This is a genomic window from Sulfurimonas sp. C5 (genome assembly GCF_029872055.1).
GTDB lineage: Bacteria > Campylobacterota > Campylobacteria > Campylobacterales > Sulfurimonadaceae > Sulfurimonas.
The window spans coordinates 57,672-115,342 of sequence record NZ_JARXNQ010000004.1 but is presented as its reverse complement, the minus strand read 5'-3'; the positions used below and the strand labels follow the sequence as shown (position 1 = coordinate 115,342).

Annotated in this window: 54 protein-coding genes, 3 tRNA genes and 1 other RNA gene (2 of these 58 cut by a window edge); 35 read left to right on the top strand and 23 right to left on the bottom strand. The window is 36.0% G+C overall.

Annotated features, from left to right (window positions below; all coding sequences use genetic code 11):
- The 3 genes from P6N22_RS08195 to P6N22_RS08185 all read left to right on the top strand — a co-directional run.
- Positions 1-317, top strand: the 3' portion of a protein-coding gene (locus P6N22_RS08195) for a porin family protein (protein ID WP_280331924.1). 232 nt of this gene lie to the left of the window's left edge; only the last 317 of its 549 coding nucleotides appear in the window; its start codon lies beyond the left edge, outside the window; the stop codon is at positions 315-317.
- A 117-nt stretch (positions 318-434) separates the two neighbouring features.
- A complete protein-coding gene (locus P6N22_RS08190; protein ID WP_280331923.1) occupies positions 435-1,523 on the top strand; it encodes a GGDEF domain-containing protein in 1,089 nt (362 codons plus the stop codon).
- A 105-nt stretch (positions 1,524-1,628) separates the two neighbouring features.
- On the top strand, positions 1,629-2,843 hold the full coding sequence (locus P6N22_RS08185) for an HD domain-containing phosphohydrolase (RefSeq protein WP_280331921.1): 1,215 nt from the start codon (positions 1,629-1,631) through the stop codon (positions 2,841-2,843).
- A gap of 15 nt (positions 2,844-2,858) precedes the next feature.
- Here the strand turns inward: P6N22_RS08185 and P6N22_RS08180 are convergent, their stop codons facing one another.
- Both P6N22_RS08180 and P6N22_RS08175 read right to left on the bottom strand, forming a co-directional pair.
- Positions 2,859-5,120 carry an EAL domain-containing protein gene (locus tag P6N22_RS08180; protein WP_280331919.1) on the bottom strand — a complete coding sequence of 754 codons (2,262 nt, stop codon included), beginning with the start codon at positions 5,118-5,120 and terminating at the stop codon, positions 2,859-2,861.
- Positions 5,121-5,135: 15 nt separating this feature from the next.
- On the bottom strand, positions 5,136-7,292 hold the full coding sequence (locus tag P6N22_RS08175) for a DctP family TRAP transporter solute-binding subunit (RefSeq protein ID WP_280331917.1): 2,157 nt from the start codon (positions 7,290-7,292) through the stop codon (positions 5,136-5,138).
- Between the two features lie 112 nt (positions 7,293-7,404).
- Here P6N22_RS08175 and uvrB point away from each other — a divergent pair, with 112 nt between their 5' ends.
- A complete protein-coding gene (uvrB, locus tag P6N22_RS08170; RefSeq protein WP_280331915.1) occupies positions 7,405-9,387 on the top strand; it encodes an excinuclease ABC subunit UvrB in 1,983 nt (660 codons plus the stop codon).
- A 15-nt stretch (positions 9,388-9,402) separates the two neighbouring features.
- Entirely contained in the window at positions 9,403-9,960 is a 558-nt protein-coding gene (locus P6N22_RS08165) for a DedA family protein (RefSeq protein ID WP_280331913.1), read from the top strand.
- A 17-nt stretch (positions 9,961-9,977) separates the two neighbouring features.
- Here P6N22_RS08165 and pckA read toward each other — a convergent pair whose 3' ends face one another.
- Positions 9,978-11,558 carry a phosphoenolpyruvate carboxykinase (ATP) gene (gene pckA / locus P6N22_RS08160; RefSeq protein WP_280331911.1) on the bottom strand — a complete coding sequence of 527 codons (1,581 nt, stop codon included), beginning with the start codon at positions 11,556-11,558 and terminating at the stop codon, positions 9,978-9,980.
- A gap of 210 nt (positions 11,559-11,768) precedes the next feature.
- On the opposite strand from pckA, the gene P6N22_RS08155 reads away from it, so the two are divergent.
- The 4 genes from P6N22_RS08155 to P6N22_RS08140 all read left to right on the top strand — a co-directional run bounded on the left by P6N22_RS08155 (position 11,769) and on the right by P6N22_RS08140 (position 14,121).
- Positions 11,769-11,843, top strand: a tRNA-Val gene (locus P6N22_RS08155).
- 101 nt (positions 11,844-11,944) lie between these two features.
- Complete coding sequence (locus P6N22_RS08150) at positions 11,945-12,097, top strand: diguanylate cyclase (protein ID WP_280332039.1); 153 nt, start codon at positions 11,945-11,947, stop codon at positions 12,095-12,097.
- A gap of 227 nt (positions 12,098-12,324) precedes the next feature.
- A complete protein-coding gene (locus tag P6N22_RS08145) occupies positions 12,325-13,185 on the top strand; it encodes a hypothetical protein (protein ID WP_280331909.1) in 861 nt (286 codons plus the stop codon).
- A gap of 15 nt (positions 13,186-13,200) precedes the next feature.
- Positions 13,201-14,121: an A/G-specific adenine glycosylase gene (locus P6N22_RS08140; protein ID WP_280331907.1), complete on the top strand. Its 921-nt coding sequence runs from the start codon at positions 13,201-13,203 to the stop codon at positions 14,119-14,121.
- A gap of 8 nt (positions 14,122-14,129) precedes the next feature.
- Here P6N22_RS08140 and P6N22_RS08135 read toward each other — a convergent pair whose 3' ends face one another.
- The 5 genes from P6N22_RS08135 to P6N22_RS08115 form a co-directional block, all read right to left on the bottom strand.
- On the bottom strand, positions 14,130-15,224 hold the full coding sequence (locus P6N22_RS08135) for an ABC transporter permease (RefSeq protein WP_280331905.1): 1,095 nt from the start codon (positions 15,222-15,224) through the stop codon (positions 14,130-14,132).
- Complete coding sequence (locus tag P6N22_RS08130) at positions 15,221-16,312, bottom strand: ABC transporter permease (RefSeq protein WP_280331903.1); 1,092 nt, start codon at positions 16,310-16,312, stop codon at positions 15,221-15,223. Before P6N22_RS08130 ends, P6N22_RS08135 begins: the two co-directional genes overlap by 4 nt.
- Positions 16,309-17,982, bottom strand: coding sequence for an ATP-binding cassette domain-containing protein (locus P6N22_RS08125; RefSeq protein ID WP_280331902.1), 1,674 nt, complete (start codon positions 17,980-17,982; stop codon positions 16,309-16,311). The genes P6N22_RS08130 and P6N22_RS08125 overlap by 4 nt, the downstream gene beginning before the upstream one ends.
- Before the next feature lie 9 nt (positions 17,983-17,991).
- Entirely contained in the window at positions 17,992-18,960 is a 969-nt protein-coding gene (locus P6N22_RS08120) for an HlyD family efflux transporter periplasmic adaptor subunit (RefSeq protein WP_280331900.1), read from the bottom strand.
- Positions 18,961-19,023: 63 nt separating this feature from the next.
- The gene (locus tag P6N22_RS08115; RefSeq protein WP_280331898.1) at positions 19,024-19,320 is read right to left on the bottom strand and encodes a type II toxin-antitoxin system HicB family antitoxin; all 297 of its coding nucleotides are present in this window, start codon (positions 19,318-19,320) and stop codon (positions 19,024-19,026) included.
- A gap of 111 nt (positions 19,321-19,431) precedes the next feature.
- Here P6N22_RS08115 and P6N22_RS08110 point away from each other — a divergent pair, with 111 nt between their 5' ends.
- Positions 19,432-19,782 (top strand): DUF3147 family protein, encoded by a 351-nt coding sequence (locus tag P6N22_RS08110; RefSeq protein ID WP_280331896.1) that lies wholly within the window; start codon positions 19,432-19,434, stop codon positions 19,780-19,782.
- An 83-nt stretch (positions 19,783-19,865) separates the two neighbouring features.
- Positions 19,866-22,589 carry an EAL domain-containing protein gene (locus P6N22_RS08105; RefSeq protein WP_348542138.1) on the top strand — a complete coding sequence of 908 codons (2,724 nt, stop codon included), beginning with the start codon at positions 19,866-19,868 and terminating at the stop codon, positions 22,587-22,589.
- Positions 22,590-22,608: 19 nt separating this feature from the next.
- Here the strand turns inward: P6N22_RS08105 and ssrA are convergent.
- Positions 22,609-22,979: a transfer-messenger RNA gene (ssrA, locus tag P6N22_RS08100) on the bottom strand.
- Positions 22,980-23,150: 171 nt separating this feature from the next.
- Between ssrA and P6N22_RS08095 the strand changes: the two genes are divergently transcribed.
- The gene (locus P6N22_RS08095) at positions 23,151-23,615 is read left to right on the top strand and encodes a cupin domain-containing protein (RefSeq protein WP_280331894.1); all 465 of its coding nucleotides are present in this window, start codon (positions 23,151-23,153) and stop codon (positions 23,613-23,615) included.
- Between the two features lie 36 nt (positions 23,616-23,651).
- On the opposite strand, the gene P6N22_RS08090 is transcribed toward P6N22_RS08095, so the two are convergent.
- The 5 genes from P6N22_RS08090 to mraY all read right to left on the bottom strand — a co-directional run bounded on the left by P6N22_RS08090 (position 23,652) and on the right by mraY (position 26,074).
- Positions 23,652-23,727 (bottom strand) — tRNA-Phe (locus tag P6N22_RS08090).
- A 10-nt stretch (positions 23,728-23,737) separates the two neighbouring features.
- A tRNA-Phe gene (locus P6N22_RS08085) sits at positions 23,738-23,813 on the bottom strand.
- Positions 23,814-23,865: 52 nt separating this feature from the next.
- Positions 23,866-24,465 (bottom strand): trimeric intracellular cation channel family protein, encoded by a 600-nt coding sequence (locus P6N22_RS08080; protein WP_280331892.1) that lies wholly within the window; start codon positions 24,463-24,465, stop codon positions 23,866-23,868.
- On the bottom strand, positions 24,453-25,016 hold the full coding sequence (locus P6N22_RS08075) for a phosphoribosylglycinamide formyltransferase (protein ID WP_280331890.1): 564 nt from the start codon (positions 25,014-25,016) through the stop codon (positions 24,453-24,455). The genes P6N22_RS08080 and P6N22_RS08075 overlap by 13 nt, the downstream gene beginning before the upstream one ends.
- On the bottom strand, positions 25,013-26,074 hold the full coding sequence (gene mraY / locus P6N22_RS08070) for a phospho-N-acetylmuramoyl-pentapeptide-transferase (RefSeq protein WP_280331889.1): 1,062 nt from the start codon (positions 26,072-26,074) through the stop codon (positions 25,013-25,015). Before mraY ends, P6N22_RS08075 begins: the two co-directional genes overlap by 4 nt.
- A gap of 85 nt (positions 26,075-26,159) precedes the next feature.
- Between mraY and gpmI the strand changes: the two genes are divergently transcribed.
- From gpmI to accA, 5 genes are all read left to right on the top strand, one after another.
- Positions 26,160-27,635 carry a 2,3-bisphosphoglycerate-independent phosphoglycerate mutase gene (gene gpmI, locus P6N22_RS08065; protein ID WP_280331887.1) on the top strand — a complete coding sequence of 492 codons (1,476 nt, stop codon included), beginning with the start codon at positions 26,160-26,162 and terminating at the stop codon, positions 27,633-27,635.
- A gap of 22 nt (positions 27,636-27,657) precedes the next feature.
- On the top strand, positions 27,658-28,404 hold the full coding sequence (fabG, locus tag P6N22_RS08060; protein WP_280331884.1) for a 3-oxoacyl-ACP reductase FabG: 747 nt from the start codon (positions 27,658-27,660) through the stop codon (positions 28,402-28,404).
- Positions 28,405-28,467: 63 nt separating this feature from the next.
- Complete coding sequence (gene acpP / locus P6N22_RS08055; protein ID WP_193113119.1) at positions 28,468-28,698, top strand: acyl carrier protein; 231 nt, start codon at positions 28,468-28,470, stop codon at positions 28,696-28,698.
- A gap of 123 nt (positions 28,699-28,821) precedes the next feature.
- Positions 28,822-30,039: a beta-ketoacyl-ACP synthase II gene (locus tag P6N22_RS08050; protein ID WP_280331881.1), complete on the top strand. Its 1,218-nt coding sequence runs from the start codon at positions 28,822-28,824 to the stop codon at positions 30,037-30,039.
- A gap of 19 nt (positions 30,040-30,058) precedes the next feature.
- Positions 30,059-30,994, top strand: a complete 936-nt coding sequence (accA, locus tag P6N22_RS08045; protein ID WP_280331879.1) for an acetyl-CoA carboxylase carboxyl transferase subunit alpha — start codon at positions 30,059-30,061, stop codon at positions 30,992-30,994.
- A gap of 4 nt (positions 30,995-30,998) precedes the next feature.
- Here the strand turns inward: accA and P6N22_RS08040 are convergent, their stop codons facing one another.
- From P6N22_RS08040 to P6N22_RS08020, 5 genes are read right to left on the bottom strand one after another with little or no spacing between them, the layout of a single operon-like run.
- Positions 30,999-31,799: a 3'-5' exonuclease gene (locus tag P6N22_RS08040; RefSeq protein ID WP_280331878.1), complete on the bottom strand. Its 801-nt coding sequence runs from the start codon at positions 31,797-31,799 to the stop codon at positions 30,999-31,001.
- Complete coding sequence (locus P6N22_RS08035; RefSeq protein ID WP_280331876.1) at positions 31,786-32,379, bottom strand: phosphoribosylanthranilate isomerase; 594 nt, start codon at positions 32,377-32,379, stop codon at positions 31,786-31,788. Before P6N22_RS08035 ends, P6N22_RS08040 begins: the two co-directional genes overlap by 14 nt.
- A gap of 3 nt (positions 32,380-32,382) precedes the next feature.
- Positions 32,383-33,024 carry a ribulose-phosphate 3-epimerase gene (rpe, locus tag P6N22_RS08030; protein WP_280332035.1) on the bottom strand — a complete coding sequence of 214 codons (642 nt, stop codon included), beginning with the start codon at positions 33,022-33,024 and terminating at the stop codon, positions 32,383-32,385.
- Positions 33,025-33,078: 54 nt separating this feature from the next.
- Entirely contained in the window at positions 33,079-34,473 is a 1,395-nt protein-coding gene (locus P6N22_RS08025; protein ID WP_280331874.1) for a chemotaxis protein CheX, read from the bottom strand.
- Positions 34,470-35,270, bottom strand: coding sequence for an HDOD domain-containing protein (locus P6N22_RS08020; RefSeq protein ID WP_280331872.1), 801 nt, complete (start codon positions 35,268-35,270; stop codon positions 34,470-34,472). The genes P6N22_RS08025 and P6N22_RS08020 overlap by 4 nt, the downstream gene beginning before the upstream one ends.
- A gap of 172 nt (positions 35,271-35,442) precedes the next feature.
- Here P6N22_RS08020 and rpmB point away from each other — a divergent pair, with 172 nt between their 5' ends.
- From rpmB to argJ, 3 genes are read left to right on the top strand one after another with little or no spacing between them, the layout of a single operon-like run.
- Positions 35,443-35,631, top strand: coding sequence for a 50S ribosomal protein L28 (gene rpmB, locus P6N22_RS08015; protein ID WP_021287002.1), 189 nt, complete (start codon positions 35,443-35,445; stop codon positions 35,629-35,631).
- 15 nt (positions 35,632-35,646) lie between these two features.
- Positions 35,647-36,777: an NAD-binding protein gene (locus P6N22_RS08010; RefSeq protein WP_280331868.1), complete on the top strand. Its 1,131-nt coding sequence runs from the start codon at positions 35,647-35,649 to the stop codon at positions 36,775-36,777.
- Positions 36,770-37,948 carry a bifunctional glutamate N-acetyltransferase/amino-acid acetyltransferase ArgJ gene (argJ, locus tag P6N22_RS08005; RefSeq protein ID WP_280331866.1) on the top strand — a complete coding sequence of 393 codons (1,179 nt, stop codon included), beginning with the start codon at positions 36,770-36,772 and terminating at the stop codon, positions 37,946-37,948. Before P6N22_RS08010 ends, argJ begins: the two co-directional genes overlap by 8 nt.
- Before the next feature lie 59 nt (positions 37,949-38,007).
- Here argJ and P6N22_RS08000 read toward each other — a convergent pair whose 3' ends face one another.
- From P6N22_RS08000 to P6N22_RS07985, 4 genes are all read right to left on the bottom strand, one after another.
- Positions 38,008-38,151: a hypothetical protein gene (locus P6N22_RS08000; RefSeq protein WP_280331863.1), complete on the bottom strand. Its 144-nt coding sequence runs from the start codon at positions 38,149-38,151 to the stop codon at positions 38,008-38,010.
- 73 nt (positions 38,152-38,224) lie between these two features.
- The gene (locus P6N22_RS07995; protein WP_280331861.1) at positions 38,225-38,758 is read right to left on the bottom strand and encodes a gamma carbonic anhydrase family protein; all 534 of its coding nucleotides are present in this window, start codon (positions 38,756-38,758) and stop codon (positions 38,225-38,227) included.
- A gap of 1 nt (position 38,759) precedes the next feature.
- Positions 38,760-40,853: an RNA degradosome polyphosphate kinase gene (locus P6N22_RS07990; protein ID WP_280331860.1), complete on the bottom strand. Its 2,094-nt coding sequence runs from the start codon at positions 40,851-40,853 to the stop codon at positions 38,760-38,762.
- A 54-nt stretch (positions 40,854-40,907) separates the two neighbouring features.
- The gene (locus tag P6N22_RS07985) at positions 40,908-42,122 is read right to left on the bottom strand and encodes an apolipoprotein N-acyltransferase (RefSeq protein WP_280331858.1); all 1,215 of its coding nucleotides are present in this window, start codon (positions 42,120-42,122) and stop codon (positions 40,908-40,910) included.
- A gap of 86 nt (positions 42,123-42,208) precedes the next feature.
- On the opposite strand from P6N22_RS07985, the gene yajC reads away from it, so the two are divergent.
- The 15 genes from yajC to P6N22_RS07910 form a co-directional block, all read left to right on the top strand.
- Complete coding sequence (gene yajC / locus P6N22_RS07980; protein WP_280331856.1) at positions 42,209-42,475, top strand: preprotein translocase subunit YajC; 267 nt, start codon at positions 42,209-42,211, stop codon at positions 42,473-42,475.
- The gene (gene secD, locus P6N22_RS07975) at positions 42,465-44,030 is read left to right on the top strand and encodes a protein translocase subunit SecD (RefSeq protein ID WP_280331855.1); all 1,566 of its coding nucleotides are present in this window, start codon (positions 42,465-42,467) and stop codon (positions 44,028-44,030) included. The genes yajC and secD overlap by 11 nt, the downstream gene beginning before the upstream one ends.
- A 2-nt stretch (positions 44,031-44,032) precedes the next feature.
- Complete coding sequence (gene secF, locus P6N22_RS07970) at positions 44,033-45,004, top strand: protein translocase subunit SecF (protein ID WP_280331853.1); 972 nt, start codon at positions 44,033-44,035, stop codon at positions 45,002-45,004.
- Between the two features lie 16 nt (positions 45,005-45,020).
- Entirely contained in the window at positions 45,021-45,359 is a 339-nt protein-coding gene (locus P6N22_RS07965; protein WP_280331851.1) for a DUF6394 family protein, read from the top strand.
- Positions 45,360-45,370: 11 nt separating this feature from the next.
- Complete coding sequence (gene leuS / locus P6N22_RS07960; protein ID WP_280331849.1) at positions 45,371-47,824, top strand: leucine--tRNA ligase; 2,454 nt, start codon at positions 45,371-45,373, stop codon at positions 47,822-47,824.
- Between the two features lie 3 nt (positions 47,825-47,827).
- Positions 47,828-48,343 (top strand): LPS assembly lipoprotein LptE, encoded by a 516-nt coding sequence (gene lptE / locus P6N22_RS07955; RefSeq protein ID WP_280331848.1) that lies wholly within the window; start codon positions 47,828-47,830, stop codon positions 48,341-48,343.
- Positions 48,344-48,352: 9 nt separating this feature from the next.
- Entirely contained in the window at positions 48,353-49,894 is a 1,542-nt protein-coding gene (locus P6N22_RS07950; RefSeq protein WP_280331846.1) for a diguanylate cyclase, read from the top strand.
- A gap of 2 nt (positions 49,895-49,896) precedes the next feature.
- Entirely contained in the window at positions 49,897-51,042 is a 1,146-nt protein-coding gene (locus tag P6N22_RS07945; RefSeq protein ID WP_280331844.1) for a bifunctional folylpolyglutamate synthase/dihydrofolate synthase, read from the top strand.
- Complete coding sequence (locus tag P6N22_RS07940; protein ID WP_280331842.1) at positions 51,035-51,976, top strand: M23 family metallopeptidase; 942 nt, start codon at positions 51,035-51,037, stop codon at positions 51,974-51,976. The genes P6N22_RS07945 and P6N22_RS07940 overlap by 8 nt, the downstream gene beginning before the upstream one ends.
- Complete coding sequence (locus P6N22_RS07935; protein ID WP_280331841.1) at positions 51,892-52,263, top strand: polymer-forming cytoskeletal protein; 372 nt, start codon at positions 51,892-51,894, stop codon at positions 52,261-52,263. Before P6N22_RS07940 ends, P6N22_RS07935 begins: the two co-directional genes overlap by 85 nt.
- A complete protein-coding gene (locus tag P6N22_RS07930) occupies positions 52,247-55,228 on the top strand; it encodes a DEAD/DEAH box helicase (RefSeq protein WP_280331838.1) in 2,982 nt (993 codons plus the stop codon). Before P6N22_RS07935 ends, P6N22_RS07930 begins: the two co-directional genes overlap by 17 nt.
- Positions 55,229-55,231: 3 nt before the next feature.
- Entirely contained in the window at positions 55,232-56,041 is an 810-nt protein-coding gene (locus tag P6N22_RS07925) for a TIGR00282 family metallophosphoesterase (protein WP_280331836.1), read from the top strand.
- Positions 56,042-56,050: 9 nt separating this feature from the next.
- Positions 56,051-56,725: a response regulator transcription factor gene (locus P6N22_RS07920; protein ID WP_280331834.1), complete on the top strand. Its 675-nt coding sequence runs from the start codon at positions 56,051-56,053 to the stop codon at positions 56,723-56,725.
- Positions 56,719-57,066 (top strand): hypothetical protein, encoded by a 348-nt coding sequence (locus tag P6N22_RS07915; RefSeq protein WP_280331832.1) that lies wholly within the window; start codon positions 56,719-56,721, stop codon positions 57,064-57,066. Before P6N22_RS07920 ends, P6N22_RS07915 begins: the two co-directional genes overlap by 7 nt.
- A 63-nt stretch (positions 57,067-57,129) precedes the next feature.
- A protein-coding gene (locus P6N22_RS07910) for a phosphatidylglycerol lysyltransferase domain-containing protein (protein ID WP_280332033.1) crosses the window boundary here: on the top strand, positions 57,130-57,671 show its 5' portion. It continues 439 nt past the right edge of the window; only the first 542 of its 981 coding nucleotides appear in the window; the start codon lies at positions 57,130-57,132; its stop codon lies off the right edge, out of view.

The following is a 57,671-nucleotide window of genomic DNA, read 5'->3' as shown; positions in this document are numbered from 1 at the left end:
CATACAGTAAAAATGATATAACTGAGTACAGTGATGGCGAAGTTAGAGCATTAACTGCAAAATATTGGACATATGCAGTAGATGTAACATACACATTACCTGTAACACACTCTTTAGCCCTTATGGGGAAAGCAGGTTATGAGTTTGAACACGAAAAACTGGATGGAAGAACAAAGAAAGATAACGGTATGGTGTATGGTGCAGGTGTTGAGTACCATATCAATGAACATTATGAGGGTATAGTAGAGTATGAAGACAGTACAATTGATTCTGCCCGTGGATCAAGTGTATATGCTGGGATAAAATATATTTTTTAATTTTTATTAAACGATCTTATCTGGATTTTACAAATCTAGATAAGAAAAATTAACTTTAAATAACTTTGTGCTTCTAAAATAGCTATAGTTGAGTATTTAACAAGATATAATACTTTGATGAAAGAAGTAAAAAAGTTATTCCTCGGATATAAAGAAAAAGAACTTAATTATAAGTTTAGTGTTTGGCAATATGCACATTTGTTAAATCAGATAAAATATGTCTTGGCAATTACAGGTTTAATTTATGTAATGATGGGAAGTATAAACTTCTTTATTTTTACTTCTGATATACATAACTTTCTCATTATTATTCAACTTATTGTTGTACCTAGTTATGCATTTATGCTTTCATATTTAGCATACAAAAAAGTAGATCAGAAAATTTTAGAAACTTTATTGTTTTTAGCACCTGTTCTTACATCTTCCATTCATGCTTATATTTTTTCACATATGGAATCTTACAGCAGCTATCAAACAGAGTTATATCTGATGATTTTTTGGAATCTAACGATTTCAGGATTACGTTTAAATCAAGCAATCGTAGCTTCGCTTTTCGTTTTTGCTGTAGGGGAAATATATCCTTTAATAGCTTTTGAAGATCAAAACACAGGTTTTCTGCTTAACACTATGTGGATGTTGGCAAGCTTACTACTTGGAATAGTGGGAGGAATCCTACTACATCTTTCTAAAAAGAATAGCTTTGAAAAAGAGTTAGAACTCCACCAGCTAGCTACAATGGATAAATTAACAGGTGTACACAACCGTGTAGAGCTGGATTCAATTTTAGTACAGGAATTAAGGAGAGCAGAAAGATATAAGTCAAATATCGGTGTACTGCTTTTAGATATCGACCACTTTAAAAATGTTAATGATACATACGGACATTTGGTTGGTGATGAGATACTGATAGGGGTATCTAAAATATTAAGTGAAAATATCAGAGCAAGTGATTATATTTTTAGATTCGGTGGTGAAGAATTTTTAATAATCTGTTTGGAAGCTGATGAAGCAGAGATTTTTGAACTCGCTGAAAAAATACGCTTGAGAATATCACAATACGAATTCCCAATTGTGGGATATAAAACACTTAGTATAGGCGCTACAATAAATCATCGTAATGATACGGTCGGTTCTATTATTAGAAGAGCAGATGAAGCTTTATATGAAGCAAAACAAACGGGTCGTAACAGAGTTCGTTACAAATAAAAACACATCACAAATATATCTCAAAATAAAGCAATAAACTTCTCTCACAAAAATGTAATTTTTCATCTAGTAGATTCTTAAGACTTTGTATGATATATTATTTAGATGAAAAATTTTAATTTAAATACATTTTTAATCAGCATAAGTTTTGCTTTGGACCTTGTTGAAAAAGAGTTATTGGGTGTCCATAACTTTCATTCTAAACGAGTTGCATATATATCGCTGCGTTTGGCAAGGTTATTAGGTTTGGATTCAAAAGAATCTTTTGACTTGGTTTCGTTGGCTGTAATGCATGATAACGGGTTAACAGAAGCAGCACTGAAGACAAACCTTGTTGAAGAAGAGTTTTATAAATTAGAACAACTCAAAGAGCATTGTGTGATCGGTGAAAAGAATGTTCGTGATTTTCCTTTTTTAACAAATCCAAAAAATATAATTTTATATCATCACGAACATTATGACGGTAGTGGTTTTTTTGGCAAAAAAGGTGATGAAATTCCTTTAATGTCACAAATAATTGCGTTTGCAGATCTTTTAGATTCGGCATACACATTAACAGACAGTAGTTTAAAAAATAAACATGACATATACAAATATGTTGAAGAAAATAAAGGGATACTTTTTGATCCTATAATAGCAGAAGCCTTTTTTCAGCTTGCCAGAACAACAGCTTTTTGGCTTGATGTAACGGATTTTATGATAGTAGAAGCTATATGTAATTATGTAGAAGAGTTTACTGTAGATATAGGCTGGAATGGTATCTTTCAAGTTTCTAAAGTCTTTTCAAAAATCATTGATACAAAATCAAAGTTTACAGCCAGACATACGGCAGGTTTAATTGAAAAAATAGAAACAATGGCTATATATTATAAGTTTGACCAAGAAAAAGTTACTAAGCTGAAAATTGCTGCATCATTACATGATCTTGGAAAGCTTGCAGTTTCAAATAAAATACTTGAAAAAGAAACTTTTTTAGATCCGGAAGAGATAAATACTATACAATCACACACTTATTTTACCCATAGAATTCTACATAAGTTGGATGCTTTTGAAGAGATAGAAGAGTGGGCATATCAACATCATGAAAAACTTGATGGGAGTGGATATCCCTATGGTCTCAGTGCTGATGAACTCTGTTTTGAATCACGATTGATGGGATGTTTAGATATCTATCAAGCTTTAACAGAGCATAGACCATATAGAGAAAGTGTTTCTCATACGACAACGATGAAGATTATGACAGAGATGGTGGCAAATAATAAGATAGACAAAATTATTACAAAAGATATAGATAAGGTTTTTGGTATCTATATAGCGTAAGAGTGTAATGACTTTTTAGTGTTGAGACTTTAATATCTCTGTTAAAGTCTCACTGTTTATAGGTTTGTAGTAAAAATAACCTTGTGCTTCAGTACATCCGTTACTAACTAAAAACTCTGCAATTTGTTGGGTCTCAACCCCCTCTGCAATAACTTCAAGATTTAAGTTTTTACCAATTGAAATAATTGCTTTTGTAAGCTCTTGATCATCTTTATCGACTAAAGCATCCATAATAAAAGACTGATCAATTTTGAGCTTATCTATAGGGAGCCTCTTGATATATGCAAGAGATGAGTGTCCAGTCCCAAAATCATCAATTGCAAGTCTAATGCCAAGATCCTTTAGTTTCTGTAACATAATAATTGCATGTTCAGGATTTTTCATGACCTGTGTCTCTGTTACTTCAAACATAAGATTGTCAGTAGATATTTTCGAAACGTTAATAGCTTTTTTTACAAACTCTATAAAATCTTCCTGATTCAATTGAACAATAGAGAGATTAATTGAGAGAGTACCTACATCAAAACAGTCATTAATCCATTGCTGAAACTGCTTCATGGAGTCTAACATCACTTGTCTGTCTATTTCTACAATTAGTCCTGTATCTTCAGCCAGCGGTATGAATTTAAACGGAGGAACCAGTCCCATCTTTGGATGATTCCATCTAACAAGTGCTTCCATACCGATAATTTTACTGCTAGGGATATCTACCTGTGGCTGGTAGTACACTTCAAACTCTTGATTTACCAGGGCTTGTCTAAGTTGTGTCTCCAGTGTAATACGTTCAAAAGCCTTTTCAGTCATATCATTTGTATAAAACTGATAAGTATTTCTCCCTTTTTCTTTAGCTTTATACATAGCTGCATCGGAGTTTTTCAGTAGTTCTTCTGATGTTTTTCCGTGAAGAGGAAAAAGTGTAATACCGATACTACATGTTATATAGAATTGATGGTGGGAAATAATAAAAGGCTCTTTGAATATATTCATTATTTTTTGTAGTATACTGAGAATATCATGCTGGTTATCTAAGTTACTTAATAAAATAGTAAATTCATCCCCTCCCATACGGGCAACAGAATCGCTTACTCTTACAGCACGTTGAAGATACTCCCCTACGATCATTAAAAGTTTGTCTCCAAAGTGGTGCCCGAAAGAGTCATTTATCTCTTTAAAGTGATCCAAATCTATAAATAAAACTGCGAATTTTTCTTTAGTTCTTACAGAGTTTTTAATACTTTGTTCAAGTCTGTCAAGAAACAAAAGTCTGTTTGGTAAGTCGGTTAAAGAATCATATTGAGCTTGGTGTTGCAGTAAGAGTGAACGTTCGTCAAAAGCTTTTGCAAGTTCTTCAAGTTCATCGTTTGTTCCAAGAGGGCTACAGAAAACTTCACTTTTATTTTCAACATTTTTAACTCTGTTTACAAGTGTAAGTATTGGTTGTGTAATAGTGTCTGCCAAGAGATTGGATAAGATGATACCTACAACCGTAAACACCAAACCGACTAATATGAGTTTTAATAATATCTCTTTAAGCGGAGCCAAATAAATATTTGTAGGTACCCCGATTTGTAAAACGACTCCAAGTTGTTTTAATAGTGAGTCTTGATGGGTATCCTGTACAGAGGAGTGATATGTTATATCTTCATCAAAATTGCGTGAAAAGATATTTTGCTCATTATGGAAGAGTTTGATATATATGTCTGTATTGTTTGTCAAAACCCGGTTAGCTATCTCATCTATTTTAAAAACGACAATAGCTGCACCTTGAGTAGTATTGTAGTATTCAATAGGTGCTATAATGACTAGTTTATCGTCGTTATCTTCAATAAAGTACGATACTTTTCCAAGAGCAAGTGCAGCTCTGAGTCTGGAAGATTCATTATAGAGAGGGATGTTCTCTTGTGTTTGGAAAATAGCTCTGCCGTCAAAGTCAACAATATTTAAATATAGAACATCTTTTCCTTTCATAAAATTTTCTACCAAAGGAGGCAGGTAAGTTTTTCTACCGTTTTTGTCTATAAGGGAGTTTATAATTAACTCATTTTTAGTTAAAAGAACAGAGTTGTCTATTAGATAACCGATCCTTTGATCAATTTTTTCATAAATAGAGTGTGCTCTTGTTTTTAAAAGAGTATCCATCTGGTTACTCATGTTGTTATTTACAATAAATAAAACAATAAGTGTAATGAGAAAAATAGCAAGAGCAATCAGAGTAGAGATTAAGATGATGACTCTTTCCCGGATACTTTTAAAAGCTAATTTTTGCAAAAATCCCATATTAATAAACTCTTTTTACTTGTTTTTTACCGGTACTAAAATACCATTTGAATTGTATTTTGCCATGTAATAATCCCTACCGTCTAAAGCATCATGATTTGCTTCGGTAAAGGCAGGTGCATATGTTTTCACTGCACCTTCATATTTTGGTAAGTTTTCAAGTGCTTGTTTCACCTTTGTTTTGTCTGTAGTACCTGCTTTTTCGATTGCTAATTTTAATAAATATACTATGTCATAAGCTTGAGCAATGCCGACAGATGCCTGAACGGGAGATTTTTTACTCAGCAGATATTTGTTTTTGTAGCTATCAAGAAGATGTTTGGCTTTTGTGTTTAACTGGTTATTGAAAGAGAATGTTTGAAAAACATTTAAGTTTAACCCTTTTAAAAGATTTTCATTCTCTTTGAAAAAGTTTCCGCTTGTAATACCCCAATGGGAAATAACAGGCAAACTTTTTTTACGCGCTTTTAGTTCTTGAAGAATTTTTGAGGCTTCAAAAGGATTCGCTACCATTATTAAAGCGTCGGCTTGTGAATCTAGGATCTGAGAGATCTCTTTTTTAAAGTTATTTTGTCCGCGGTTAAATACAATTTCTGTAATATTTTTGATATTGTGCTCTTGACAATATTGTGTCATAAGTTTTAAATTATTTCTACCCCAGACAGAGTTTTCAACAATTATTGCAGGTTTTTTATATTTTTTTAGAGTATAACCGGCAATAAAATTTGCAGCTATATTATCATTTGCAGATACACGAAAAATATAGTTATCTTTATAGCCGTTGTTTACAAGTCCAGCTGTTGCAGCCCAAGGAATGAAAAAAGGTATTTTGAGTTGCTCAATTGTGTCAAGCTCTGCTGAGATAACAGCACCGTGCACACCACCGATAATCGCTACAAGATGTTTATTGTGTGAAAACTCTTCAATATTTTGAATCCCTTTGCTTGCAAGAGCTCTGTGATCTTTTACAATGATTTCCAAAGGTTTTCCAAGAACACCGCCTTTGGCATTTATCTCAGAAACCGCAATCTCTGCACCTCTTTTTATAGCTAAGCCGGCAACTTTTGTGTCGGAAGAGATGTCTGTATCTATACCGATTAAAATATGATCGTCATTTTTAAAGTTTGCACCATATTTGTTATAGAGGAGTTCCTTGGTTTTTGAAATAATATTAGAACCGATTACCGCTTCATATTTTTGAGGAATATAGGCAGTTCTTTTTGCAAATTCTTGACGATCTTTTTCACTGATAGTATGTATTTGCACACCGGAATGTTTAATCGTTTCCAAGAGTTTTTCTTCACGTTTATGTGTCTCGTCTCTTTCCCAAGGAGTGATCTCTTTAGCTGTTTCTATAAGGGTCATTTGTATGTTCTGGGGTAACTTAGAAAATGTTTTTTCACTAAAAGATAATACATATCCCAAGTAAGCATGCTCACTTAGAGTAAGATCAGATTGTTCTTTATAAAAGCCCATACTTACAATGGCAACTAAAGGGTTCTCCTGACCATCTACAACCTTGTCGTGAAGCGCTTGTTTTGTAGAATAAAAATCGATCGCAACAGGTTCTGCTCCGAATGCTCTGAACTGTTCCATAATTATACGGCTTTTCATAACGCGGAATTTTTTGTCTTGAAAATCTTTTGGAGAGAGCAAAGGCTCATTTGCAGTGAAATGTTTAAACCCATTTTCCCAAAATGTCACACCGATAAGACCGATCGATTTAAGGTTATGAAGAATCATCTCTCCAGGTTCACCGTCAAGCATTGCATAAACATCTTCACGTGAAGGGAAATAAAACGGGAGATCGGCATATTGGACAGATGGTACTGCTACACTCATTTTTGCAGTTGGTGTTAGAATGATGTCAATATCACCGTTTCTTGCCATCTCAACCATTTGATGGTCATTACCCAGTTGTTGTGCAGGAAAAATATCGATGATTACTTCACCTTTTGTTTTTCTCTTAACTTCATTTGCAAATTTTACTGAAGCTTCATGCAAAGCACTGTCCACAGGGGTATTATGCCCAAGTTTTAAATGTATAGTATTATCTGTAAGGGTTTCTTGTACGGTGGGAAGAAGCGTTTCTTCATTGTTAAAAATAGATGAACTCAATATTATAAACAAAGCAGTTAGAAGTATTACAATAATGGTAGCAATAGCTTTCATGTAAATTCACCTACAAAATTATATGATGTCTATTATATATAAATACTCTTAAAATATCTATTTTTCTATGAATGAACAAGTTCATTATCCCCATTTAGTTATAATTTCACCTATGAAAAAAGAAGCAGAATTTAAAGTAGCATCAGAGTATCAGCCCGCAGGTGATCAGCCGCAGGCGATCGAAAAATTATCAGATTCCATTATAAAAGGGAATCGCTATCAGACACTAGAAGGTGTAACGGGAAGCGGAAAAACACATACGATGGCCCGCATCATCGAAAAAGTAAAAATGCCTACTATTATTATGACCCATAATAAAACGCTTGCTGCACAGTTATATTCTGAATTTCGTCAATTTTTTCCAAATAACCATGTGGAATATTTTGTTTCTTATTACGATTACTATCAACCTGAAGCCTACATTCCTCGTCAGGACCTTTTTATTGAAAAAGATAGTGCGATCAATGATGAGCTGGAGCGTCTGCGTTTAAGCTCTACGGCAAATCTTCTCTCTTATGACGATGTAATAGTCATTGCCTCTGTTTCGGCAAACTACGGTTTGGGAGACCCGGAAGAATATATGACTATGGTTCAGGCTATTGAAGTGGGGGATGAGATCAATCAAAAACAACTACTGCTTCGTTTAGTTGAAATGGGATATACGAGAAATGATTCCTATTTTGACAGCGGACATATTCGTGTAAACGGTGAATCAATTGATGTATATCCGCCGTATTTTGAACAAGAAGCGATCCGCATAGAGTTTTTTGGAGACGAAATAGAAGCTATCTATATAATAGACGTAATTGACAATAAAAAACTTGAAGAGCATAAAAGTTTTACTATCTATGCAACGAGTCAGTTCAGCGTTTCCCAAGATAAGATGGCAGTAGCGATCAAGAGAATTGAAGAGGAGCTGGATGAAAGGTTAGATTACTTTCAAAAAGAGAATAAGCTGGTTGAGTATCAACGTTTAAAACAAAGAGTTGAGTTTGATTTAGAGATGCTTGAAACTACGGGGATGTGTAAAGGAATTGAGAACTATTCAAGACTGCTTACAAATAAAAAGCCGGGCGAAGCACCGTTTACACTGCTTGATTATTTTGAAGCTAATCATAAAGAATATCTTGTAATCGTGGATGAATCCCATGTCTCTCTACCACAGTACAGAGGGATGTATGCAGGGGATCGTGCTAGAAAAGAAGTTTTAGTTGAATATGGTTTTCGTCTTCCTTCAGCACTTGATAACCGTCCTTTAAAACTGGATGAATATATAAATAAAGCACCTCATTACCTTTTTGTTTCTGCAACACCGAATGAGTATGAGTTAGAACTTTCTGCTGTTAAAGCTGAGCAAATTATCCGTCCGACGGGACTTTTAGATCCTATCGTTGAGGTAAAACCATCTGACAATCAGGTTGAAGATATTCACGATGAGATCAAAAAAATAATCGCAAAAGATGAGCGTGTACTTATTACCGTTCTTACTAAAAAAATGGCAGAGGCTCTTACAAAATATCTTGCGGACTTAGGGATTAAAGTGCAGTATATGCACTCTGATATCGATACTATTGAGAGAAATCAGATTATCCGTTCCTTACGTCTAGGAGAGTTTGATGTCCTTATCGGGATCAACCTGCTTCGTGAGGGGCTGGATCTTCCTGAAGTAAGTCTGGTCGCTATTTTAGACGCAGATAAAGAAGGTTTTTTAAGAAGCGAAACGGCACTTATTCAAACTATTGGTCGTGCGGCAAGAAATGAAAACGGAAGAGTTATTCTTTATGCAAACAAAATTACCGGTTCGATGCAAAGAGCTATGGATACGACTACGTACAGACGCGAACTGCAAGAGAAGTTCAATAAAGAACACGGAATCACTCCAAAAACGACAAAAAGAGCTTTAGATGAGAATCTCAAACTAGAAGATGCAGGGGGCTTATACCAAAAACATAAAAAGCTCGATAAAATGCCGGCAAGCGAGAAAAAAGCTCTTATTAAAGAGTTGTCGCTTAAGATGAAGCAGGCGGCAAAAGAACTCAACTTCGAAGAAGCAGCTCGCTTACGTGATGAGATCGCAAAAATAAAACAACTATAAAAGGAAAAAATTTTAATGGAAGAAACATTCAGTTCTTTAGCTACATACGGATACATAGCACTTTTCTTATACTCTTTGGGTGGTGGTTTTGTCGGAATTATTGCTGCAGGGGTTCTTAGTTACATGGGAAAAATGGATCTTGCAACATCAATGGCAGTAGCTTTTATGGGAAATATGCTTGGTGACGTACTCCTTTTTTGGTTGACAAGAAATCAAAAACATATGATGATGGAGAGTTTGAGAAAACACAGACGTAAACTGGCACTCTCTCACATGATGATGAAAAAACACGGTGACTGGGTTATCTTTATTCAAAAATATATTTACGGGCTTAAAACTATTATCCCGATCGCAATCGCATTGACAAAGTATGATTTCAAAAAGTTTGCAGTTCTGAATTTTTTTGCAGCAGCTATGTGGGCACTTGTATTTGGTCTTGCTAGTTACTTTTTCGGAGCACCGCTAAAAGCTTTTGCTCTTTACATCTCTGATAATAAATGGCTTGCACCTGTAATTGTTTTTACGATTGGGGGATTGATTTGGTTGTATTTGACAAAGGCTACTAAAAAGTAACCTTTGTTAGAAGATTATTATATTTTCGGACCAGCTGTAGAGTAGTCAAACTCACTGTCAGCAGTTTGGTATTTTTGGAAGTTATTTACGAACATATTTGCAAGTTCGTTTCTTGTTTTTTCAAACTCTTCTTTATCTTTCCAAGCATTTTTAGGATTAAGTACATTAGGATTGATTTCACCTAAAGTTTTTGGAATGTTTAATCTAAAGATGTCAGTAGTTTCAAATTCACAGTTATTGATAGAACCGTCTAAAATTGAGTTGATACATTCACGAGTATCTTTGATGCTCATTCTTTTACCTGTACCGTATTTTCCACCAGTCCATCCAGTGTTCACAAGGTAAACATTTACACCGTGCTTGTCAATTTTTTCACCTAGAAGTTTTGCATATACTGTTGGATGAAGTGGTAAGAAAGCTTCTCCAAAACATGCTGAGAAAGTTGCGACAGGTTCTGTGATACCGCGCTCAGTTCCTGCTACTTTTGCAGTATAACCACTTAGGAAGTAGTACATTGCTTGCTCACGGCTTAGCTTAGATACTGGAGGAAGTACACCGAATGCATCTGCTGTTAAGAAGATGATGTTTTTCGGGTGACCTGCCATAAGATCAGCTTTGTGATTTGCAATGTGTTCAATAGGATAAGAAACACGAGTGTTCTCAGTTTTTGAACCATCGTCGTAGTCTACTTCACCGTCGTCATCTGTAACAACGTTTTCTAAAAGAGCATCTTGTTTAATTGCTCCGTAGATTTCAGGTTCACTTTTTGGATCAAGGTTGATAACCTTTGCATAACATCCACCTTCAAAGTTAAATACCCCGTGATCATCCCAACCATGCTCATCATCACCGATTAAAGCGCGGTTTGGATCTGTTGAAAGTGTAGTTTTTCCTGTCCCTGAAAGACCAAAGAATAGTGCAGTATCACCATCTTTGCCTACGTTTGCAGAACAGTGCATAGAAAGTTTACCTTCAAGTGGTAACCAGTAGTTCATCATAGAGAAGATACCTTTTTTCATCTCTCCACCGTAGTATGTTCCACCAATAATAGCTATGTTTCTTTCAACATCGAACATTACGAAAACTTCAGAGTTTAGACCATGTTCTTTCCATTTGTCGTTGATTGTTTTACAAGCATTAAGTACAGTAAAGTCTGATTTAAATACTTCTAGTTCAGAAGAAGTAGGGCGGATAAACATATTTTTTACAAAGTGAGATTGCCAAGCTATTTCAGATACAAAGCGAACAGAACGCTTAGAAGCTGGAGATGAACCACAAAAAACGTCTGTGATATATAAGTCTTTGTTTGAAAGTTGTTCACAGGCAACTTCAAAAAGTTCGTCAAAAATTTCAGCAGATACGGGTTTATTCACATCGCCCCATGCGATATATTTATTTGAGGGATCACGCTCAACAAAGTATTTGTCTAGTGGACTACGACCTGTAAAAATTCCAGTATCTACCGTAGTGGCACCTTGCGTGGTCTTAATTACTTCACCATTGGCCAGTTCGTGCTTATGAAGCTCATCGTAGCTCAAATTGTGAAAGACTTGACCAATATTCTTTAGTCCTAAATCTTCTAGTTCGTTAATAGTCATTTCTTACCTTCGGGGTATTTTTCAAAAATTGATACCTGTATCTCAGTATCATCTAAAGAGTGAAATTATACTATGTGAATACCTAAATTAAAAGTAAAATGTGAAGAATATTCCAATATTTTAAAAAATTTTTGCTGGCTTAAAATTTTTTTTAAAAATCCAAATTAGTTTAAGCATTTTTGGATAAAATTCTGATCCCTTATTATAAATGGTCGCGTAACTCAGTGGTAGAGTGCTTCCTTGACATGGAAGTGGTCGTTGGTTCAAGTCCAATCGTGACCACCACTTACTTTATATTTTCCTAAATATTTTACAATGTTTTTGTTTTCTCTTGTAATGTTTATAGTATTTATACTCTTAATAAATAACTATTCCACTTACTAAACCTGCAATATAATCTTGAACACTATATAACAATCTCAATTGGGATCAGTCAATTAGAGAAAAATGACACCTTTAAAGAATTTTTTAAACGAGCAGATCAAGCACTTTACTATGCAAAAGAGAATGGTAGAAATCAAGTTTCAGTGATTTACTAAACTATAATAGGTTGTGTAAATTGCAGAAATACTCCCATCTGGCATATTTAGACTTTTGAATGAACTATCATGTAAGTCTAATTGTTTATATATAGCTTTTTAAAATAATAACATTTGTTAATCTAAGAAGTCTTAAAAACAGATCGTAACTATTTTAACCCTTTTTAACTTAATCCTATGAGTGTAATAATGATAAATAGAACTCTGATAATTATGAGGAGGTTTTCATGAAACGTATAGTAAATATCTATAATGAACATAAAAACAGTGTTCAGTTTTATATGCGCGGAATCATTCAAAACTTTGAACCTCGTTCTACAAATGTACAAGAACTTCGTAATTTTTTTGAAGCGGAAAAAGCTGTTGAGATTATTTACTTTGTAGATGAAAATTTCATCCAGTTAACTCCTAGTATAGCTAGAAAAGAGCTTATAGAAGAAAGGGAAGGGACAGATAAATCGTTTTATTTTAAATGGGTGAGTTTCAAAGATGAAAGTATACATATCAGTAACCCTTATTTACATTATATAACAGGACAACCCACACTTACAGCCGTAAAACAGATTAACGGCGGATACTTAGTTATAGATTTTGATATCTTAAAACTGTTGGGAGAGTTACGCCTTATAGAACATAACAGTGGATTTGAAAAAGTCAATACGGTTATTATGGCTGGGGGAGGGATCCTTTTAGGTGTAGTTTCCGTCTTTTTAATTTTATACGGTGCGTATATATTTATAGCTATGTTATTTGGCAGCCTGGTAGGCGAAAATATAATGCATGATATTTTTACTTCTATTATCTCAATTACAATCGGACTTGCAATGTACGATCTGGCTAAAACGATAATAGAAAATGATGTACTCTTTAAGACATTTAACTATGGGACAGAACTACAAAATAAAACACTTACTAAATTCTTGACTTCTATTATCATCGCACTCTCAATTGAATCGTTAATGGCAGTCTTTAAAATTGTGTTAGATGACTATAGTAAACTTATCAATGCATTTTATTTGGTAGTTGGAGTTACCCTTTTAATTATAGGAACAGCTATTTTCAATAAACTTTCATATCGTAAAAGCTAAAAAGGATTATCAAGCTTGCAAAAAAAGTTATTAGAGTGGTATGAAGAGTACGGCAGACATTCTCTGCCGTGGCGTAATACATCCGATATTTATCATATCTATCTGAGTGAGATTATGCTGCAACAAACTCAGGTAAATCGTGTTCAAGAGGAGTATTATCCACAATTTTTAGCAAAATTTCCAACTCTGAAAAGTTTGGCTGAAGCACCTTTAGATGAGGTGTTGGCAAGTTGGAGCGGGCTTGGATATTATTCTCGTGCACGTAATCTTCATGCTACTGCCAAACTGGTCTCTGAACAATTGCCGAGTGAACTAAAAGAGTTGGTAAAATTACCGGGCATAGGTCGTTATACTGCAAGTGCAATTTGCAGTTTCGGTCATAAACAAAATGTTCCTGTAGTAGATACCAACATCGCCAGAGTGATCAAGAGAGTATTTGCACTACTAGAGCCACAAGAAAAACAGATCTGGGAAAAAGCAGAAATACTTTTAAATGAACAAGCTCCAAGAGAACACAATTTGGCATTGATGGATCTCGGTTCTATGATTTGTGTGCCGAAAAATCCAAATTGTAATGAGTGTCCTTTGTCATTCATATGTGCAGGGAAAAATGAACCTGAACTTTACACTCAAGTAAAGAAGAAAGAGTATGAAGCAATGGATTTGTTCTACGGTTTACTTGTCAAAGAGAATCAAATCGCACTCAAGATGTCAGATGGTCCTATGTATAAAAACATGTTAGAACTTCCAAGCGTAGAGCCAATAGAAGAAAATCTAATGGGTGTTTTCAAACATTCATATACAAAATACCGTCTATCTGTACATTTGTATGAACTTCAGGAATTTTCCGATAATGTAGAGTGGTATGAACTGGATAAGATCGAAAATGCTCCGATCTCTTCACTTACGAAAAAAGCGTTAAAGTTTATAAAATAGAAAAAACTTTAGCGTGAATGTTTTCTAAAAAACATCATAGCAATACCCATAAAAACTATACCGAGTCCTATCATTGGTAATAGAAGCTCTACACTGTCACTCCAAGAGATATCTTTTAAAAATACCCCTTTGATTAATAATAAGTAGTATTTGAGTGGAAGAAACTCTGCAACGGGTTGTAGCCATGAAGGCATATTCTCAATAGGTGTAGCAAATCCCGAAAGTAAAAAGGACGGGAGTATAAAAACGAATGAACCCAAAATAGCCTGTTGCTGTGTATTGGAAAGAGCTGAAATGAAAAGTCCTACGCCAGACATGGAAAACAAGAAAATCACAACGCCGGTATAAAGTAGAGGTAAGGAACCTATAACTGGGACATCAAAAAGAAATACTGCAGCAAAAAGTATGAGTGTGGATTCAAAAGTACTAATTAGAAGGGCTGGAAGCAGTTTTCCAAGCAGGATTTCAAAAGGGTGAAGAGGAGTAACAAGAATTTGCTCAAAAGTCCCTAGCTCCCTTTCTCTGGCAATTGAAAGTGATGTAAGAATCATCGCGACAATCATTGTAATAGAGCCAAAAAGATTAGGAACAATCCACCAAAAGTTGTTAAGGTTTTGATTGTATAAAAAGTGGCTTTGAAGGCTAATTGGAAGTTCTCTGTTAAAAGTCTGAGCTGTAAAATTTGTAATAATAGCTGTGAGATATCCCTCTGCAATTTGGGCGGTATTTGAATGTCTACCGTCAAAAATAATTCCCACTTCGGCATCGGCTGCAGTTAGATTTTTTGCAAAACCTTGGGGGATGACAAGGGTAGCCAACACTTTTTCTGTATCTATTAGCTCTTCAATTTGGTCAAGATGCTCAACTCGTCTAAGGCTGTTAATATATTCAGATGTTTTAAGGTGTTGGATAAGTTGTTGACTTTGAACGGAACCGTCTTTATCAAACACGGCAAGGTTAATGTGCTTTACCTCCAAAGTAGCTGCAAACGCAAAGATAAATATTTGAATCAGCGGCGGTATGATAACAACTACTAGAGATTTTTTATCGTTTTTGATCGCTAAAAATTCTTTTTTCATCAAGGCAAATAAACGGCTTATCATTCTAAAGCCTTTTTCGTGTTTCTTACTACAAGGGTAAAGAAAAACAGTCCCATTACACTCATTGAAAACATATCTTTAATAAATAAAGAGGGGATATTCCCCACTAGAAATATAGTTTGCAGCGATTCTACAAAATAGCGTGCAGGAAAGAGATAAGTAAATATTTGAAGCCACTCGGGCATATTTGCGATCTCAAATAAAAATCCAGAGAGTAAAAAAGCGGGCATAAAACCTATAATGAGTGATGCCTGTGCAGCGACAAACTGATTTTTTGAAAGTGTGGAGATCAAAAGACCGATGCTAAGAGATGGGAACAGATAAAATGCTCCTAATAAAAAGAGTAAAAACAAATTTCCTTCAAACGGAATTTCATACCAAAAGTATGCAACTATAAAACATAAAAGGAGTGAGCCTAGACCTAAAAAAAAGTAGGGAATAAGTTTACCGAGAATAACTTCTGTCATTGTGATCGGTGTAGCCATGAGAGCTTCCATTGTACCGCGTTCCCATTCTCTGGCAATTACCAATGCAGTTAACAATGTCCCTATCAGTGTCATAATAACGGCAATTGAGCCAGGCAGTAAAAAGTATCTGCTGGAAGTTTCCGGATTAAACCAGTATCTCGGTCTGATTTCAATAGGAATTTTTTTAATTATCCCCTCATCAACTGCCCAAGTATTGATAATGCTTGAAGCATACTTTTGAGCTAAACCTGCACTGTTTGGATCTGTGGCATCTACTAAAAGTTGAAGTTTAAATTCATTGTCGATGCCAAAATTTTCATCTATGACAAGTAAGCCTTTAAGATGATTTGTCTCAATTTTTTTTAGAAGCTTCTCTTCGCTGTAACCGTATGTTGTCTGAAAAAAAGGAGATGCGGAAAATTTATTTATTAAAGCATGCGATTCTGAAGAGGCACTTTTGTTAATGATTCCAAGCGGCAGTTTATTTGCATCCAGAGAAACTGCATAGCCCATTAAAAAAAGTAAAATGAGCGGTAATACTATGGCTATTAAAATAGCACTAGGATCATGAAATACCTGTAATGTTTCTTTGTATAAAAAAGCATTAAGCCTGCGCAGTCTCATCTATGATTCCTTTTTTCATACTCTTCAATAAGTCCTATAAATGCTTCTTCCATAGTCGCAGTGCGAGAGACTTGATGTTTGAGTTCATCCGGAGTTCCCGTTGCTATCGCTTTACCTTGATAGATAAGCATTACTCGATCGCAATATTGTGCTTCATCCATAAAGTGGGTAGTAACCATCACGGAGATTCCTTTTTTTATGATTCCGTTAATGTGGGTCCAAAACTCTTTACGCGTGATCGGATCAACACCGCTTGTCGGTTCATCCAAGAACAATACAGATGGCTCATGCATCAAAGCACAAGAAAGTGCAAGACGTTGTTTGATACCAAGCGGGAGTAATTCAGTCGTTGTATGCAGATGAGGCGTAAAATTAAATGTTTCAATGATGGCATCAATTTTTTTCTTTTGTTCTTTTCGAGACAAACCGTATATACCTGCAAAAAATTCTAAGTTGTCTTTGACGCTTAGTGTCTGGTATAGAGAGAATTTTTGAGCCATATAGCCGATCTCTTCTCTTGCATGTGTGTTTGTCAGATAAAGATTCTCTCCAAGTACCGTTGCAGTGCCTTGAGTTGGTGTAAGCAGACCGCACAGCATTTTAAAAGTGGTTGATTTTCCCGCACCGTTTGGTCCTAAAAAACCAAAAATTTCTCCGCTTCCTATTGAAAAGTCTATATTGTCCGTTGCTGTAAAATCACCAAACTTTTTTGTCAGACTTGTTGCTTCTATCAGTTTTTTATCATTTGAAGGTTTTTGCTGCATCTGCTCGGCTAAAAGAGAGTGAGAAAGCGTTTTTACTCCTAACATTTTTATAAATGCATCTTCAAATGTAGGATCTGTAATTCTAAAGTTCGCTTGCGGATCTATCTTTTGCAGTGTGTTTGCAGGAAAATCCGAATTTGACATAAGATTGACACGGATTGAGTCTCCAACAAGGACTGCATCCATTATATTTGGAGATTCTAAAAGGTGAGAGAGTAAGAGTCTTTTGTCGGTAGAGATATTTTCAATAAGATACACTTCGTTTGCAAGCGGTTGCTTCATAGCTTCAGGAGTGCCGTAGTAGAGCATTTTTCCCTCATTGAGAAGTATAATATCATCACAATGATCCGCTTCATCAAGGTATGAAGTCCCCCAAAGTACTGCTATATCTTCTTCCAAAAGAGTTTGTACCATCGCCCACAATGCCCGTCTTGAAATTGGATCAACACCGACACTTGGTTCGTCCAAAAGAAGCAGTTTTGGTTTTTTGATCAAAGCACAGGCAAGTCCGAGTTTTTGTTTCATTCCTCCGGAGAGATCACCTGCTTTTCTTGTACGAAACGGTTTTAAGTCCGTAAAATCTAAAAGTTCTTCAATCCTGTTTTTTGTGTTCTCTATCTCTTGAAGTGAAGCGTAAAGTGAAAGGTTTTGCTCAACGCTTAACTCCTCATAAAGACCGAACTGCTGCGGCATATAACCGATTGAGTCGCTTTGTATGTCAAGAATGCCGCTTGAGGATTTTAACAGTCCTGCAATGATTCTTATTAAAGTTGTTTTTCCTGCCCCATCAGGACCGACAAGACCTGTGATTTTCCCACCTTCAATCGAAAAGTTCAGAGTGTCAAGTGCGGGAACTTCTTGGTTTGAAAATTTTTTGCAAAGTTCGTGGGCGGTGACTAGCTTCATATAAAATTCTTACAATGTTTTAACCGTAACAGGTAAACCTTGTTTTAACTCTGCAGAAGGGTTGGTGATAATTACACGAAAGCGATATACGAGATTTGGACGTGCTTCAGGTGTTTCAATGTTTTTCGGCGTGAATTCGGCTACAGGAGAGATAAATCCTACATACCCTTCGTATGGTTCTTCTCTAACATCTGTATAAACAAGCATTTTTTGCCCTTGTTTGATTTTTCCAAGTTCTGCTTCGCCGATGTATGCACGTACCCAGTATTCGTCTTGAAGCGCAACTTCTACAATACTTTGTGCAGGAGTGACGACAGATTTTGGTTCAACATAGCGTGTGAGAATTGTACCATCTGTAGGTGCCGTAATGGTAGCCTCTTGCAAATTATATTGCAGAGTCTTTTTTTGTGCTTTTAAAGCTGCAACTTTTTTTGCTTGGGCTTCGATGTCCTCTTGCTGGTACCCTTTTTTCATAAGAGCATAAGAACTTATAGCTTTATCGTAAATTGCTTGTGCTTTTTCATAAGCTGTTTTTGCAAGGACATAACTTTGTTCGGCAGTTGTTTTATGCTCGTAGAGTTGCTTCTGGCGCACATATGTATCTTTTGCACCGTCAAGTGAAGCTTTTGCTTCTTGCATAGCGGCTTTTGCTTGAGCTATCTCTTCAGTTCTGTACCCCGATTTTAGTTTTTGTAAAATAGTTCTTTCTGCTTCGATTTGAGCTTCGAGTTGTTCGATCTGATAATGCAGGGGCGTAGTATCGAGTGAAGCCAATACATCCCCTTTTGAAAATTTTTGCCCCTCATCTTTAGTAACACACTTTACCGTCCCTAAAAAAGTGAATGAAAGTTTTTGGGTTCTGTTTTCAATGTTCCCGTAAAAGGTGCTTTGAGAATTTGCAGATTGTGTTGAATTTTGATAAAGATAGACACCACATGCACTTAAAATAACAAATAGAAGTAAAATAATTTTTTTCATATGAAAGCCTTTAAATTGTGAAATTTTATTATAGCACTTTAAAGAAACGGTTGATAAATTTTGCTATATATCTATAAATTCTACAGCATATGACTTGTCATCTTCTGCTGTGACATGTAAAATACATTTTGAAGCTGTAAGAGGTATTTTTAACTCGTTGAGAAGTTTATCTGTAAAATGTTTAGGTGTGTTTGCCGGTGGAAGTTCTTCATTTTCAAGCCATAATTCAGTAGCTTCTTGCATCATTTCACACGCTTCTTTCATAGTATCTCCGTAAGCTACACATCCTGGAAGATCAGGTACTACTGCTATAAAATCGTTATCTTCTTTATCTTGGTAAATAAATGCAACATATTTCATGATATATCCTTTTTTATTTCGCATTATGCATACAAAATGCTTTGATGCTAATTAGCTTGTGTATAATGCTGACAAGATAATTTCAAAAAGTTTAAAAAAGAGAGAAAAATAATGGCATATTATGTAGTTAAATTACTTATTACAACAGTGTTAATCGTACTTATATCTGAAATAGGAAAAAGATACTCTTTAGCAGGTGCACTTCTGGCAGCAATTCCGTTAGTATCGATTCTTGCTATGACTTGGATGTATGTCGATACAGGAACTTCGGAGAGTGCAGTAGAGTTTTCCAAAAGGATTGTATGGCTCATTGCACCCTCAATGACATTGTTTATAGTATTTCCGATTTTGATTAAAAAAGGTGTCGGTTTTCCTTTGAGTATGCTCATCTCAACTGCATTAACAATCGGAGCATATTACAGTGTGATCTATATAGTTGGAAAATTTGGGATTAAATTATAATTTAAGTATTGACAGTGCAGCAGATGGGTTCTTTTTAAGTTAGGTTATAAAGGTTGTACGTTACAATCGAAAAATTTAATAATGTGAGAATTAATTTGTTTAATTTTTCTAAATATAGAGATTTCAACTTTATACTACTGTCTAGTTCACGTGAGCTTATTTATTTTATCTTTCCCATTTTTTTTATCATAGCTTTACTGGTCTGGTCAATAGTTAAAGAGCGTAATGATCAGCAAATACAAGCAGATTTTAATTCCAAAGTTCTCGGGATCACGCACAATATAGAAGACCGAATAGATAGTTACACCAATATCTTAGAGAGTGGAATAGGTTTTTTTTATGGCAGCGAGAATGTGTCACGAGATGAATGGCGTGAATTTATAAAAGTATTGGATATTGCAAAGAACTATCCGGGCATGCAGGGAATAGGGTATGCTCAGATGCTTTCACCAGCTCAGGTGCCGATCATTGAGCGTAAAATGCGAGATGAAGGTTTCAGCAGTTTCATCGTAAAACCCAAAGGAGAGCGAGAACAATATAGTGCGATCTTGTTTCTCGAACCGCTGGATATACGCAATAAAGAAGCGATTGGCTATGACATGTTTTCTGAGAGTACACGCCGTGAGGCAATGGAGAAGGCACGTGATACGGGTAAAGCAAGTATGTCGGGACGTGTTACACTTGTACAGGAGATAGATGAGGATGTCCAGGCCGGTATGCTTATTTATCTGCCGCTTTATCAAAAGAAAGCAAAAATAGATACCGTCGAAGAACGCCGAAAAGCATTGCTTGGGTATGTTTATAGTCCATACAGAATGGATAATTTGATGGAGCATATCGTCCATGATAATGCATTAGTTGGTTTCGACATTTATGATACTGAGAAGAAGACGCCAGAACATCTTCTTTACAGTTCATTAAACACTCAATCATATCCCTCTCTCTATCGTTCGAATAAAAAGCTAAAGATCAATGGGCGCATATGGTATATTAACTTTTACAGTACTCCTGAATACGAGAAGCTACATAGCATGGTAACACCATTGATGACCACTTCAGGTGTGTTGTTTGTCATTATGCTTTTATTAATGATTATTACATTTCTTATTAAAAACCGTATAGTAATACTTGAACAGTCTCAAACACTCAACAAGCTGACACAGGCTTTGGAACAGAGCCCTAATTCGACAGTTATTACAGATATCAATGGTGTAATAGAGTACGTGAATGATGCTTTTGTCTCTACTACAGGATATAGCAAGGATGAGGCTTTTGGAAAGCCTCCTTCCATACTCAAATCGGGAAAGACTGCTGATGAAACTTATCGAACAATGTGGAAAACGATCACTGCAGGAAAAGAGTGGCAAGGTGAGTTTATTAATAAACGTAAAGATGGCAGTGAATATATCGAATTTATAAAAATCTTACCTGTTTTTGCTTCAGACGGTAGTATTTCTAATTATATGGCGGTTAAAGAGGATATTACCGAAAAGAAACAGACAGAAGAACGTATCTATTATCTGGCAAATTTTGATACTTTGACGGGACTTGCAAACCGATACCAGTTAATGGAACGCCTTGGTTATATGATCAGTAGTGCAAAGCGTAATAATGAACAGTTGGCTGTTATTTTCCTGGACCTTGACCAGTTTAAAAATATCAATGACACTCTTGGACACAGTGTGGGCGATCTTCTTCTTACCAAGATATCTGAGCGCATAATATCAGTACTGCGGGAGATAGACACGGTTGCACGGCTTGGCGGGGATGAATTTATGTTGATACTTCCTGACACTAATGCTGTCGGCGCTTCGAATGTCTCTCAGAAAGTACTTTCTATCATCGAACAGCCTATACAAATAAGAAACAACGAATTAATAGTTAGTGCTTCTATAGGTATAGCTATTTATCCAGACGACGGCAGGGATAAAGAAACACTTATTAAAAATGCTGATGCAGCTATGTATAAGGCAAAACAATTCGGACGTAATCAATACGCTTTCTTTACAAAAGAGATGCAGCAGCAAAGTGTACGTAATCTGCAACTCACTAATGAACTGCACTATGCCATTGAACGTAAACAGTTCTATCTCGTTTATCAACCGCAGATAAACATACAGAATAATACTCTTATCGGTGCAGAAGCATTATTGCGTTGGAAACATCCGGAGCTTGGAGAAATCTCTCCAGCAGAGTTTATTCCGCTTGCTGAAGATAGCGGCATGATTCTGGCTATAGGTGAATGGGTTTTACGTCAGGCAATTATGCAGACAAAAATATGGAATGAACAAAATGACATACTGATCACTATGGCAGTAAATATTTCAGCTGTTCAGTTTAGACTGCCGAATCTCCCAAAAATGGTTATAGAAGTTCTTGAGGAGATAGGTCTTGATCCATCCTACCTGGAACTGGAACTTACAGAAGGTATTGCAATGCAGAATCCTGAATATGCAATACACACTATCTCCAAACTAGATGAGTATGGCATTAAGATGGCAATTGACGACTTTGGTACAGGATATTCTTCACTTAGTTACTTGAAAAAATTTAAGATCTCTAAGCTGAAAATCGATCAAGGGTTTATTCGAGACATCTGTACAGATCCAGATGATAGAGCTATTGTCAGCGCTACAATCAGTTTAGCTAAAAGCTTGGGTCTTAAAACCATTGCAGAGGGAGTGGAAACAGAAGAACAATTGAACTATATTAAAATGCAACAGTGCGATATGGTACAAGGATATTTTTTCAGTAAACCGCTTCGTGTAGAAGAGTTTCAGGCATATATCTTTTCAAGATCTTCATAGATTGTAAAAATTTAAATGATGGTGGAGCTGTGCGGAATCGAACCGCAGTCCGAAACTCAGCTACTAATAACGTCTACATGCTTAGAGAAGTTGTTTGATTTAATCCTGCTTCACACAACTTGCAAAGCTACACAAGACGAGTCTAGATTGAGTTCTTCTAAAGGCTAGACAACCCATAGATATATCAGCATAAGGTGATACTTCAAAATCTTTCCTATCCTGAGTCAGAAAGCGAAGCAGTCCTAAGTTAAGTTAAAACTTACGCTACAGCGTAAGCAGGACGATAATTTGTATTGTTTGCGTTTATTCGCAAGTGAGCCGCGTAACGGAAGTGCTCAGTCCGACATGCAGTTAGAAGCTACCAAATCCCGTCGAAACCAGGTCAGCCCCAAATGTAGAACTATGTTTAAATAGTATATGAAATTATATCCAAAGTTTGTTAAATTGATTTCACTAATTTTCATGCACCTTAATCTTTTTTAGTATATCGTGTAGTTAACCTTTATTAAGTATAGAGAGTTCTATAATGATTTCTTATGGACTTCACGTAAAGGAGACACAATGTTTAATATAAGTAACTTGATTGTAATGACTCTCATTACAATGTTATTTTCAACATTTAGTTTTGCTGAGGAGAACAATGCTGCTGCCTTAGCATATAAATACGATAACTCAGAACTCCAATGGGGACCTTGCCCGGCATTTCTTGGAGAGGAGTGTAAAATTGCAGTCTTACACGGTGACCCTGCAAAAAAGAATACAGATGTTTTCTTTAAAGTGCCCGCTGAGTATGACATACCACATCATTGGCACACGTCTGCAGAACGTATGGTGCTTGTATCTGGAACTATGACGGTGAAATATGATAATCATAATGAAGAAGTACTGACAACAGGAACATATGCTTATGGACCCTCAAAACATCCGCATCGTGCGTATTGCGAAAAAGGTGAAGCTTGTGTGTTGTTTATTGCTTTTGAAGAACCGATTGATGCTTTTGAAATAATGAAATCTACTCAAGATTAGCTGTAATAAAAGTTATTGAAATAAAAGTTGAAAGGATGGTGGCCAATCTCGGAATCGAACCAAGGACACAGTGATTTTCAGTCACTTGCTCTACCGACTGAGCTAATTGGCCATTGTAAAAGTGGTGGCCTGTCTCGGAATCGAACCAAGGACACAGTGATTTTCAGTCACTTGCTCTACCGACTGAGCTAACAGGCCTCTCTTAAAGAGGACGAAATTTTATCTATAAAGTACTGAAAGTTAGCTTATATTACTTCAAAGGTATAGACCATTTTTGATAATATGCGACAAGTCTTAGTGTTAAAAAGACAACAAAGACGATTGTCATGGAAAGAATATGGAGCTGATCGAAGCTTTTCAACAGGTAAACCGTAAGGGCTATAAGAATGGCTATAGTACCGTAAAACCCTGTTTTTAGGACAAATGGGATCTCATTTATGATCACGTCTCTGGCAATACCTCCGCCAACGGCAGTTATAAAAGAGGTTGCAATGACACCTGTAAGATTAAATCCCGCTTCAAGCCCGATAATCGCTCCCGAGATACTAAAAGAAATAAGTCCGATCGAATCACTTAAGATGAAAAGTGGTTTGTTTTCAATGGAATTACGTTTGTGAAATTGAAAAATGATGAGTCCAAGCATTACAAGTAAAATAGTAAGTGCAGGATAAGTGTGTGTAAAAGTAAAAGGAGGGCGATCAACGATTACATCGCGGATAACACCACCTCCAAGGGCAGTTAAAAAAGTTGAAATTAATACACCGAGCAGATCGAGTCTGTTTTTTACACCGACAAAAAAACCACTCATTGCAAAGGCAATAATTCCTATATATTCGCTTATTTCAAACATATCTCTAAAGCTTCCACTACAGCTTGTTTTTCAAGTTCTTTGATTTTTCTTTCAAGAGATTCTACCGTTTCATCTTGAGATAAAACAAGTTCTTTTTGTAAAATAATCTCACCCTCATCGTAGTGCTCATTTACAAAATGGATACTTACACCGCTTTTGCTCTCTTTATTTGCAATAACTGCTTCATGAACAAATCTGCCGTACATTCCAGAACCACCGTATTTTGGTAAAAGTGCAGGGTGAGAGTTGATAATTTTAAAACTTTCAGTGATCTGTGTTGAAAGTTTTTTCATATACCCCGATAAAACTACACAGTCACATTGATACGTTTCGAGAATTTCTGCTATTTTTTCATCCGGTACAGATGCAGTTTTTTGATTGACAACGAAGCTGTCTATTGAGAGCTCTTTTGCTTTTTTCAGAACATTTGCATCGTTATTGTTTGAGATAATGACAGAGATTTTGGCATCAAGTTTGTTTGTTTGTATAGCTTCATTGATAGCATCTAAGTTACTACCGTTGTGTGAAGCTAAAATTGCGAGATTTATCATCTTATTTTCAGTGTTATTAGGGCAAGAATGTTAGACAAAATAGCAATGATCCAAAAACGCACAATTATCTTGTTTTCAGCCCAGTTTTTCATCTCAAAGTGATGGTGGATTGGAGCCATTAAAAACACTCTTTTATTACGTAGTTTGTAACTACCCACTTGTAAGATAACAGAAAGTGTTTCTATTACGAAAATAGAACCGATTAAAAGAAGTAAAATTTCACTTTTTGAGATCACCGCCAAATAACCTAAAAATGCACCTACTGTGAGTGAACCGCTGTCACCCATAAATACTTCCGCAGGATGACAGTTAAACCATAAAAAACCTGCAAGAGCACCAATAAGTGCACTGGCAACGATACTTACTTCACCGACAGGAATATTAGGAATTAAAAGATATTCACTAATTATTGCATTACCTGTAGCATAGATAATAATACTAAAAGATGTAAGTGCTACGATAGAAGGTACAGTAGCCAGTCCGTCAAGACCATCTGTAAGGTTTACCGCATTTGATGTCGCAACAATTACTAAGACCCATAAAGCAATTGCAAAGATACCCATGTCTAAAACAGGTGTTTTAATAAATGGGACATAAAGTTCCGTATTGAATTCTGCAAAAAGGCATAAAAATGCCGCTACGATTAAAGCAGAAAGGATTTGCAGTATCATTTTTGTTCTTGCCTTTAAACCTGCAAGGTTTTCATTTTTCTTGATCTTTGCAAAATCGTCTTGAAAACCAATTAAAACAAAAAGACCTAATGTCAGCAGGGCACCCAGAGCATAATGATTACTGAAATTAATAGTTAAAAGTGACGCAAAAAGTGTTGACCCAATGAAAACTACACCACCCATTGTTGGTGTTTTTGCTTTTTCCTGATGGCGTTCAGGAGCCCAGTTATTGATAGGTTGTACGCTTGAAGTTTTTTGTGCCCATCTAATGAATTTCGGCATTAAAAAAAGTGTTAAAAAAAGTGCTATAAAGAAAGCGATACCCGCACGTATAGTGATGTATCCTAAAATATTTATATCTAAAATCTGGTGTAAATAATAAATCAAAAAATCTACCTTATAAGAGTTCATTTGTAAAAGTGAAAGCGTATTATAGTATAATTACATCAAATTTTTACAGCTAGGAATAAAATTGAGCAAAAAAGCAATTTTAGTAATTACGGACGGAATTGGGTATTGTGCCAAGACAGAAAACAATGCATTTTACCATGCAAATAAGCCCACATACGACAAACTCTTTCAAGAGGTTCCACACTCTTTAATCGATACGTTTGGTCTAAGTGTAGGACTTCCTGAAGGTCAGATGGGAAACTCTGAAGTAGGGCATATGACTATCGGAAGCGGAAGAATTTTATACCAAGATTTGGTAAAGATCTCTTTGGCGCTTGAAGAACAAACTTTAGAGAAAAATGAAGAACTTGTAAATCTTCTTGGAACATCTGAGAGACTACACCTTATAGGACTTATGAGTGACGGTGGTGTGCATTCACACATAGATCATTTCATGGGGATAGCAGATATTGCTGCAGCACAAGGTAAAAAAGTGTTTTTACACCTTATTACTGACGGTAGAGATGTTTCTCCCACTTCGGCAAACAAATACCTTAAAATGGTAGATGAACATTTAAACGATAATATCTCGATTGCAACAATTTCAGGACGTTTTTACTCTATGGATAGAGACAACAGATGGGAAAGAGTAAAGCGCGGATATGATGCTATTGTAAGTGCTGAACCGAAAACTTCTATGACACCTGATGCATATGTGGGACACTCTTACTCTTTAGGTGAAACTGACGAGTTTATGGAACCGACAGCATTTGAAGGTTATGAAGGGATGCAAGAGGATGATGCGGTCCTTACAATCAACTTCAGAAGTGACAGAATGCGTGAAATGGTTACTGCACTTGCATCAAACGATTTTGGTGAATTTGAAAGAAAAGTAAATCATATTAACCTAGCTACGATTACAGAATATGATAAAAGTTTTACTTATCCGGTACTTTTCAAAAAAGAATCACCGAAAAATACTCTGGCAGAGGTGATAAGCAATAATAACCTTCGTCAACTCCATACTGCAGAAACTGAAAAATATGCACACGTGACATTTTTCTTAAACGGTGGAATTGACGAGCCTTATGCAAACGAAACAAGAGTTTTAATCCCGTCACCAAACGTTAAAACGTACGACATGAAACCTGAAATGAGTGCAGCAGAAGTTGGTGAAGCTGTACTAAAAGCGATGGATGAAGAGTATGACTTTATAGTTGTGAATTTTGCAAATGGCGATATGGTTGGACATACTGGTGATTTTGATGCTGCTATAAAAGCTGTTGAAGCAGTGGATGCAGAACTTGGAAAAATTGTGGAAAAAGCACATGAAAAAGAGTATGCATTTGTTCTGACATCTGATCATGGAAACTGTGAAGAGATGAAAGATGATGAAGGAAATATCCTTACAAATCATACAGTTGGAAAAGTTTGGTGTTTTGTAGATGCTCCAAATGTTTCAAAAGTTGAAGCAGGTGGATTAAACAATATCGCTCCTACAGTTTTAAAACTTATGGATATAGAGATCCCATCAGAGATGGATCACAGTTTAATATAATTAAAAAAAAGGGAAAAAAAGAATGAAATTTAGTGGAAAAAATGTTTTAGTTACAGGTTCAAGTCGCGGTATCGGTGCAGAGGTTGCAAAAACTTTAGCAGGTTTTGGTTTAAAAGTATGGGTAAACTACAGAAGCGGTGCTGAAGCGGCAGATAAAGTAAAAGAAGAAATAGAAGCTGCAGGCGGTTCAGCAGCAGTAATCGGTTTTGACGTAAGTGACGAAGCAGCATTTACAGATGCAATCAAAACTATTATTGACAGTGACGGTGAACTTTCTTACTTAGTAAACAATGCTGGTATTACAAACGATAAACTTGCTCTTCGTATGTCAACAGCTGATTTTATGTCTGTAATCAATGCAAATTTAACATCTTGTTTTATAGGTTGTCGTGAATTTTTCAAAGGGGCTAGAAAGAAAAAATTCGGTTCAGTTGTAAATATTGCTTCTATTGTAGGTGAAACTGGTAATGCTGGTCAAACAAACTACTCTGCATCTAAAGGTGGTGTAATTGCAATGACAAAATCATTCGCACTGGAAGCTGCTACAAGCGGAATTAGATATAACACTGTTACTCCTGGTTTCATTTCAACAGAAATGACGGAAGTTTTAAGTGATGAAGTAAAAGCGGCACTTAATGGAAAAATTCCGATGCAAAGAATGGGTGAGGCTAGAGAAATTGCGGAATCTGTGGCATTTTTACTATCTGATCACGCTTCATACATTACGGGAGAAACGCTGAAAGTTAACGGCGGAATGAATATGGCATAAATCTTTGTCTAAGATATTTGTGGTATAATTACGAGATTTTAAAACTTAAATATAGGAGCTATAATGGCACTTTTAGATGATATTAAAGAGGTTGTAGTTGAACAACTAAGCGTTAGCGCTGATGAAGTTAAAGAGGATGCGAAATTCGTTGAAGATTTAGGTGCAGATAGCCTTGACGTTGTTGAACTAGTAATGGCTCTTGAAGAGAAATTCGATATCGAAATTCCAGATGATGAAGCTGAGAAAATTCAAACTGTTGCTGATGTAGTTGCTTACATTGAAAGCAAAAACTAAGAAAAATTAGTTTTATTTATAAAAGGGAAATCCCTTTTATAAAATTTCAAAGAAGTGTTTTTACCAATTAACTTTGATAGTTAATTTATAAAAATATTTAATTTAATATTACGGAGATATTTAATGAGAAGAGTGGTAGTAACTGGGTTAGGTATGATTAACTCTGTTGGAAATGATAAAGAGAGTGCTTTTAAAGCAATTTGTGATGGTGAGTGTGGAATTGACACTATTACATTATTTGACCCAACAGAATTCCCTGTAAAAATTGCAGGAGAAGTAAAAAACTTTGATCCGGCAACTGTTATGCCACCTAAAGAGGTAAAAAAAGCTGACAGATTTATCCATCTTGGTATTAAAGCGGCTCAAGAAGCTATGGAAGATGCTAATTTCGGTGAAGATATTGATAAAACTAGATTCGGTATCTCTGCTGGTAGTGGTATTGGTGGTTTACCTTCAATTGAAAACAACTCTGTAATTTTAGAGACGCGTGGAGCTAGAAGAATTTCTCCATTCTTTATCCCTGGTGCATTAGTAAATATGCTTGGTGGATTCGTTTCTATTGAACATGGTATCCAAGGACCAAACTTAGCTTCTGTAACAGCGTGTGCAGCTGGAACGCATGCTATCAACGAAGCATGTAAAACAATTATGTGTAACGGAGCTGAAAGAATGCTAGTTGTTTCTGCAGAATCTGCAGTGACTGGTGTTGGTATCGGTGGTTTCGCTGCTATGAAAGCACTTTCAACAAGAAATGATGATCCAAAACACGCTTCTCGTCCGTTTGATGCTGGACGTGATGGTTTTATTATGGGTGAAGGTGCTGCAGCACTTGTACTTGAAGAATATGAAGCGGCTGTAGCTCGTGGTGCTAAAATCTACGGTGAAGTTATCGGTTTTGGTGAAAGTGGAGATGCAAATCATATTACTACACCAAGTCTTGACGGTCCGGCACGTGCTATGAAAGCTGCATATGAGATGGCTGGTCGTCCGAAACTTGATTATGTAAATGCACATGGTACTTCAACACCAATCAATGATAAAAATGAAACAGCAGCTTTAAAAGAACTTTTAGGTGGAAAAGAAAATTGTCCTCCAATGAGTTCAATTAAAGGACAACTTGGTCACTGTCTAGGTGCGGCAGGTAGTATTGAAGCTGTTACTTGTTTAATGGCTATGAGAGACGGTATTATCCCTCCAACAATCAACTATGAAACTCCTGATGAAAACTGTGATTTAGATTACGTTACTGAAGGTGCAAGAAAAGCTGAACTAAATGTAGTTATGTCTAACTCTTTTGGTTTCGGTGGAACTAACGGCGTTGTTATCTTTAAAAAGATATAAGCTAAATTAAGGAAATAATGTGGCTACATACTTAGACTTTGAACATAGAATCAAGTTCATTCAAGAGGATATCATCTCTGCACAAGTTCGTCATGATTATGCAGCTGTTGAAGATCTAAAAAATAAACTTGAAAAAGAGGTTGAAAAGATCTATGGAAACCTTAGTGACTTTCAAAAGCTTCAATTAGCACGTCACTTGGATCGTCCATATGCATTAGACTATATCAATCTAATAGTAAGAGATAAGTATGAGATTCACGGAGATAGACATTTCCGTGACGATGCTGCAATCGTTTGCTATATGGGTTATATCGGTGATGAAAAAGTTATGGTTATCGGTGAACAAAAAGGGCGCGGTACAAAAAATAAACTAAAGCGTAACTTTGGTATGCCTCATCCAGAAGGTTATCGTAAAGCACTACGTGCTGCAAAACTAGCAGAAAAATTCGGTATGCCTATCGTAATGCTAGTAGACACTCCGGGTGCATATCCTGGAATCGGTGCAGAAGAAAGAAACCAGTCTGAAGCTATTGCTAGAAACCTTTTAGAATTCTCAGAGTTAAAAGTACCTACTATCTCTATCGTTATCGGTGAAGGTGGTTCTGGTGGTGCACTTGCTATCGGTGTTGCAGATAAATTTGCAATGATGAGATACTCTGTATTTAGTGTTATTTCACCTGAAGGTTGTTCGGCAATTTTATGGAACGATCCTAAAAAAGTTGAGTCTGCTACAAATGCAATGAAAATTCTTGCATCGGATTTAAAAGAACTTGACTTAATCGATGATATCATTGATGAGCCATTAATCGGTGCTCACCGTGAAAAAGAGGCATCTGCAAATGCTATTGCCGAGTATGTACTAGAATCTCTTAAAGAACTTAAATTAATGAGTGATGATGAGAGAATGGAAGCTAGATACGCAAAACTGGTAAAACCAGGTGCTTTCGCAGAGTAATTTTTTACTCTGTCTCTTCTTTTTTAGCTAAAGGATCAAACTTCGGACGTTTGAGCCTTGAAGCTTCTTTCGAAAAATTTATCAAATCTTCTACAGTTTTAATATCTTCATTTAAATTTTCTAACGATAATAAAAAGAGTCCGTATGTTGTCAAAACATCGCTCATAGCTCTGTGATGTTGTGCATTTGGATTGAGGTTCAGTGAATCATTGAGATACGAAAGAGCATATCTGTAAGAAACAATTGTTCTTTCAGCCAAAGCCAATGAACATAAAGAGCGGTTAAGTAATGCAGGAAGACCTACTTTCTCCATACTTTTAGATGTAAACAGATAGTCAAACTTTACATCATGAGCGACAAAGATAGCGTTACCAAGAAACTCTTTGAACTTCTCAAGAACTGTTTTTAAATCAGGTGCATCTTTAGTATCTTCCACTTTAATACCTGTAATTTCCGTAATAGCAGGATTTATCTGTTTAGTATGTACCAATGAATCGAAACGGTCTATAATCTTTCCGTTATGAACTTTCACGGCCGCAATCTCTATAATCTGGTGTTTTTCTATTTTAGAACCATTCGTTTCAATATCTACGATACAAAACTCAGCTTCTTCAATAGGGATAAAACGTGTGTCAAAATAGTAATAGCCCTCATGTTTTACAATATTTAAGCCTTGTAGTCTGAAGAGTTCTAAAGATGTATCTAACTCTTCATTGAGCTGGTCTTTGAGGGTTTTAAGAGAGAGCCCTTTTTTTGATAGTCGGGAGATACTTTTGTCATCAAGAGGCAGATTATGCTTTAGCATTATTTATAAACTCTTGCACTTTGATTGGATCTTTTATCCCGTGGCTGATCTCTACACCACTACTAACATCGACACCGTAAAAGCCATAACGTTTAACCGAAGCTACATTTGCACGGTTGAGACCGCCTGCGAGAATGATTTTAGAGCAATCAACCCCTTCAAACCATTCAATGTTAATTCTTTTACCAGCCCCGCCGTAGGCTTCACAATATGCATCTACTAAACGATACTCATCATTATATTTGAGAATATCCTCTTTTGTTTGTGCACGAATAACTTTAATATGAGGAACTTCCAAAGCATTACAATACTCAGCGTCAACTTCGAAATGAAGCTGTGCAAGAGTAGCACCTGTTTCTTTACAAATTTGATTGACTTTTTGTGGAGTTTCATTTACAAACAGAGCAACTTTCTCAACAAAGGGAGGAAGTTGTTTTATGATCTCTTTTGCCTGTTCTGGAGTAATATAACGAGGTGATTTTTCATAAAATACAAAGCCAAGAGCATCAGCTCCTGCATGAATGGCCGTCATTGCATCTTCATAGGATGTTATACCACATATCTTTGTACGTAATGTCATGATTTATACTTGTAAACTTTTTATTGCTTGAGCGCGATCTTCTTGTTTGAAAACATAGCTTCCTGCTACTACTACGTCTACACCCGCTTCTTTTAGAGTATGAACATTTTGATCGCTTACACCGCCGTCTACTTCTATCAGACAGTTAGGATTGATACGATCACGAAGTGCTTTTAATCTTTTTGCTTTTGGAATAACACTCTCTATAAAGCTTTGTCCGCCAAATCCAGGATTAACACTCATTAAAAGAACCATATCTAAATCTTCAAGTAAAAATTCGATAGATTCAGGCGGAGTATGAGGATTTAATACGATTGCAGCTTTGATCCCGTAACTTTTTATTTTTTGAATAAGTCTGTGGGGATGTTTTTCCTCTTCTATGTGAAAAGAGATATATTCAGGTTTTAGCGGAGCAAAAAGCTCAACAAAAAATGTGTTGTTTTCAACCATAAGGTGAATATCAAGAGGTTTTGTCGCAGCCTTTGCAACAGAACTTACAACAACAGGGCCGATAGTGAGGTTTGGAACGAAATGACCATCCATAACGTCTACGTGAACTAAATCACAACCACCGTTACAAATCTCTTCAACATCACGAGCAAGATTTCCAAAATCTGCAGATAAAATACTTGGAGCAACTTTCATCATAAATTAAATCCATACTAAATTAAATTGTGAAATTATAAAATAAAGTTGCTTTTATCTTGTTAAGAAAAACAAGAAGTGTTCATTACTAAATTTTAAACTAACTTCTACTGCACTTCTTCCCTGTGTAATTTCAAGGAGTGAATCAACATTCGGATATGTTCTTGGAAGTGTTATATCTACACTAATATTTGCATCTGCAAGAAGTGTTTTGATCTTACCCCCTACAATATTAACAAGTTCTGCAAGGGTGTCAAGGATTAGATCTGGATCGTCTGTTGACTCACCAATGAGCAATTCACAAGCTTTTTTTGCAATAGTGATTGGGAAGACAAGAATAACCATTCCGTCAATATCTCCGTAAAATCCTATTGAACTCGCTATTTTTCCACGTTTGTCATCTATGACGATTTTATCAACTTTTGCATTTTCTTTGACCGCTTTTGCATTTGTCATCATTTCAATTGTTGCAACAGAAGCTTCAATAAAGTTAGGAAGCTCAGTAACTACCTGTTTTGTAAGGGCACGTTTGTTTTTTGAAGATGCCGCACTGCTAGCTCCGAGTTCCTCTAATAACTCTTTATTTTGTAAGATATCATCCATTTGATCAAAGAACATAATTCCCGCATCTTCCAATGTATCTTTAAAAGAAAGAGGTGTTTTTTCAAAGCTCATACCTACAAAACAGATAGTAGCATTAAATTCTGCTGCAGATGAAGCAAGTTTTGAGAAGAAGTTAAGAGCATGGATATTCATACTTACAACTTTATAAGCATCAAAAATAAAGAGCCTGAAACCTACGTGTAAAGAATTGTTATGGTATGCAATGTTAAATGTCTGAGAGATCTCTGCATCTAAAAATGAACTTACTGTATAGATAATAGCATTTCCTGTTACACGAGTTGCAACTTTTTGTCCCATTTGTCCAAGATAAGTGTCTTCCACTATTAGATCATATGAATCTGGAACATGAGCCTTTTCTTCAAATTCTTCTTTTGTTTGTGCAATAATAGGGTTATGCCCGTTATCATGAAGTTCAATTGCAATTGCAGCACGTTGAGACTTGTCCTCACTATAAAGAAGAATGTTTTTTTGTTGATTTTGAAAGCTTGAAGTAAACAGTTCTGCCGCTTCTAGTGTTTGAAAGAGTGAAAAGTTCATTGCTTCGGTATAAAAATTCATGATTGCTTTATACTTTTTACTGTCATAATCACAAAAACCAACTGTAACATGGTTTTCTGTTCTTACTTTTTTAAAGAGTTTGGCAAAAACATCAAGACCGTTTCTATTAAAGAAGATCACTTTTTTTAATGAAACAAGCACCATTTCCACATTCAGTTTTAACGTGGCATCAATGTCTTCAACACTTAGTAATGATGTAGCCGAGTTACCGTCTAAGAAACCCTGCGGATGAAAGACCGCTATTGAATTTTTTACTACTGCTCTCATTGTTCTACTTCCACTACTTTAAGAAAATTGTTATATATGTCGTTTACAAAATCTACTTGAAATTCGATAAAGTCATTAAGTTCTGCATCTATAAATTCAGGTTTTGATAATGTGTAAAATAGAAGCAAGTGCATCCATTTTCCAAGTTTCATGAGTTCTTTATCGTTATAACTTTTTGTTCCTGATGCTGCTTGAACAATTTGGTAGACTTTTGGATTCATGTCCCATTTTTTAGCGATTTGCTCACAAATATCAAAAAGATCCTTGCCGCATAATCTTTCAAGTATGGTGTTATAGTCTATATTACTGGCACTTCTTAAAAGATTAACATCATCTATCTTTTCGCCGAATAAGGCATCTGCAACAATGATACTGGCAGGAAGTAAAGAGATAGCACTTTCAATCTCTTTATCGTCAATTTGAAGTTTTTTAAGGATTATCTTCCATTCACCGCTGAGTTGTGCTTGTAAATTGTAAAAGAGTTTTTTATTCAGTTTAAATAGTGACCATTTAGCAGGGCTAAGTAGACTAATCATATAATTGTATACGGCTTGTTGAGAACCTGAAAGTCCTAAGATACCGAAAATCTGTGAAGTATCACTTACTTCTTGTCTAAAACCGAAGATAGGCTTGTTGACTAAATCTTTAAGATAAGCATTAAGTGCTTTGTCTTCAACTGCAACTTTAGCGGCACGTGTAAGTTCACCTGCATTAAGAAGTAACATTGTCTGTTTTAAGACATCCGGAGAAGGGGGGATTTTTTCTATAAAATTATCGATTTGAGCTTGTGTGATCAAAGGGCATCTCGCAAAATTGTAAATTTATTTTGTAATTGGCTTAATTCTAGCTATAATTACATAAAATAATAATAAAGAGCGATAAATACTAAAGAACTCTTTGGCTTAAGTTGAAGTTTTGCTTTGGTCTGATATAATTCGCAACTTTAAAATATCATTCAAGGATACTAAAATGGCAAGAAGATGTGCTATTAGCGGCAAAGGGCCGATGAGTGGGAACAATGTTTCTCATGCTAAAAACAGAACTAAGCGTCGTTTTTTACTAAACCTCAGAACAGTGCGTATCACATTAGAGGATGGTACAACGAAAAAAATTAAGATTTCTGCAAAAGAATTACGCACACTTAAGAAAAATTCGTAGTTTTAGGAATAGGTCTTGAATCTTTTAGAAAGGATTCGCACATTTCTAAATTGGGAGATTACTCCCAAACCCGATCCAAAGCTTCTTCCTGAAGTTTACCCCCACCTTAAAGCATTTCGTCTACCCCTTATTTTAACAGTTATAGTGATGTTGATTGGAACAACAGGTTATGTTCTAATTGATAATTTTCCGATTATTGATGCCATCTATCAAACTGCTATTACGTTTACTACTGTAGGTTTTGGAGAGATACGTCCAATATCTGATGCTGGTAGAATATTTACGATTAATCTAATCATTGCCGGTTTCGCAGTTTTCTCTAGTGCGATCGGTATTTTAGTTTCAGAATTAAACAAGGGGCACATTGTTGCTATTATCAAGGAGCGAAGAATGTTGTATAAAATCGCAAGATTAAAAAAACATTTTGTTGTGTGTTATCATAATGATTATACGATTGAAGTAACGAAACAATTACGTAAAAACCACATACCTTTTGTTGTAATTGATCCAAGACCGCAGATCCATGAATGGGCAGTAGAACACAAATATCCCCATTTCTTACAGGCCGAGCCTCATGCGGAATTATCAATGTTAAAGGCGCATTTGGCATCTGCAAAAGGGCTGATTACTCTTTCTGATTCAATTGCGGATAATATTGCACTTATCGCTTCGGTAAGACTTTTTGAAAAAGAGCACTTTCTACCAAGACCTTATTATGTGATCTCTGCTGCTGAATCTATGAGTGATGTAGAAAAATTGAAAAAACTGGGATCAGATACGGTTGTAAGTCCTACGAAACTTACAGCTCAAAGGGTTTCTGCAATGGCAGCACGTCCGGATATGGAAAACCTTTTAGAAGAGTTCTTATACAAAACGGACAATCCGATCGATATGCAGGAGATTTTGGTACCTAAATATTCATGGGCGGTGTTAAAAAAATTAAAAGAGACACATATTAGAGAGATCGCAAATACTTCTGTAGTTGGGATTACAAAAAAAGACGGAAAATTTGTTGCAATGCCTAAAGGAGATGTTTTAGTTACAAGCGAATGTAAGCTTTTAGTAATTGGAACACAGGCTGGTATAAAAATTACCAGAGATTTATTAAGAAAAAGATTGAAGCCGAAGGAGCTCAAATTTGTATAAATTAGAAAAAATTGAGGGCGGAGTTTGTGCCGCTAATGGTTTTTATGCAGACGGAATTAGTGCTGGATTAAAGAAAAACGATGCTAAAGATATGGCGTTTATTTATGCAGACACATTATGTGAAATTGCTTCGGCATTTACAACAAATAAAATGGCTGCTGCCCCAATTAAACATTTTAAAGCAAAGGGTGATTTTAAAACAAACTTTGTACTTATAAATTCAAAAAATGCTAATGCAATGACGGGTGAAGCTGGAATTGACGATATTGATGAAGTACTTGGACATCTTCCTGATGAGGCTATGAATCCTGTTATGAGTTCAACTGGTGTAATCGGAGTAAGACTTCCAAAAGAGAAGCTCATCAACGGAATTAAACTTTTTGACCTTACTCAAAAAAATCCAACAAGTGCTGCTCAGGCTATTATGACTACAGATAGTTTCAAAAAAGAGATTGCATTTCAAGTGACATTGAGTGATGGAAGTAGTTTTCATATAGGTGCTATGGCAAAAGGTGCAGGGATGATTAACCCAGCTATGGCTACTATGCTTTGTTTCATTACAACGGATGCAGATGTGTCATCTACTAAAATGCAAAAAGTATTAGATCGTGTAGTAGTGACAACATTTAATGCCGCTTCGGTTGACGGTGATACTTCTACGAACGATACTGTAATGCTGCTTTCTAACTCAAAAAGCGGTGCGTATGATGAGGAAGCATTTGAAGATACACTGCATCAGATTATGGAATTTTTGGCAAAACAGATGGTAAAAGACGGAGAGGGTGCTACAAAACTTGTAACTTATAAAGTTACAGGTGCAAAAAACGATCACGAAGCAGAAGTGGTTGCCAAAGCTCTTTCTAATTCACTTCTTGTAAAAACGGCACTCTACGGTGAAGATCCAAACTGGGGACGTATTGCTTCAACTGTAGGAGCTAGTGGAGCTGAAGCAAAAGAGGAAACTTTAACGATCTCATTTGATGATATTTGCGTTTATGAAAAAGGAAATCTTTACTTTGATGCAGAGATGGAGATCCAAGCTGCCAAAATTATGAGAAAACCAGAGTTTACAATTTCATGTGATTTAGGTATCGGTTCAGGAGAATTCACGGCATTTGGATGTGATCTTGGTTACGAATACGTAAAAATTAACGCGGACTATAGAACATAATCAGTTTATTACCTATTAACATCTATAAGAGATTGGATAATACTTCCCAATCTCTTCTCTTATTTTTTCTTAGCTTTTTTTTCTGACTTTTCTTTTTTCTTGTAACTTTTGATATTTTTTTTCGCCTCTTGTTTGAACTCTTTTTTGAGTAGGTCTTTCAATTCTTTTCTAAGGAATTTGTTTACTTTTTTCTTATCTATCATACTGTTTCCTTTTAAGTGAGATATATGTATGATAGTTTAAGAAAACTTATGTAGATATAAAAGTGGATAAAAATTAATTATATTCGTTTTTAAAAGAGACGTATCTTTTTGCAGAAGCGTAGAGTTCGGCGACTTCTTCGTCAGTAAGTTCCCTTACTACTTTTGCCGGACTTCCCATAATGAGGCTTCTCGGTGGAAATTTTTTACCCTTAGTAACTAAACTTCCCGCTCCAACTATACTCTCTTTTCCAATGACAGCATTATCAAGAATAGTTGCACTCATACCGATTAAGCATGCATCTTCGATCGTACAGCCGTGTAGCATTACACGGTGACCGATAGTTACATCATTACCAATAATTGTAGGGTTTCCGTCACCTTGCTTTTGTCTGTCTTCACCTTTATGGTGTGTAACATGCAGCATTGAACAGTCCTGAACACTTGTTCTGTCCCCGATTTTAATATAATGAACGTCACCTCTAATTACCGTCCCAAACCATATAGAGCAATCTTCACCAATCTCTACATCTCCAATCACGTCAGCTGAAGGAGCTACCCATGTATCTTTACCTATTTTTGGTTCATAATTTTTAAATTTGTGTATCATTTTAACTCTCTATAAACAGTCTCTCTACTAACTGATGAATATTTGTAGATGATTCTTTTCTTGTCACTTTTGAAATTTTATTCACATACTCTTCTAAAAGTTTATGATTGTTTATTAAACGATCATCAGCTTTTACCTTTACATAAGTACCGTCACTTTGGAGTTCGTGTGCAAGTACATTGTCTGAAATTTGAAGGTTTAACAGTTGAATAATTTTTTTCTTAGACTCTTCATCTTTAATAGCCGTTAAAAGCTCAATACGTCTGACTAAGTTTCTCGGCATCCAGTCTGCACTAGAGATATATACTTCAGAAGCATCGTTTTTAAAGTAATATGCACGAGCATGTTCTAAGTATTTTCCTAAAATAGAGATAACACGGATATTCTCACTTACACCTTCTATTCCAGGTTTTAAACAACAGATACCGCGGATGATAAGATCAACTTTTACACCCGCTTGACTTGCTTTGTAAAGCGCACGGATCACGTCGTCATCAACCAAAGAGTTCATTTTCGCAATGATACGTCCATTTTCTCCTTGTCTTGTCTCATTGTGAATGAGTGATAAGATCTTCGGCTTGATTTGAGACGGTGCCATATAGAGCTCATTTAGTTTCCCTTTTTTACTAAATCCTGTTAAAAAGTGGAAAAAACGAGTAAGGTCATTTGTGATCTCGTCTTTACTTGTCATGTAACTCATATCTGTATAGATCTTTGAAGTTGACGGGTTATAGTTTCCAGTACCTAAATGTGCATACTGTTTGAGTTTACCGTTAATTCTACGAGTGATAAGTGTAGCTTTTGCGTGTACTTTTAAGCCTTTAATTCCGTAAATAACGTGTGCTCCTGATTTTTCTAGTGCTTTTGCCCAGATAAGGTTGTTCTCTTCGTCAAAACGAGCCTTCAGTTCAACCATAACAGTTACCTGTTTTCCGCTTTCACTCGCATCCATCAATGCTTTTACGATTGGAGAATTTTGTCCTGATCTGTATAGTGTCATTTTGATCGAAACAACATCAGGATCTTTTGCAGCCTGTTGTATCATTTTTACGATAGGTTCGAAACTTTCATACGGATGGTACATCATGATATCTTGTTTGTCCAAGATAGCAAAGATATTGTCATTACTATCTAAAGGCGGCAGATTCTTTGGTTTAAATGATGGAGATAATAGATGTGCAAAATCTTTATTGCCAACTATTTGCCATAAACTCGAAAGATTTAAAGAAGTATGGAATTTATAGATATCATCTTTGTAGACATTAGCATGGCGATTGAAAAAGTTAATGATTTCATCATCTGCATTACTTCCCATTTCAAGACGAACCATTTCCCCTTTTCTACGAAGTTTTAATCCCTCTTCAAGGATCTCCATAAAGTCATCCGCTTCTTCCTCTTCGATCTCGATGTCGGCATTTCTCGTTACTCTGAATGATGCGTACTTAATGAGTGTATAACCCGGAAAAAGATCTTCTATATGTTGTGCAACAGCAGTTTCTATAGGCACATAAGTACCTTCACCGATTTGGACAAATCTGTCTAAAACACGAGGGACACGTACAATTCCAAAACGTTCAATTGCTTCATTGTCTGTATCTCTAAGTTTAACGATAAGACCGAAGCTCAAGTTGTTTAAGTGTGGAAACGGATGTGTCGCATCTACAGCAATAGGAATAATTACAGGGTAGATGTTTTCTTTAAAGTATATGTTTACTTTGTGTTTTTCCTGGTTGCTTAAATCGTTGTATTTTTTAACGTAAATACCTTCATGTTCAAGCTTCTTTAGTATCTCTGTTCTACAATGTTCTACAACTTGTTGCTCTTGATGCAGATAGTGTCTGATTTCACGAAGTTGTTGCAGCGGTGTAAGTCTATCTGCACCTGAAACAATAATCCCTGCCGAGAAAAGTTTTTTAAGTCCTGCTACACGGATCATATAAAATTCATCAAGATTAGTTCCGTAGATCGCAAGAAACTTTAAACGCTCAAGTAATGGTAAAGTTGTATCTTGTGCCTGTTTGAGAACTCTTGTATTGAATTGTAACCATGAAAGTTCACGATTAATATAAAAATTTGGGTTTTTGAAATTCAACATAAAAACCGATCCTGTTGCATAAATTTTTATTGCATTATAGCAAAAATTTGGTTTCTACTTGATTACACCGCTGCCACGGTAGTTTGCGGCATGATAAATAGTAACTCCGTATTTGCGTGCATAATATTTCATAAGTAGACGTTGCAGTGTCGGCTCGATTGAAGGGGTAAACCAAGCATTGTTACTGATAGCTACGACAAAATCCACATCACCTTGATAAAGAGCATCACAAGTTGCCTCATAGCAGATAGCATTTCTTATTTTAACTTTATTGATTTCAAAGTCTGTGGGCTGATCAGCCGTAACAAAGTCGCTTGCACCGTTAAAGAAGGTATCGTTTACAAACTTTTTGGCAAATTTAGGAAGTGGAATATACTCTCCAAAAGGGACAAGAACAACTTTTTTTGCTACGGAATATTTTCCCTGGTCAAACAAGTATGTAACGTTATAATGTTTCCCGTTCTCTACTAAAAGTGCTCCGGCAATAATAGTAATAGAATGTGAAATCTCTTGGAGTTGTTTAATTAATTTCGGACTTTTGTTCATAAAAAGAGGAAAGACCGACTCAGGTAGGACAACAACTTTATATCCTTCAAGTTTTGCTTTTGTAATCTCTTGAAAAATCATATCTACTGTAGGATAAAGATTATCCCTTTTCCATTTATCTTCTTGTTTGACATCTGTTTGAACAAGTTTCATGTTTAATGGAAGCTCTTTTTGCATCGGATAGCCAAAATTAATTGCAAACACAAGTAAAATGAGTGGATAGTATTTATATTTTGGATAATTTCTATATGCGTAAATAGCAGCTGCCAAAGCAAAAATCACGATCGCAAACTGGTATTTATAAACACCGATGAAACTGTCAATAAAAAGAAGTTCAGGCTTAAACCAGTTCCAGTCAAACGGTTCAATGAAACTGAGTGCAAAAAGTACAGCCCCACGAATGAAAGGGTTGGTAGTAAAATACATAGGTAAAAATAAAAGAAGATAAAGCAGTCCAAAGCCCAAAGTAACTATTGGCATCATAAAACCGACACCCTGATACTGAAAACTAAAGCCTATCCAGTAAAACCAAAACACTCCTATAAAAAAACCTGCTGCCAAGACGGAACGCTTGGGTATATACAATATAGAAGCTACGGCAATCAGTCCCAGAGCCGTGTTTAATAATTTGTTTTCGAGTCCGAAATTACTTAAATAAATAAAGAGACTGAAAAAAACTGCACTTGCCAAACCAAATAAAATATCTTTTCTTTTTTCGTTCATATTGAAATTTTACACAATTTTACTCAGATATTAGTATTGTTTTTGTATAATCTCCCAATTTTTATTTAAATAAGGAAGTTATAGATATGGAATTAATCTCTCAGTTATTACCTTTTGTATTTCTGATCGCAATTATGTATTTTGTGATTATTCGTCCACAACAAAAAGAAGCGAAAGCTAAAAAAGAAATGATCGAGTCACTTAAAAAAGGTGATAAGATTATCACTAACGGTGGTTTCATTGTTGTTGTTAATAAAGTTGAAGAGAACTTTTTTAGTGTTGAGATGAATAAAGAAACGATTGTAAAAATCGCAAAAGACTCTGTTGCAAAGAAGTATGAGGATGAAGCTTAATTATCGTATCGTAATCTTCGCTTTAGCAATAGTTTTCGGGATAGTCTTTTCTATCCCTTCACTGCTTCAAACTGAAGGTGGGAAAAAAATCACTTTAGGACTTGATCTTCAAGGCGGTCTTCACATGCTTCTGGGCGTTAAAACAGAAGAAGCTACAAAATCTCGTATAAAATCTATCACAGCTAGTATTAAACATTTCAGCGAACGTAATGACATTTTGATCGATGGACTTACTTTTGATGAAACAGGTGTAAAGTTTGAAGTTTTAGATTCTGATGAAATTGCTAAGATTAAAGAATATCTTGCTCAAATTGACGGTGCTGTTGTTTCTGTAAACAATTCAATTGTATCGGTAAGTTTATCAGCTCAAGAGATCGAAAAAACTAAGAAACTGGCAATTGATCAAGCAATTGAGACTATTAGAAATAGACTTGACCAATTTGGTCTTTCTGAACCAATCGTTGCAAAACAGGGTGAAGAAAAAATCTTAGTAGAACTAGCAGGTATTAAAACTCAAGAAGAGGAGCAACGTGCACGTGAACTAATCAGCCGTGCTGCAAAACTTGAACTTATGGCAGTTGATGAAGACAGAGCTGCTCGTGTGTACAATATGAGTGCTGGTGATGCTGCTGCTTACGGAGATGTGATCTTAGAAGATGCAAAATCTTCAGAGATTAAATATTTGGTACGTGAAATTCCAATTCTTGATGGTGGGATGTTGACAAATGCCAATGTTGGATTTGATCAAAACAACCGTCCTGTAATTAACTTCAAACTTAATGCTGAAGGTGCAGAGATCTTTGGAGATTTTACAGGAAAGAATGTAGGGAAGCGTCTTGCTATCGTACTTGACGGTAAAGTGTATTCAGCTCCGAATATTAACGAGCGTATCGGTGGTGGTTCTGGACAAATTTCCGGAAACTATACTGTAGTAGAAGCAAAAGACCTGGCAATTGCTTTAAGAAGCGGTGCTTTACTTGCTCCGATTTACTTAATGGAGAAACGTTCAGTAGGACCAAGCCTAGGGGCTGATTCTATTCAAGCGTCTATGGTGGCTTTAATTGGTGGATTTGTTTTAGTAATTGTTTTTATGATCGCATATTACAGAATGGCGGGTGTTATTGCTAACATCGCTCTGATTGCAAACCTGTTTTTACTTTTAGCGGTAATGTCTCTTTTTGGTGCTACACTTACACTTCCTGGTATGGCGGGGATTGTTTTAACTGTCGGTATGGCAGTAGATGCCAATGTTATTATCTCTGAGCGTATTCGTGAGCTTATCCGTGAAGGCAAGTCAATGCATAAAGCGATCGAAGATGGTTATTCAAATGCTATGAGTGCTATTTTAGATGCAAACATTACGACGCTTATTGCTTCAGTTGTACTATATGCATACGGAACGGGTGCTATCAAAGGATTTGCAATTACTATGAGTATCGGTATTTTAGCTTCTATGCTTACTGCTATTTTAGGTACACACGGTATTTACCAGATGTTAGAGAGCAAAATGCAAAAAAGTAAAAACTATAAGTTCTGGTTCGGGATTAAGGGGTAAAAATGGAATTTTTTAAATATACAAGACCGTTTAACTTTATGGGCAAATCTAAATTTGCCGCTATTATCTCAATAGTACTTATTTTAATCTCGTATGCACTTCTTGCTACAAAAGGTTTAAATTACGGTGTTGATTTCGCCGGCGGTACGATTGTTCAAGTGAAATATGATACTACTGCACCGATTGATGAGATGCGTAAAAAACTTGAAGGCAATGAAGTCTTTGCAAACGCTTCAATTACTGAATTTGGTTCACCTGATGAGGTTGTTATCCGCTTAAAGACTACAACGGGAAGTGTAACGACTGATATTGGCGACTTGACACGTCAAGCACTTGCTGGTACCGGAAACTATGAAGTACGTCGTGTAGACATTGTTGGACCAAAAGTTGGAAGCGAATTAAGAGAAAAAGGGATCATGGCAATGCTTTTGGCGATTGCCGGGATTCTTGTCTATGTTGCATTTAGATTTGAGTGGCGTTTCGCCGTTGCATCAATTGTAGCGTTAATTCACGACGTTTCAATTGCACTTGGTGCTGTAAGTCTTTCAGGCATCGATGTAAATCTTGATGTATTAGCAGCACTTTTAACACTTCTTGGATATTCACTGAACGATACAATTATCGTTTTTGACCGTATTCGTGAAGGGATTGAAACTAGTAAAAAAACTGTTCTTGGAGATATTATTGATGAATCAGTTACAAGAACATTGGCTCGTACAACACTAACGTCATTGACAACTTTCTTTGTTGTACTAACGTTGTTCCTGTTCGGTGGTGAGATTATCCATCCATTTGCATTTACTTTATTAGTAGGTATAATTGTAGGTACTTATTCATCAATCTTTGTGGCTTCACCGATATTGATGTGGTTTGGATTTAATGTACAGAACTATCACGAAAAACTGGCTCAAAAAGCTAAGCGTGAAGCAGAAAAAGAGAGAATGCGCCAACAGTTTGAATCTGGCGTAATGTAAAAAGGAGACTAAGAAGATGGATTGGGGTAAAGTAGTATACGTATTTTTTTCGTTAATGAGTTTAACGTCAATTGCAGGGTTTTTATATGAAAATACTGCAGTTTCATTGTTTATTGCAGCAAGTTTAAATCTTGTTTCAACAATTTTAAAAATTGGTGTAAGAAATTTACTTTCAGCTGAACTTCTTGCATCTTCGTTAGTAGCAGACTTGCACCTTATTCCGGCATTTATCTTTTTAGTTATTGTCGGTAACGATTCATGGGCAATCGCACTTTCTATTGGTGCATTAATAGCAAACGTATTTTCTATGGGACTTGTATATATCGAAAGTTCCAAAACACAAGAAGAGTATTAGGAGAATTTTAATTGGAGTACAACGCTAAAAATATTGAGCAAAAATGGCAAAATTATTGGAGAGAAAACGATAGTTTTGAACCAAGTGAAGATTTCACGAAAGAGAAGAAATATATTCTTTCAATGTTCCCTTTCCCTAGTGGAAGACTGCATATGGGGCACGTAAGAAACTACTCTATCAGTGATGCATTTGCAAGATACCATAGACAACAAGGTAAAAATGTTCTTCACCCAATCGGATTTGACAGTTTTGGTATGCCTGCTGAAAATGCGGCAATCAAAAACAATGCTAATCCAAAAACATGGACATACGACAATATCGATTATATGAAAAACGAGTTTTATTCTCTTGGTTTTTCATTCTCTAAAAAAAGAGAACTGGCAACGTCTGACGAGCTTTATACAAAGTTTGAACAAGCATTCATTATCGATATGTATGAAAAAGGTTTGCTCTACCGTGAAAAAGGGATGCTTAACTGGTGTCCTCACGACCAAACAGTTTTAGCAAATGAGCAGGTAGTAGACGGTTGTTGTTGGAGATGTGATACTCCAATTGTAAAAAAAGATATGAATCAATACTACTTTAAGATCACTGCGTATGCAGATGAACTTTTAGCTGATCTGAAAAAACTTGAAGGTGGTTGGCCGAAACAAGTTCTTACTATGCAGGAAAACTGGATAGGAAAATCGAACGGTTTAGCGTTTGATCTTTTCTTTGATGATGAGTCGAAAGCAAAACTTGGCGGTAAATTTGATAGTTTTGATGTATTCACGACACGTCCAGATACTATCTATGGTGTTAGCTATACAGCACTTGCACCTGAGCATAAAATTGTTTCATATATGATCGAAAACAAACTTCTAAGCGATGAAAAAATTGCTGAAATTGAAGCGATGATTAATGCTTCAAATATCGATCGCCAAAAAGAGAAGGCTGGACTTTCATTAGATTTAAACGTAGTACATCCTCTAACTGGCAAAAAAGTTCCTGTATGGATTGCAAACTTCGTTTTAATGGATTACGGTTCAGGTGCAGTTATGGCAGTACCTGCTCACGATGATCGCGACTATGAATTTGCTACAAAATACTCTCTTGAAATCAATCCCGTAATTAAACCTTTTGAAGGTGAGTTAGAGCTTGATAAAAAAGCATTTACTGAAGTGGGTGAGCTTTTTAATTCGCACGAGTTTGACGGGATGAACTCTAAAGAGTCTCAAGCAAAAATCATAGAGCATTTCGAAGCGAAAAATATCGGTAAAAAGACAACAAACTACAAGTTAAAAGATTGGGGAGTTTCACGTCAAAGATACTGGGGTGCTCCGATTCCATTTATCCATTGTGATGATTGTGGACTTGTTATGGAAGACAAAGCAAACTTGCCTGTAGCACTTCCGGAAGATGTTGAGATTACGGGTGAGGGTAACCCGCTTGAAAAACATCCGACTTGGAAACACTGTAAATGTCCAAAATGTGGCAAAGATGCAGTTCGTGAAACAGATACTATGGATACTTTCGTTGAGTCTAGCTGGTATTTCCTACGTTTCTGTGCATCTGAGTTAAATTGGGAAGACGAAGCATTCTCAGCTGAGCAGATCAAATACTGGATGGGAGTTGATCACTATATTGGTGGGATTGAACATGCGATCTTACATCTTCTATATGCAAGGTTCTTTACAAAAGTTTTCCGTGATCTCGGCTATGTTGATTTTGATGAACCGTTTGACAGACTTCTAACTCAAGGGATGGTGCTTAAAGACGGTGCAAAGATGTCAAAATCTAAAGGTAATACTGTAGATCCTGATGAACTGATTGCAAAATACGGTGCAGATACTGCAAGACTATTTATTCTTTTTGCAGCGCCACCGACACAAGAGTTAGAGTGGAATGACAGCGGTGTTGAGGGTGCATTTAGATTTATCAAACGTTTCTTTGAAAGATCTACAAACGTCGTAGCGACTGACACAATTCCGTCAATTGATCACGCATCACTTTCTAAAGAGGAAAAATTTGCTCGTAAGAAAGTATATGAAGCACTGAAGCGTTCAGAAGAAGTTTATAATGAAAGATATACTTTTAACACTATGATTGCAGGTGTTATGGAAGCTATGAATGCACTAAATGCTCAAGAAAATTCTGATGTTTGGACTGAAGCATACTGGATTTTTACTTCGATTTTAGAGCCTGTAATTCCTCACACTTGTTGGGAATTAAGTGAGAAGTTCTTTAACTTGAACAACTTGAATGCACAATCAATCCTTGAAGAGGTATTTATAGAAGATTCAATTACACTCGGTGTCTCTGTAAACGGGAAAAACCGTGGAGAGATCGAAGTTGCAAAAGATGCAAGCAAAGAAGATATGTTAGCGCAGGCGAAAGAAGTAGTTGCAAAATGGCTTGAAGGCAAAGAGATCGTGAAAGAGATCGTAGTACCTAACAAGCTTGTAAATATAGTAGTTAAAGGTTAGGGTATGAAAAAGTATCTACTCTATTTGAGTATATTTGCATTTTTGGTTGTAGGCTTAAATAGTTGCGGATACAAACCTAGCTCAAAGTTTTCCCGTAATGTGACAGGTGAAAAAATAAGTACAAGTGTATATATCTCACTTGTAGATCCTGAAAATACGGTTATCATTAAAGATGCTGTAGATGCTGCTATTGTGTCAATATTTCATGCATCTCTAGTAGATCGAAGCTATTCTGATACACACTTGGATATTAAAATGTCGGCTCCTTCATATGTTCCAATTCAGTATAATAGTGATGGATATGTTGTTGGTTATCGTGCACGAGTAACACTCTATATAACAAGAACCACAAAAGGGGAAAGAAAAGTATATTCTTCTCAAGGTAGTTATGATTTTAGTGTAGAACCAAATGCTATTATTACAGATCAAGAAAGGTTTAATGCAATTAAGTCAAGTGCATCAAAAGCAATTACATCTTTCATTGCAAAAGTTTCCGCAGAGGGATCTTTGAAACAATAGGAATACGACATGACTATTCAAACGATTATCAATAATGCTGTCAAACGATTAAAAGAAGAAGGGAAACTTTTAACCCCAGATTTTTATGTAGAGGCTTTTTGTAAAGAAGCTACAAAAGCCAATATGAACGTTGAAGACTGTAAGCATCTAAATAGATATCAAGAGATGCTCAATAAAGATCTGCAAAAAGACCTAAAAAATTATCGTATCAATACGACACATGAATTTGTCCGTTTCCTTATCTCCAAAATCAATAGAACAAATCCAACGATGTGTTCAGATACATTAGAAGCACAGACCTTACTTAACAAAAGAGTATTACAGGTTATTGAAGTACTACATAATAAAGAAGCATCAGAGTTGGCAAGAAAGACTATAGACCTTCTTGAAAATGCACCAAAACCTGACCAGATTGATAGTTTTAGACAGAGATGGGTAAACTTTATAACTACATATGATGATACTTTTTTACATAAACTCAAATATTTTGGGGATTTAGATTCCAAAGACCTGAAAAAAACGATAGAGGGATTAAAAGAGATTGAATACAGTATTGAAACTAATAGTTGTGATTTAGAAAAAATATCTCAATATATAGTGGCTTCTTTAGTCCCTTCTATAGCCTCAAGTGTCAATGAACAGATAGCTGATTTAAGCGATAGAATACGTAGTAATGCTTCTATAATAAATGATAGTTCAATCGAATCAGAGATAAAATCTGCTATTGCACTAAGAATTGCACTCGATAAAAAAAGTGTCAGAGATATGGTTGAAGCACTTGACGGTGTATTAGACAAACTATCCGGACGTCTTATAGATATGATTGAAAAATCAGATAACTCAAATACAGAGATTCAAAAAATCAAGCATGAGTTAGAATCTTATAACGAAAGAACAGATAAAAATTTTAAACTTGCACATAATAAACTTTTTACAATCGCACTAGCATTGGAGAAAAATACTGCCGTTCTTAGTAAGGATTTAAAATCTCATAACGAAGATGTAATGTTAATGACACGTAAGATAAAAAGTCTTGAATTAGAATTGGAAGAGGCTAGAAAAGAAGCTCAGGAAGACTTTTTAACAAAAATATATAACAGACGTGCTTTAGACCAGTTTTTAGACTTAAAAGAGGGTGAATATGAGCGATATGAGAGAAACTTTTCTATTGTCCTTTTCGACCTTGATCACTTTAAGAACATAAATGACAGTTACGGGCATGAAGCTGGTGATGCCGTTTTAGTCGCATTTGGAAAAATACTTAGAAAAGAGTGTAGAAATGTTGATATTGTTGGAAGATTTGGTGGAGAAGAGTTTATTGCAATACTTGGAGACACGGATGTAAATGGAGGTGTTGTTTTTGCCAATAAAGTAAGAGAACACATCAAAAGGGCAAAATTTATGTATAAAGGCAGCCGTATCGAAGTAACTGTGAGTGCGGGTGTTGCTGAAAGAAATATGCACCTTTCGTTAAAAGATTTACTTGCTGCAACAGATAAATTGCTTTATCATGCAAAAGCAAACGGTAGAGATAGAGTGGAGTTTAAATAAGAGTGTTACAGCAGTTTTTAGATTCGAAGCCTCTGTATTATACAGAGATTGATTATACTCGTATGCCAAGAGCCTATGAGTCTATAAAAGAAAAGCTTACTTTACCGAAAATTATCCATATCATAGGAACTAACGGAAAAGGAACAACAGGGCGTTTTTTAGCAACAGCTTTACATAGAAGCGGGGCAAACGTTGTTCACTACACCTCACCTCATATTTTAGAGTTTAATGAACGTATTTGGATAAACGGTGCAAATATCTCTGATGAAACATTGGAGATCTTACATCAGGAGTTACAGACACTACTTGACCCGGAGTTCATTAAAGGTTTGAGTTACTTCGAATATACTACTTTTTTAGCGGTTTTAGCGGCAAGAGAGAGCGACTATCTAGTTTTGGAAGCAGGACTTGGCGGTGAATATGACGCTACGGCTGTTTTTCCAAAAGTTTTAACGCTTGTAACACCTATCGATAAAGATCACGAAGCTTTTTTAGGTGATACGATTGAAAGCATAGCAACAACAAAGCTAAATGCAGTACAAAACAAAGCAATCCTGGCAAAACAAAAACACCAAACAGTATATGAAGTTGCTGAAAAGTTGGCAGAAGAGAAAAATGTAACGATTAAAAAAGTTGCAGATTATATCACCGATGAAGACAAAGAGAAAATCGCTTTAATTGCAAAAGAGAATGATTTGGCAGAGTATCTTGTAGACAATCTTTCTTTGAGTATAGCTGCTTTAAAGGAATTAGGGGTACAATATAGCGAACAATCATTTGTAAACGGCAAGCTGTTTGGACGTTTGAGCCCGCTGGCAGAAAATATTTTAATTGATGTCGGTCACAATGCTTTAGCCGCAGAATCGATTTCTAAGAGTTTAAAAAATTCAAAATATACTTTAGTGTATAATAGTTACAAAGATAAAGACTATAAAGCTATTTTAAAACTTTTAAAGCCTATTATAGAAGAGTTGCTTATTATCGATGTTAAAGATGAGCGGATCGAAAAAAGAGAAAAATTAGAATCTGTTTTGAATGATTTAGAGATCCCTTATAAAAAATTTGAAAAGATAGAAAGTCAAAAAAATTACCTGATATTTGGTTCATTTAGTGTAGCGGAGGCATTTTTAAAGGTGTATCGTGGATAGACATTTTACTGTTACCATTCATGACGAAAACGGTGTAAGACAGTTTAATCTTCATAAGTTTGTAAAAAAAGCACTTTATTATGCTGCTATATTTTTACTTACACTTGCGATGATCGCAGTTGGAACTATTTTATATTTGAACGATTCTGTTGACAGAATGCAGTTGAAAAAAGATAACATAGAAACAGCATATAATGATCTGCAAACACAAAACAGTAATTTGATGGAGAGTATGCAAAAAACACAGGTTTCTTTAGTCGCAAAAAAAGAGGAACTCGAAGAACTTTCCGATTCTTTGGCAGAGATTGAACAAATGATAGGGCTCAAACCTATTGATAACGAAACCTTAGAAGAGCGTGTAAGTTTGGCCAAACTAAGCTCATCACAGCGTCTAACTCTTTTAAATCTTATTCCTAGCGGTTCTCCTGTTGAATATAATGGTATTACTAGTAAATTCGGTTACAGAATCCATCCAACTTTAAACAGAGAAGAGTTTCATCGTGGAACTGATCTTAAAGCGGCAATGAACACACCTATTTATGCTACGGCTGACGGGCTGGTAGAATGGGCTGGATTTCATAAAAGCAGCGGCTATGGAAACCTGATAATTTTAGAACATGTGTACGGATTTAAATCTTACTTCGGACATTTAAATAAAATTGTGATAAAATCCGGGCAATTTGTAAAAAAAGGGCAGCTTATAGGATATACCGGTAACTCAGGGATGAGTAACGGACCGCATCTCCATTATGAGATCCGTTTTATTCACAGAGTTTTAAATCCATATTATTTTGTAAAATGGACACAGCAAAACTATAATGAAATTTTTGAAAAGGAGAAAAAGGTTCCATGGCAATCTTTAATAACAGCGACATCGAGAATAACGTATCAACCGATTCTAACACAACAATTATCACAACTGGAGCAAAGATAAAAGGGGAGTTAGAACTCTCTTGCAATCTTTACATTGATGGTGTTTTAGAAGGAAATATTCACTCTACAAAAGAGGTGAATGTCGGTAAAAACGGACATATTAAAGGTGCTATCCATACTGAAAGACTTATTGTTCAAGGTTTTGTAGAAGGAACAATTGACGCAGACAGAGTAGAAATTAAAGCTGCGGGTCGTGTAACGGGTGAAATTAAATCAGGTGAACTTGTTATTGAAGCCAAAGGGATTTTTGAAGGAAATTCGATCATAAAAAATGACACAACTTTATAATTATTTTAAAACTTCGAAGGATGATCTAGAGGTTTTAATTTGTGAAGATCTCAAAGAAGCTCATGAATTAGAGAGCGTAGCGAGATTTTTTAACAAAGAAGTTATAGTTTTTCCGGACTTTAGAGCAGCGCGTGGCGATGACCTGCGCTCTTATAAAGAGGAATTACAAGAACTTCTGTACAAATTGAAAAACTATTACACAGCTGTAAAGAAGCCTTTAGTACTCGCTCCACTAAAAAGTCTGCTCTTCCCACTTCCAAAAAAAGAATATTTAGATTCACAGAAACTTGAGTTTGGTTCAGAGATTGATCTTAGTGCATTTAAAGAAAAGATGCTCTACTGGGGATACACGTTTGTAGATATGGTACAGGTTGAAGGTGAGATCTCTCATCGCGGTGATATCCTGGATATCTTTGTACCAGGTTCTACGCAACCTGTACGTATTTCTCTTTTTGACGTAGAGATTGAACAGATTAAAACTTTTGATCTAGAGACGCAGAGAACTACGGGTGAAGAGTTAGACAGTATTGAGATAAACTGTGCCTTTTTCGCCCTTGATGAAGAGGGATTTAATACTCTCAACAATAAGATTGAAAATAGTGAATACGACGCACTCTCACGCGATATTGCCTCTCTTGGTTTATGGCATCTGGATGAACTGGCAGAAAACTTTTTAGAGGGTAAAAACGTAAAACTCTCACGTAATCTGGATGACCTGTTAAAAGATGCCTACGGTATTAACAATCCGATCATATCAAGAGAATGTTTCAACCTTGATATTTTAGAAGAAAACGATGATATCAAAGAGTTGGTAGTTGCCGATGTGGCACAACTTCTAAAAGTGCATCAAGATAAAAAGATCACAATCATTGCGGCAAACAAAGCGACGATCAAACAAGCAGGAATCTATGATACTGCAAAGCTTAATATTGTTGAAGCACCGTATATTTTAAACATTATCACTCCTAATGAAGTTGTAATATCTCTGAACAAGCCGGATAAAAAACGTCGTCGCCGTAAAAGCTCTATTTTACTCGATGATCTAAAAGCGGGTGATTATGTTGTTCACGAAGAATACGGTGTAGGTATATTTGAGAAGATTGAGCAAGCTGAAATTCTCGGAGGTGTAAAAGATTTTATCGTTATCAAATATGTGGGTGATGACAAGATCCTTTTACCTGTTGAAAACCTTGACTATATCGATCGTTATATTGCAAGCGGTGGTGGTGTACCTGTACTTGATCGTCTCGGAAAAGGAAGTTTCGGAAAATTAAAAGAGAAAGTTCGTAAACGTCTTTTAGAGATAGCGGGACAGATAGTAAACATTGCCGCAGCACGTGCACTTATTAAGTCTCCAAAAATCTCAGTAGAGCAAAAAGAGCTCAAAGAGTTTCAAGCATTAAGCGGTTTTGAATACACAGATGATCAGACACAGGCCGTTGCAGAGATAATTTCTCAAATGTCTTCTGGCAAGATTATGGACAGACTTCTTAGTGGTGATGTTGGTTTTGGAAAAACGGAAGTAGCGCTTAATACTATCTTTGCAGCTTGGAAATCGGGTTATCAGTCTGCTTTCATTGTACCTACTACATTACTCTCAGCTCAACACTTTAGAAGTCTGGATGAGCGTTTTAAAGAGATGAAGATCCGTTATGCAAAGCTTGACCGCTTCGTATCTACAAAAGATAAAAACAATATCATTAAAGCTTTGGCTTCGGGTGAGCTTGATTGTGTCGTTGGAACACATGCACTTTTTGGACTAGATTTTAAAAATCTGGGTGTCGTGATTGTAGATGAAGAACACAAATTCGGTGTGAAACAAAAAGAGAAGATTAAAGAGCTGTATCATAATGTTCATATGCTCTCTATGTCGGCAACACCGATTCCGAGATCTTTAAATCAGGCCCTGAGCTCAATTAAGACTATGAGCCAGCTTCTAACGCCTCCTAGTGAGCGTCAAGGTGTGCGTACATTTGTTAAAGAGTATGATGAAAAGCTGATCAAAGAGGTAATTTTACGTGAGCTTCGCCGTGGTGGACAGGTGTTTTATGTACATAATTCAATCGATCATATGCCTATTAAGATGGGGGAGATGAAAGCGATCTTACCTGATCTGCGTATATTAATGCTCCACTCAAAGGTATCAGCAAGCGAGACGGAAAAAGAACTGCTCAAGTTTGAAGCGGGTGAGTACGATATGATGATTGCAACTTCAATCATCGAGAGTGGTATCCATATGCCTCGCGTTAATACTATTATAATTGACGGAGCGGACCGTTTTGGTATTGCAGACCTGCACCAGTTGCGCGGTCGTGTTGGACGTGGACACATAGAAGGGTTTGCATACTTCATTGTAGAGAATAAAGAGAATCTGACGGATGAAGCAAAAAAACGTCTTTTAGCATTAGAGTCAAATTCGTTCTTGGGAAGCGGATCAGTGCTAGCACATCACGATTTAGAGATCAGAGGTGGCGGTAACTTAGTGGGTGATGCACAAAGCGGACATATTAAAAACATTGGTTACTCACTTTACCTGAGAATGTTAGAAGATGCGATCAAAGAGCTCAGCAACACTGTTGAAGATAAAAAATCAAAAGTAGATATTAAGCTGACGATTTCGGCATATCTCTCAGATGAGATTATTAAAGAAGATCGTCTTCGTCTAGATGTATACAGACGTCTGTCTCAATGTGAAGAGCCCGTTGAAGTATATGAGATCGAAGAGGAGCTCATTGACAGGTTCGGTGAGCTTGATGTTGTGACAAAACAGTTTATAGAGATGATGGTTATTAAACTTTTAGCTTTAGAGAAAAAGATAAAAACAATTATGAACTATGGGCAAAACATTACGTTTACCTATTTGAATGACTCTAAAGAGATGATTAAATCAGATTCAAAAGATGATGATGATATCATCAAAGCAACGCTTTATTATTTACGAAACAATAAACCAAAGGTATTATAGATTATGAAAATAGCATTTATCGGAGATATTATAGGACGTCCCGGACGTGAAATGATCCAAAAACATCTGCCTCAGATCAAAGAGGAATATGGTGTGGATTTTGTGATCGCAAACTATGAAAACGCATCTCACGGTTTTGGACTGACTACAAAAAACTACTCTGAACTTCTCTCCTTTGGTGTAAATGTGATGACGGGTGGAAATCATACTTGGGACAAAAAAGACATTCTTCCACTTTTAGAAGAGGAAACTATGCTTCGTCCCGATAACTATCCTGAGGATGTTATAGGAACTGGGTGCAGGATATATGAAGTTGGCAATGAAAAACTGGCAGTACTCAATATCATGGGACATTACGGGATGCCGTATGTGGACAATGCATTTCGCTGTGCACAAAAGAGAGTAGAAGAGTTACATAACGCAGGTGTAAAAAACATCTTTGTAGATTTTCATGCGGAAGCTACAAGTGAAAAGCGTGCCATGATGATGTTGCTTCAAGGAAAAGTAAGTGGTATAATTGGCACACATACACATGTCGGCAGTGATGATCTGCAAATTGCAAACAACACGGCATATCTTACAGACATGGGTCTGACGGGTTGCCGTGACAATGTTATAGGAATGGATCCGAAACAACCCCTAAAGCAGTTTTTAACAGGATTAAAAGGGCATTTCGATATACCGAAAAAGTGTAAGAAGATTTTACAGATTGCCATTATGGAGCTGGATGAGGGAAAATGTCTCTCAGCCTGCAAACTCAAAGTGTTTGATGACGGCCGTGTACTTAAAACAGATGCGTGGATCGAAGAATAAAGGAAAAGAATGTCTGCAAATATTGTTATCGTTGAAGATGAAGAAGATTTACTCGAACTCTTGGAATATACACTTCAAAAAGAGGGGTATGAGACAATAGGGTTTTTAAACACAAAAACCGTAGCACAGATACTTGAAGAGGAGGAGATCGATCTTATGATCATGGATCGTAACCTTCCAGGCGTAGAGGGGAGTGAGTTTGTCTCAGAACTTCGTGAAGACGGTATAGATGTCCCGGTTATTTTTCTTAGTGCAAAAGACAAAGAGGAGCATATCGAAGAGGGATTTGTCCGCGGTGGCGATGACTACATTACAAAACCTTTTAACATGAAAGAGCTGATTCTCCGTGTAAAATCTATCTTAAAAAGAACTTCTAAAAAAGTAGCCGAAGGGAAACTCTCTTACAGAGACATGGTACTTGACAGAAGTACAAGAGAGTTAAAAGTTGATGGAAAACCGGTTGAGGTGACAAAACTCGAATTCGATCTTCTCTGTGAATTTATTACAAATAAAAACAGTGTACTTGATCGTGATTATCTCCTTGAAAATGTATGGCAGGATTCTCAAAACTATCAGTATAAAACCGTAAACGTAGCGATTAACAGACTCAAAGAAAAAATTGATCCTGATAAAACAAAAGACTACATTCAAACGGTCAGAGGTGTTGGTTACAAGTTATGTTAAGTATCAAAAATAGAATTTATTTACTTTTCTTTCTCATACTTACTGCAGTGTTTGCAATTATCGGACTTGTGTTGTACTACACATTGGTAGATACTCAATTACCTCCTGATTTTTGGTTCTCTTACTTTGAACTTGTATTTATTTTATATGTAGTGAGTTACTACTCTTTGAAAAAATTTGTCTTTAAACTCGACAAAGATATTGATGCATTAACAAACTATCTAGAAGAGTTAAACAATAAAAACTATGAAGCAGAGTTAGAAATACACCATAATCTGGAGTTCTTAAAAATCTCCGTACTTCTTAAAAATATCGTCAAAAGACTTTACAAAAAAAAATAACTGCAAATCATTAAAAAAGGAGTATGATTCCGAAAAAATAGTTCAATGAAGGAATTGTACACTTTGGCAAATCTTACAGTCAAAAAACAAGTTTTAAAACCTTTCACTCTCAAAGCAAAAAAGATAATGGAAAAGTATCTTGCAAAAGTTGAAGTGGATATCAGCGATTATACATTTGCGGCAAATTATATTTGGCTTGCTAACAGCAGCGGTTTTTATGCAGTTATCAATAAATGTTTTTGTCTTTTCGTAATGACGGGTGGGGAACTGACTATGCTACTTCCACCTTTAGGAAAGAAAAAAAATACGACAAAAGCAATCATAAAATGTTTTGGTATTATGAATGCAAATAACAGTTCTCCATATTATGCCCGTATAGATTATGTACAGTCTTCAATGTTAGAAGAGTTTATTAAAGATACTGATGAGGGGGAGAGTATTTTTGAAATGCTCGAACACTATCTGGTAGAGAAGAAACTTGTAGATTATGTTTATAATGTAGAAAGTCTGATCAAATTAAACGGGAATAACTATCATACGAAAAGAACAGAGATCAATAAGTTTGTAAAGTCGTATCCGGAACACATGATAGAGACACTTGATAC

What these genes read in the sequence shown, in the direction of transcription:
- P6N22_RS08080 (WP_280331892.1), bottom strand. Translation starts at nt 24,465, where the DNA reads ATGTTTGAAATAAGCGAATATATAGGAATTATTGCCTTTGCAATGAGT.
- yajC (WP_280331856.1), top strand. Translation starts at nt 42,209, where the DNA reads ATGGAATTAATCTCTCAGTTATTACCTTTTGTATTTCTGATCGCAATT.
- P6N22_RS07920 (WP_280331834.1), top strand. Translation starts at nt 56,051, where the DNA reads ATGTCTGCAAATATTGTTATCGTTGAAGATGAAGAAGATTTACTCGAA.
- P6N22_RS08025 (WP_280331874.1), bottom strand. Translation starts at nt 34,473, where the DNA reads ATGAGAGCAGTAGTAAAAAATTCAATAGCGGTCTTTCATCCGCAGGGT.
- P6N22_RS08180 (WP_280331919.1), bottom strand. Translation starts at nt 5,120, where the DNA reads ATGGGATTTTTGCAAAAATTAGCTTTTAAAAGTATCCGGGAAAGAGTC.
- P6N22_RS08190 (WP_280331923.1), top strand. Translation starts at nt 435, where the DNA reads ATGAAAGAAGTAAAAAAGTTATTCCTCGGATATAAAGAAAAAGAACTT.
- fabG (WP_280331884.1), top strand. Translation starts at nt 27,658, where the DNA reads ATGAAATTTAGTGGAAAAAATGTTTTAGTTACAGGTTCAAGTCGCGGT.
- P6N22_RS08095 (WP_280331894.1), top strand. Translation starts at nt 23,151, where the DNA reads ATGTTTAATATAAGTAACTTGATTGTAATGACTCTCATTACAATGTTA.
- P6N22_RS08035 (WP_280331876.1), bottom strand. Translation starts at nt 32,379, where the DNA reads ATGACATTACGTACAAAGATATGTGGTATAACATCCTATGAAGATGCA.
- P6N22_RS07935 (WP_280331841.1), top strand. Translation starts at nt 51,892, where the DNA reads ATGGCAATCTTTAATAACAGCGACATCGAGAATAACGTATCAACCGAT.
- P6N22_RS07985 (WP_280331858.1), bottom strand. Translation starts at nt 42,122, where the DNA reads ATGAACGAAAAAAGAAAAGATATTTTATTTGGTTTGGCAAGTGCAGTT.
- P6N22_RS08130 (WP_280331903.1), bottom strand. Translation starts at nt 16,312, where the DNA reads ATGAGACTGCGCAGGCTTAATGCTTTTTTATACAAAGAAACATTACAG.
- P6N22_RS08040 (WP_280331878.1), bottom strand. Translation starts at nt 31,799, where the DNA reads ATGCTAAAGCATAATCTGCCTCTTGATGACAAAAGTATCTCCCGACTA.
- secF (WP_280331853.1), top strand. Translation starts at nt 44,033, where the DNA reads ATGGAATTTTTTAAATATACAAGACCGTTTAACTTTATGGGCAAATCT.
- P6N22_RS07925 (WP_280331836.1), top strand. Translation starts at nt 55,232, where the DNA reads ATGAAAATAGCATTTATCGGAGATATTATAGGACGTCCCGGACGTGAA.
- P6N22_RS07965 (WP_280331851.1), top strand. Translation starts at nt 45,021, where the DNA reads ATGGATTGGGGTAAAGTAGTATACGTATTTTTTTCGTTAATGAGTTTA.
- P6N22_RS08135 (WP_280331905.1), bottom strand. Translation starts at nt 15,224, where the DNA reads ATGATAAGCCGTTTATTTGCCTTGATGAAAAAAGAATTTTTAGCGATC.
- P6N22_RS08165 (WP_280331913.1), top strand. Translation starts at nt 9,403, where the DNA reads ATGGAAGAAACATTCAGTTCTTTAGCTACATACGGATACATAGCACTT.
- rpe (WP_280332035.1), bottom strand. Translation starts at nt 33,024, where the DNA reads ATGAAAGTTGCTCCAAGTATTTTATCTGCAGATTTTGGAAATCTTGCT.
- P6N22_RS07950 (WP_280331846.1), top strand. Translation starts at nt 48,353, where the DNA reads ATGACTATTCAAACGATTATCAATAATGCTGTCAAACGATTAAAAGAA.
- P6N22_RS08125 (WP_280331902.1), bottom strand. Translation starts at nt 17,982, where the DNA reads ATGAAGCTAGTCACCGCCCACGAACTTTGCAAAAAATTTTCAAACCAA.
- P6N22_RS08120 (WP_280331900.1), bottom strand. Translation starts at nt 18,960, where the DNA reads ATGAAAAAAATTATTTTACTTCTATTTGTTATTTTAAGTGCATGTGGT.
- P6N22_RS07990 (WP_280331860.1), bottom strand. Translation starts at nt 40,853, where the DNA reads ATGTTGAATTTCAAAAACCCAAATTTTTATATTAATCGTGAACTTTCA.
- P6N22_RS08000 (WP_280331863.1), bottom strand. Translation starts at nt 38,151, where the DNA reads ATGATAGATAAGAAAAAAGTAAACAAATTCCTTAGAAAAGAATTGAAA.
- P6N22_RS08075 (WP_280331890.1), bottom strand. Translation starts at nt 25,016, where the DNA reads ATGATAAATCTCGCAATTTTAGCTTCACACAACGGTAGTAACTTAGAT.
- P6N22_RS08175 (WP_280331917.1), bottom strand. Translation starts at nt 7,292, where the DNA reads ATGAAAGCTATTGCTACCATTATTGTAATACTTCTAACTGCTTTGTTT.
- P6N22_RS08050 (WP_280331881.1), top strand. Translation starts at nt 28,822, where the DNA reads ATGAGAAGAGTGGTAGTAACTGGGTTAGGTATGATTAACTCTGTTGGA.
- P6N22_RS08145 (WP_280331909.1), top strand. Translation starts at nt 12,325, where the DNA reads ATGAAACGTATAGTAAATATCTATAATGAACATAAAAACAGTGTTCAG.
- P6N22_RS07930 (WP_280331838.1), top strand. Translation starts at nt 52,247, where the DNA reads ATGACACAACTTTATAATTATTTTAAAACTTCGAAGGATGATCTAGAG.
- P6N22_RS08185 (WP_280331921.1), top strand. Translation starts at nt 1,629, where the DNA reads ATGAAAAATTTTAATTTAAATACATTTTTAATCAGCATAAGTTTTGCT.
- lptE (WP_280331848.1), top strand. Translation starts at nt 47,828, where the DNA reads ATGAAAAAGTATCTACTCTATTTGAGTATATTTGCATTTTTGGTTGTA.
- acpP (WP_193113119.1), top strand. Translation starts at nt 28,468, where the DNA reads ATGGCACTTTTAGATGATATTAAAGAGGTTGTAGTTGAACAACTAAGC.
- rpmB (WP_021287002.1), top strand. Translation starts at nt 35,443, where the DNA reads ATGGCAAGAAGATGTGCTATTAGCGGCAAAGGGCCGATGAGTGGGAAC.
- P6N22_RS07995 (WP_280331861.1), bottom strand. Translation starts at nt 38,758, where the DNA reads ATGATACACAAATTTAAAAATTATGAACCAAAAATAGGTAAAGATACA.
- uvrB (WP_280331915.1), top strand. Translation starts at nt 7,405, where the DNA reads ATGAAAAAAGAAGCAGAATTTAAAGTAGCATCAGAGTATCAGCCCGCA.
- secD (WP_280331855.1), top strand. Translation starts at nt 42,465, where the DNA reads ATGAAGCTTAATTATCGTATCGTAATCTTCGCTTTAGCAATAGTTTTC.
- P6N22_RS07915 (WP_280331832.1), top strand. Translation starts at nt 56,719, where the DNA reads ATGTTAAGTATCAAAAATAGAATTTATTTACTTTTCTTTCTCATACTT.
- P6N22_RS08115 (WP_280331898.1), bottom strand. Translation starts at nt 19,320, where the DNA reads ATGAAATATGTTGCATTTATTTACCAAGATAAAGAAGATAACGATTTT.
- pckA (WP_280331911.1), bottom strand. Translation starts at nt 11,558, where the DNA reads ATGACTATTAACGAACTAGAAGATTTAGGACTAAAGAATATTGGTCAA.
- P6N22_RS08110 (WP_280331896.1), top strand. Translation starts at nt 19,432, where the DNA reads ATGGCATATTATGTAGTTAAATTACTTATTACAACAGTGTTAATCGTA.